Origin of the sequence: Rhodococcus sp. NPDC058639 (genome assembly GCF_042717545.1) — a bacterium.
GTDB lineage: Bacteria > Actinomycetota > Actinomycetes > Mycobacteriales > Mycobacteriaceae > Rhodococcus.
Map to the genome: position 1 here is coordinate 57,672 of NZ_JBHXRF010000011.1, position 41,202 is coordinate 98,873.

Sequence of the window (41,202 nt, forward strand, 5' to 3'; positions counted from 1 at the left end):
AAGCGCTCGACGTCGATCGGGTCCCCGAGCCAGATCCGGGCGAGATCCTCGCGTGCGGTCGCCCACCGGTCGTCGATCAGCACGGCCTTGCGAGCGTCGAAGGCGGGGGCAACCTGCCGCGGCCAGTCCGCGCCGAGCTCGGCCGAGACCAGCTCGACGAGATCGTCCTCGGCCTTGTCGGCCAGGCCGGAAGCCTGCTCGTTCAGGCCGAGTTGCTCGAGCACCAGGCGAGCAGCATTCGCCAGGACGCCGTCGCGGCCGGTGATCTGCTCGGTGAACTCCCCGAGAGCAGCGGCGTCGACGGTCGCGCCGCCCCCGCCACCGGCGGACGGCATCGACACGGAGATCCCGCGGCGCGACCCGACGGACTGCACAGCGGCGTCGATCAGTGCGTCCACGGACGCGGTGTCCGCGAGCGCACCCTGCGACAACCCGCCGAGGTCACCGCCGCGAACGGACGTGCCGTCGCGGCTGCCGAGCACAACCTCCGCGGTGACGTGCCGGGCCCACCCCTCGCCGAGTCCCCACACCTTGGCGACCCGGTCGGTGATGTAGCCGGGACGCTTGCCCGACGGGCCGAACACCTTGCGCAGATGGTCGTTGATCGAATCGGTCAGCACCGGGCCGAACGGCGTGTAGGTGCGGGCCAGGCGATCGACCGTGCCGGCCAGCGCGCCCATGTCCGCATCCGCAGCACCGTCGATGGCACCGAGCGACAACTCGGAACCGAGATCGACGAGCAACTGGTTACGACGTGAGGACACGCCGTCGCACAGTGCCTCGATCGTGTCCGCGGGGCCGATCTGATCGGGGCGCAGTTTCGTCCACAGGGCGATGAGCACCTTCGTGGCGTCGGCGGCCTTGAACGTGATGTCGTCGGGCGTCGGGCCACCGGTCGGCGCGGCGGGGGCAGCAGCAGGGGCCGCGGTCGCGGCGGGCGCGGCCTCGGCGGACGGTGCCTCGGGCTCGTCGTCTTCCACCGGCGCGGGATCCACATCGGTCGAGTACACGACCGACGCGTCACGCTCGATGTTGAGGACCTCGACGGGCTGACCGAATCGGCCCGGAAGCTTCAACGTCTGCGACGCCAGGTTCGCCACCGTCGGGACGGCACCGAGGCCGACCTCGACGAACCGCTCGACGCCGAGACCGCCTTCGGATTCCGGCGCGAACAGCAGGTCCTGCGTTTCGATCCAGCGCACCGGCGACGCGAACTGCCACGCGAGCAACTCGGCCAGCACGACGCGACACAGCCTGGACCGGTCCACCGACCACGCGTCGAAGTCGGAGAGCACCTCGGCGAGCGGCTCGGACGGCACCAGATCCGCGATCTCCTGGACGAATTCACGGCTCAGGTCGAACGGCTTGGGCACCAGGTTGGGGATGTAACGTCCCACGAGGATGTCCGGATCGATCTGCTCGGGAAGCAGGTGCAGCAGGCGCTCCCGGAAGTCGTCCACACCGCCGCGCAGCACGGTCGAATGGAACGGCACGTCGATGCCGGGCACGAGAATGAAGGCGCGCTTGCCGCCGAACTCGGCGACCTTGCGTTCGATCACCTTCTCGAGAGCGTCGAGACCCGCAACCGTGCCCGCGATCGCGTACTGCGATCCCCTCAGGTTCAGATTGACGATCTCCAGGAACTCTCCGGACCGGTCCGCGACCGCGGCGACGAACGCCTCGAGGTCCTCGTCGGCCACGCCGAACTGCGACGGCCGGATCGCCGCCATGCGGTAGTCCGAGCGGCCCTGCGCGTCGCGCGGCACGAGAGCGTGCATCGCCGAGCCACGCTGGAAGACCACCTCGAGCACGGCCTCGAGCGGCAGCACACCGGCGACCGCCGCGAGGGCGTTGTATTCGCCGACCGAGTGCCCGGCGAGGAGCGCATCCTCGAGGAACGCGCCGGCCTCACGCAACTCCGCGATCTGCGCGACGCCGAGCGTCGCCATCGCGACCTGCGTGAACTGCGTCAGATGCAGCACACCGTCAGGATGCTTGTGGGTCACGCCCCGGGCCTTGAGGACAGTCGGGTTGTCGCGCACCACGGCGAGGATCGAAAATCCCAGAGCCGTGCGGGTGTGCTTGTCGGCGCGGTCCCAGATCTCCCGGGCGGCCTTGCTGCGGGCGCGGGCGTCGAGACCCATGCCCGGACGTTGGATGCCCTGTCCCGGGAACGCGTAGACGGTCTTCGGGGCGGCGATGCGCCCGGTGGCCACCATGACCAGATCCCCGTCGACCCGGCAACCCACCTCGACGACCTCGGCACCGCGGTCGGTGGCGATCCGGTCGACGCGCACGTCGATCTTCGCGCCGGGCCGGACCATGCCCAAAAAGCGTGTCGTCCACGCGGTCAGTTTCCGTACCGGAAGCTTCGCGTCCGCCTCGGCAGCCGTGACGACCTGCTGAGCGGCCGCCGAAAGCCACATACCGTGGACGATCGGGCTGCCCAGCCCCGCCAGGAGCGCGGCGTTCCCGGATGTGTGGATCGGGTTGTGATCCCCCGACACCCTCGCGAACGCGGTCATGTCGGTGGGGGCGACGATCACCGCATCGCGGCGGCGCCGACGAGGCGTGTCGGTGGCGTCCTCGCTCATTGCGCCACCGGCCCGGACCGGATCGGGCAGTTCGGCGCTGCCGGTACGGCCACGAATCGCGAAGCGCTCGACGAGAGTTGCGACGACGTTGTGGCCGGAACCGTCACCGCTGTCAGCGGTGATGACGACGTTCACCTGCACGACACGACCGAGATCGGCGTCGGAGACTCCGGCGACCTCTGCCTTGACACCCAGGAACGCGGGCTCGGTGGGCAGGCCGTTCTTGACGTCGATGGCGTGATCGAGGTGAACCAGATCGAGCATGCCTTCGATGACGGACCGGTCGGCGGTGGTGCGTGCCGCCCCGAGCGCGGCGAACACCGCGGGCCAGCACGCGCCGACGAGCACATCGGGCACGCCGTTGCCGGCGGGAGTCAGGGTCTGGGGCAGGCCCGAACCGGTTACTCCGGCATGGTCCGCGATCTTTTCCGGCAACCAGCCCAGGGTGATCCGGGCGGCGCCCTTCCTGACGGCCGGCAGTTCCTGGCCCGCTGCGACGCCGAGCAGCGCAGACATCGCCGCGTCCGCGTCGGTGTCGCTCACGACAGGTGCTCCGCCGGTGCCCACGGAAGCGGGCACGGTGATGCGGATCTCGACGGCCTTGTCCCGGGCGAGCGGGACGCGCAACCCGACATGCCGGTCGTCGAGAACCGTCAGGGTCGCGCCGGTCGGCGCATGCGACGCTGCGGAATCGGATTCGGCAGTCCAGTCGGCCAGGTCACCGAGACGATGCACCGGATTGCGGGTCAGACGGCCGGCCCAGTGGATGTCCGGCGAGGAGAGCACCGCGTCGAGCACGCCGGGCGCGAGATCGAGATGTCGCCGCGCGACGATCGGCGTCGGCTCGATACCGGCCGACAGCAACTCGTCGACGGTGGCCTTCTCGAACCGATCGAGGAGTTCACCGACAGGCTCGTCCACTCGCGTGATTCCCGCGACGGCGACGGTGCCGGGGATGACACAGACCTGATCGGCGCCGTAACGCGGGTCGTGTGCCTGCCACAGCGAGTCGGAACGCCACCAACGGCGAACGTCCCGGTCGATCACGGGCACGAAGTTCACGGGCTTGCCGGGGGTCTTGCACAGCGACACGAAGAACGGCACGTCGGCGGGATGAAGGACGACCTCGTCCGCATCGCGGTACTGAGCGGTGAGCGCGTGGAGCGCCGCATACGGTCGTTCCAGCGTGGCGTCGTCGGCGAACAGCGTCGGGATGGGGCCGCGATCGACGGGGTGCAGGCGTGCCTCGGCGCGCTGCAGCATCGCGCGGAAGCGCTCACGCCACGACACATCGGTCCAGAGGCTGACATGTGCTTCGGCTACGGCGTCGGCCAGGTCTGCGCCGCAATCGAATTCGCGCGCATGATCCGCTCCGACGGTGAGCTCGAGGTAGCGGCGCAGCCACTGCAGGTACGTCATGGAGCCGACGTCGCCGAAGTACGGCTTGGCCGTGATGTCGAGGGCAGCGACGATCTCGTCGCGACGCGACGCCACGGCGTCGGCGTCACCGGCGACCTCGTCCAGGAGACGGCCCGTGCGAGAGGCCGCGTTGTCGATCTCGTGGATGTCGGCACCGAGCTGACTGCGACCCGACGCCATACCGCCGGATGCGGTACCCGCGCCGACCCAATCGGGCGTGCCGGGAGTGTCGACGAGCAATTGCTTGACGGCCGGCGCGGTCGTGGCCTCGAGCGTTGCCATCGCTGCGGTGCCGACGAGGATGCCGTCGAGCGGCATCGCCGGGAAACCGTGACGCGTCGCCCAGCGACCGGTCAGGTAATCGGCCGCCTTCTCGGGTGTACCGATACCGCCGCCGACGCACAGGATGAGATTGGGACGGGTGCGCAGCTCGGCGTAGGTGTCGAGGAGCAGGTCGTCGAGGTCTTCCCACGAATGGTGACCACCGGCGCGACCGCCCTCGATGTGGACGATGACCGGGAAGCTCGGAACCTCGTTCGCGATCCGGATGACCGAACGGATCTGCGCGACGGTGCCCGGCTTGAACGCGATGTGCTCGATGCCCGCATCGCGCAGATCGGAGATGATCTGCACGGCGTCCTCGAGGTCCGGAATACCCGCCGTGACGACGACACCGTCGAACGGTGCGCCTGCCGCGCGGGCCTTCGGCACCAGGCGCTTACCGCCCACATGCAGTTTCCACAGGTACGGGTCGAGGAACATCGAGTTGAACTGCGCCGCGCGGCCGGGCTCGAGCAGGTTCTGCAGGCCCGCGACGTTGTCGGCGAAGATCTGCTCGGTGACCTGCCCGCCGCCCGCGAGTTCGGCCCAGTGGCCGGCGTTCGCAGCGGCCGCAACGATCTGGGGGTCGACGGTCGTCGGCGTCATTCCTGCGAGCAGGATCGGTGATCGCCCCGTGAGACGGGTGAACGCGGTCTCCACACCGACGCGACCGTCGGGCAGCGTGATCGGGGTCGGCGCGAACTCGGTCCACGCGCGCGGGATCTCGGGCTCCGCGCCGGGGGTGAGCAGATTGCGCTGGCCGCCACGGGTGGACGCAGCGAGGATGCCGACGCCACGGCCGCGCAGTCCGGAGCTGGTCATCCGCGTGAGCAGCTCACCCGGACCGAGGTCGAGAATCCACGACGCACCCGACTCGAGTGCCGTGTCCACCTGCTCCACCCAGTCGATCGGGTCGACGAGGATCGCCTCGGCGAGCGAGCGGGCCAGGTGGGCGTCGAGATCGCACCGGGCGGCCCAGTCGGCGACCTGGTCGACGGCGTCCGCCAATGCGGGGTGGTGGAATCCCACCTCGGCGGAGACGGGTTCGAAGGTCGGTGAGAACACCGCGCCGCCACGCTGCTTGGACTCGCGTTCGCGGGTCTCGGCGGCGGTGATCTGCTCGCATCGCTGTTGCACGCGCTCGAGCGCGGGCGGCGGACCGGACAGCACGACACGGCGGCGGGCATTACGGATCGCGACAACCGCACTCCGAGAAGGATCCTGGTCTCGGAAGATCTCGGCGACGATCGAGCGGAGGCGCTCGGGATCGACACCGGCGACGGCAAGCATCGGGAACCTGCCCGCGCCCGCGAGAAGACCGCGGCGGCGTCCGACGAGCGCTGCAGCCGCTCCGATGAGCTGAGAGATAGCCAGGATCTCCAGGTCCCTGCGGCCGCCGGCGGAGACGGCTTCGACCGCGAGGACACCGGCGGAGTGGCCGATCACCGCGGACGGCGGAACTTCGGTGACGTCGAGCCCCTGGTTCGCCAGCGCACGCAGCGCGGCAAGCTGGGTGAGAAGCACGCCGGGAAGAGACACGGCGGCGGAAGTCAGAGTTGCTGCGGTGGGCCCGGAGGGAGGGGCGGACTCGTCGGCGAGTTCGTGCTCGAGGATCCATGCGACGGGGTCGAAGCCCGCGGGTCGCACCACGACGAGATCTGCGGCGACGGGCGCGAGGTGCGCCGCTGCCGCGTTGACGAGGTCGGTCAGCGCGGGCTCGAGGCCGTTGTCACGGGTGAGTTCTCCGAGCGAGTCCAGCCACGGCGCACCCTGGCCACCGAACGCGAGGGCATAGGGCTCGCCGGCAAGGAACTTGTCCACCAGAGCACCCCGGGATGCGCTGGTGGCTCCCCGTTCGCCGGTGCGTCGTGATGCCTTCGAGTTCCGTCCGTTGTCGCCTGGTGTGGTCTCGTCGATCGTCACGCGTGTATTTCCTCTCCTGGACACCCCTGCTCGAGGCATTCCTGTGGTGCTGCACTGCCGGCGAGGTGTGTCGCACGGACTTGGGTGTGCTCTGACGGGCACGCCCAGATTCGCACAGAATCATGAGGGGTTCCTCATGTTTTGAGGTACGCCAAGGCGCGCACAGGCCGTGCACCAGTGAGTTGCCTCACATTGAGCGGGAGAGCGAACCGGCGAGTAACCAGAATCACGCCTGGCTGCATCGCTGCGTGGATATCCAAGAACCCGAGGACTCCTCACGTTTTATCGTTATCGAATCGTTACGACCTTGACGACAGACTTCGGCCGTGCCTCTGGCGACGGATCCGTGTCGGACAGGCCCGCTAACCTGCCCCCGTTCGAACGCATGTTCGCTTCGACGACCGAGTGAGGGGTTAGGGATGGCACGACCGCTCAAGTACACGAAGGACGTGCTGGAAGAAGCAGTGCGGCACTCGACGAACGTCGCGGAGGTCATGAGGTACTTCGGCCTCACACCGAACGGGGGACATCACACGCATCTGGGCCGGAGAATCAAGGCGCTCGGTATCGACACCTCCCACTTCACAGGACGACCACGCCTTCCCAGTGGCGGTGCAGGTCGACAACACTGGACGGAGATCCTCACCGAGCGCCCCCGCGGTGCTCCCCGCGTGAAACCACATCTCCTTCGCCGCGCGCTTCTCGAGACGGGCCGCGAGCACCGCTGCGCCGTCTGCAGCACCGGGCCCGTCTGGAACGGAGAAAGGCTTGTCTTCCACGTCGATCACATCGACGGCAATCCCAACGACTCCCGACCCGAGAACGTGCGATTTCTCTGCCCGAACTGCCACAGTCAGACGCCGACCTGGGCCGGCAGGCGCAGGTTCGGCTTCGAGTCGGCATGCCAGGAGCCGTAACGTATTGTGTCCGTGAAGCGCGAGTGGCGGAATTGGCAGACGCCCGGGTTTTAGGTATCCGTGTCTTCGGACGTGGGGGTTCGAGTCCCCCCTCGCGCACCAAGTGAGATGACCCACGGTGCATCGATCGTCTTGGCAGGTCGGTGCACCGCTCGGGTACCGTCGAGAGCGTGTCCGAGTATCGACCGCCCCGCCGGTTCGCCCTGGTTGTCCTGGTCCTGGTAGCTGCAGGCGGATGCCTCGGGCTCGGTTACTGGCAGTGGATGCGCTTCGAGGAAGTCGGCGGCACCTACCAGAATCTCGGTTACGCGTTCCAGTGGCCGGCCTTCGCATTCTTCTGCGTCTACGCCTACCGCCGCTTCGTCAAACTCGAGGCGGAAGAGGCCGAAGCCGAGGCCACCGGCGCCCCGCGTCCGTCGGAGCCGAAGGAACCCACCGAGATTCCCGCCGATCTGCTCCCCTCCCGCCCCCGCACTGTGGCGGAAGCGCTGGCCGAAGAGGCCGACGATCCTGAGGCACGGCCAACCCAGGAGTACAACGAGTACCTCGCGCAGCTGGCGCGCAGGTCCGATAGGAGCGCTCAGTGAGCACCACCCCCGAGCAGGCGTCCGGCGACACCGCCGGCACGACGCGCGTCGTCAGCGACGCGGACCGCAAGAAGATCGGTTCCGCCCTGCTGCGTTACCGCGTCCTCGCGTACGCCACCGGCCTCTGGCTCCTCATCCTCACGGGTGAGATGGTCGCCAAGTACATCATCGGCATCGAGAATGTGCCCGCGTGGATCGCGATCGTGCACGGGTGGGTCTACGCCGTCTACCTCGTGCTCACGTTCGACCTGTCGATCAAGGTGCGCTGGCCGCTCGGCCGCACCGTCGGCACGCTCCTCGCCGGCACGATCCCGTTCCTGTCGTTCTACGTCGAGCACAAGCGCACCCAGCAGGTGAAGGCCGACTTCGGGGTCTGACGACTCCCCCAGCGTGACAATCGGGTGGATGCGGTCCGGAAAGATCCGGCCCACATCCACCCGATGTGTATCTCGCGTGTAGCCGGCGCGGTCAGCGCCGCGGCAGGCGTACCACCTGGACGAAGAACTCGTCTATCTGCCGGACCGCCCGGATGAACTGGTCGAGATCGACCGGCTTGGTCACGTAGGCGTTCGCATGCAGCTTGTAGCTTCGGAGGATGTCCTCCTCGGCAGCCGACGTGGTGAGGACCACGACCGGGATGTCGGTGAGATCGGGGTCGGACTTGATCTTCTCGAGCACCTGCCGCCCGTCGTACTTGGGCAGGTTCAGGTCGAGCAGAACGAGGTCCGGCCGAGGCGCACCCTCATGGGCTCCACGCCGGTACAGGAAGTCGAGCGCTTCCTCTCCGTCGCGCACGACGTGCAACGTGTTGCCGATCTTGTTGTCCTCGAAAGCCTCGCGTGTCATCAGCTCGTCGCCGGGGTCGTCTTCGACCAGCAGAACGTCTATCGGCTCGCCAGGAATCGTCATGCAGATGCTCCTTCCAGAGCCTCGTTTTGTGCAGGCTCCTTGTCACCCACAGCGGGAATGGTAAAGCAGAACCTGGCACCACCCTTGTACTCGGGGTCGAGCCAGATCCCCCCACCGTGGTATTCGACGATCTTGCGGCAGATGGCAAGACCGATACCCGTACCGGTGTAGACGTCACGTCCGTGCAGGCGCTGGAAGATGACGAAGACCTTGTCCGAGAATTCAGGGGCGATGCCGATGCCGGTGTCCTCGACCGAGAACTGCCATGTCGCCTGCTCGCTCTCGGTGAGTCGCTCGCACCCGATACGGATCGTGATCGGACGATCGGGATGGCGGAACTTGATGGCATTACCGAGCAAGTTCTGCCACAGCATCACCAGCAGCGTGGGGTCGCCGACGATCTCGGGGAGCGCATCGGGCCGCTCGATGATCACTTCCGACTCTTCGACGGCTTGGGCGAGGTTGCCCAGTGCCGCGTCCAGCGTGGGATCGAGCGCCACGCGGACGTGATCGTCGCTCACACGCCCGACCCGAGAGAACGTGAGCAGGTCGTTGATCAGGATCTGCATGCGCTTGGCGCCGTCGACCGCGAACGCGATGTATTGGGTTCCGCGGTCGTCCAGCTTGTCGCCGTAGCGCTTCTCGAGCAGCTGACAGAACGACGCGACCTTCCGCAGCGGCTCCTGCAGGTCGTGGGAAGCGACGTAGGCGAACTGTTCGAGTTCCGCGTTGGACCGCTGGAGGTCGATCGCCTGACTTTCCAGCTGGGAATGACGTTCGCGGGACACTTCCAGCTCTCGGACGATCCGTTCGCGCATGTTCTCGACGTCTTGGCCGAGCGCACGGATGTCCGCCGGCCCCTCGGGCGTGATGTGGTGGCCGAATTCCTCGCGCGCGACGACCTTGCGGGTCGCTTCGCGAAGCCGTGCCAGGGGTCGTACCACGATCATCTGTACGAGGAATGCCATCCCCACTCCGGTGACCAGGAAGACCGCGACCATCGACGCGAAGATGGTGTCGCGGTTGGTCCGGACGGCTTCGAGTTCTCGGATGCCATCTTCGCGGGCCTGAAGCAGGCCGTCGTTCTGGATGTCGAACAGGACTCTCAGCCGGTCGAAGGCGACACGACCTGCTTCCACGGCAACCGGATCGACCGGGCGGGGATCACCCGGGACGACGGTCGACACGAGCGGTACGGCGTAGACGCGGCGCCAGTCCTCCGCGGCCGCTTCGATGGCATCGAGATCGGCGACGAGATCTTCTTCACCACGCACCAGCTCCCGCAACGTCTCGACTGCCTGTTGCTCGTCCAGGCGACCCTCCTCGTAGGGCTGGAGGAAGGCAGGATCGGCGGCGAGGATATAGCCGCGTGCTCCCGTTTCCTGGTTCACCAGCGACGCTTGCAGCCGGTACGCCTCGACTCGGGCAGGCTGGATGCGATCCCGCACGTAGTCGGACATGGCGGTCGTCTCGCGCAGATAGTGACTGCCCACGATGGTGCCCAGCACGACCAGCACCCCCATGATGCTCAGCACGATCAGGAACCAGCCCTGCACCGTGGGGCCACCACCGTCACGGTGGGTCACCGTGGAGGACCCTGCCCTGTTCCCTGCCGTGCCGTCGGGCTCCAGGGTGTCGGTTGTCGTCATGCGGGTGCGTTCACTTCCTTCTTCCATTGCACGTACACCACTGCCACGTCGTCGGACAGTCCGCCATTGCTCTCGGCGAGTTCTTCCGCACGTGCGATGAGGGAGTCGGTGAAATCGTTGGGGCCCAGGTCGGCACAGGCGCGTGCCAGAGCGAGCAGACCCTCCTCCCCGAGTCGTTCGCGGCCTTCGCCGCGATGACCTTCGAACAAGCCGTCGGTGAACAGCACGATCGCAGCCCCGGAAGGCAAGGTCATCTCGTGTTCCGGCCAAGTCGACAGACTCGGCAGCAGGCCCAGCGCCGGTCCGCCCGGCGCCTCCAGCCAATCCACGCTACTACCGTTCCGGAGCAGCAGCCCCGGGTGGCCCGCGCGCATGACTTCGACGGTCCGCCGATCCGGAGACATCGAGAGGTTGGTCACAGACGCGAAGATCCGATTCTCCGACCGTTCGGCGACCAGAATCTCCTCGAGTTTGTGCAGTCGGCGCGGTCCGGTGACTCCGGTGAGCACAAGAGTGCGCCACGCGATACGCAATCCGACACCAAGAGCCGCTTCGTCCGGTCCGTGACCGGAGACGTCGCCGATCAGGACGTGCACGGTGCCGTCCTCGGTCTGCACGACATCGTAGAAGTCACCGCCGAGCAATGCCGAGGTACGGCCGGGCCGGTACCGCGCGACCACGTCGAAGTCTCCGGCGGCCTGCAACAACGGCGACGGCAGCAAGCCCCGCTCCAGGCGTGCGTTCTCCTGTGCGCGCAATTGACCGGCTTGCAGGGCGGCCGCAGCCTGTTCCGCTTGCTTTCGCTGGATCGCATACCGGACGGCACGACCGAACAGATCCGGCTCGACGCGGCCTTTGACCAGGTAATCCTGGGCCCCGACCGACACCGCCGCAAGGCCTGTCTGTTCCTCCGCCAGACCCGTGAGCACGACAATCGGCACCGATTCGGCGATCTCCTTGACCTTGGCGACAGCCTCGAGACCGCTGGCGTCGGGGAGGTGGAGATCGAGGAGCACACAGTCCGGCATCCGGACGGCGAATTCCTCGCGGGCCGCAGCAAGTGACTGGACCCACACGACCTTCATCTCGGGAGCGCTGTCCGCAACCAACTCCTCGACGAGCAAGGCGTCGCCGGGGTCGTCCTCGATGAGGAGTAGCGACGGATGGTACGTCGAGTCATCCGGTCGGTACACGTCCACGTTGGTCGTCCTTCCCTGCTGCATTCGAACAATACAGACATCCGTTTGGGTCGGTCCCAACGGCTGGGACGGCGCAATCTTCAACCTGTTTCTCGCATCTGTCGGCGCGATCTTGCATGATAGGGCGGTGAACGATCCACTTACTGCACATCCTCATATGACTTACTCAACCTCCAGGGAGGGATCCGTCGCCGTTCTCTCCATCAGCGGAGAGGTCGATATGACCAGCGCCCCCATGCTGGAAGAGCAGGCGCTCGCCCTCCTCGATACCGACGCAACCGGACTCGTCGTGGACCTCACCGCAGTCGACTTCCTTGCGTCCATGGGAATCGCCCTGCTGGTGGAACTGTCCAAGCGCGCCGGTGACAACCGCGGTTTCGCGGTGGTGGCACAGGGCAGTGCGACCGCCCGGCCTCTGGAACTGCTCGGTCTCGGCGAGGTGCTCTCGGTTCATCCTCGCCTCAGCGACGCACTCGGCGCGCTGGGCGGTGGGGTGGAGGACTCCTCACCGCAGGCGTAACAGCATCGACGAACCGAGGAACCCATGTCGTCCGCCTATGACGAGCCCGCATCGTTCACCCCCGATGGCATCTGCCATCGGGGTGTGCGGGCCGATCCATCCGAGATCGCGCTCCTCCGTGGCAGCATGCGTCGCTGGCTGGCGCAACTGCCCCTGGACGACGATTGTCGCCAGGACATTCTTCTGGCCAGTTACGAAGCACTAGCCAACGCTGTCGAGCATGCCTACACCCCGGGCGACCCGGCAGCGACACTCGATTTCGAAGCGCTCTACCGTCCAGCAGAGGGGCAACTCCACGTGCTCGTCACCGACCACGGGGTGTGGCACGACGCATCGGACGACGAGTCTCGACGTTCCCGCGGCCACGGCCTGACGCTGATTCGGAACCTGACCTCCGAGATGACCGTCGACCGCACGCCCGAGGGCACCGTCGTCGACATGCGCTGGTCACTGAACGGGAACGACACCTCCGACGTTCACTGACGTCCGAGGTGTCGTTCTTCGTCGACGGTCGGTCACATCCGGGATTCCCGGGCCGAACGCGGGCGTGATGCCGTCCCGCTCGCCGGGCGCCGCCGCGCCCGACCACGTCGCTATCGAGATGCGGCAAGCGCGGCCAGAGCGGGGACGAGTTGTGCGAGTGCACGGCCCCGGTGCGACGACGCGTCCTTCTCCTCCGCGGTGAGTTCCGCAGCGGTGCGCTCCTCATCCTCCGGCACGAAAATCGGGTCGTAGCCGAACCCGTTCTCCCCGCGCGGTTCCCGCGCGATGCGGCCGCGCCATTCACCTCGCACGACCGCTACGTCGATGTCCCCGTCTTCCGGGGGGAAGGCGAGCGCGCAGGCGGAAACGAAGGCTGCGCCGCGACGCTCGTCGGGGGTGTCCTGAAGCTGGCCGAGAAGCAGCGCCGTGTTGGCGTCGTCGTCGCCGTGCCGTCCGCTCCACCGCGCCGACAGAACCCCGGGCATCCCGCGCAGCGCGTCGACCTCGAGGCCGGAGTCGTCCGCGACACAGGGCATACCGGTGGCGGCCGCACCGTCGCGTGCCTTCGCTACCGCGTTCTGCTCGAAGGTCGCACCGGTTTCCGGTGCCTCCGGGAACGGCGGGACCTGATCGAGCCCCACCAGTTCGATCCCGGCGATGCCGGCGCTGTCGAGCACCCGCTGCAGTTCGCGGAGCTTCTTGGCGTTGCGGCTGGCGACGAGAACTCGCACGGTCATGTCAGACCCCGAACTTCTTCTTCCCGTGGTCGGCGACCGCGGGCTCGGGGAGGACACCCGGATACGGCTGTGCGAGCACCTCTCGCTGGATCCGGCAGAGCTCTTCGATGCCGGCGAGCGCCGAATCGAGCAGCCTGTCGAGCGTCGAGCGCGGGAAGGTCGCGCCTTCACCGGTGCCCTGAACCTCGACGAGCGTGCCCGTGTCGGTGGCGACGACGTTCATGTCGACCTCCGCGCGGACGTCCTCTTCGTACGGCAGGTCGAGACGAACCCGGCCGTCGACGACGCCCACGCTCACCGCGGCGACCTGGCACGAGATCGGCTGGGGATCGGCGAGGCGGCCGGCGGCGCGCAGCCACGTCACCGCGTCGCTCAGCGCGACATACGCGCCGGTGACGGCAGCGGTGCGGGTTCCCCCGTCGGCCTGCAGCACGTCGCAGTCGATCGCGATGGTGTTCTCGCCGATCGCGGCGAGGTCGATGCAGGCGCGGAGCGAGCGGCCCACCAGCCGGCTGATCTCCTGGGTGCGACCGCCGAGCTTGCCCTTGACGGATTCGCGGCCGTTACGCGTGTGGGTGGAGGCGGGAAGCATCGCGTACTCGGCGGTGACCCAACCGAGCCCCGAGCCCTTACGCCAGCGAGGCACGCCCTCCTCGACGCTCGCCGTGCACATCACCCGGGTCTGCCCGAATTCGACGAGTACCGATCCGGCCGGATGGTTGGTGAACCCTCGGGTGATGCGGATGTCGCGGAGTTGATCGTCCGCCCTGCCGTCTTCTCGTGTCGTCACGCACCCGAGCCTAGGCGATGACGGGCGGCGGTCTCAGATGCGGTAGACGTCGCCGGCGGACACCGCGTGGACAGGGCCGGAGTATTCGGCCTTCGCCTCGGCGATGACGTCTTCGCGGGATGTCCAGGGCGGAATATGGGTCAGGAGCAGTTCTCCGACACCTGCTCGGGTCGCGATCTGTCCGGCTTCGGTGCCGGACAGATGGATTCCCGGCGGGCGTTCCGCCGGCGCATGTGTCCACGATGCTTCGGAGAGCAGAACATCGGCACCGCGTGCGAGATCGACCACGGCGTCACACATGCCGGTGTCGCCCGTGTAGACCAGCGTGCGCCCGGAATCGCTGGTGATCCGGAATCCGTACGCCTCCGGCGGATGTTGCATCCGGGCGGGCGTGATCTCGAGCGCTCCGAAGCGGATCGGTTCTCCCTCGACGATGGTCCGCACGTCGAGGGTGTCGCTCACGTCGTCCGTGTCGCCGGCAGCTTCGGCCGACGCGACGCCGATCCGACGCGCAGTACCGCTGGGGCCGTACACGAGAGTGCGGCCGGTCGGAGGATTCGGGGAGTAGCGACGCCACACCAGCAGGCCCGGCATATCCAGGCAGTGGTCGGCGTGCAGGTGCGACAACAGAACCGAAACTTCACCGGGATCCGCATGACGTTGCAATGCGCCGAGGACGCCGGGACCGAAATCGATGACCAGAGGAGGGGTGTCCGGTGCGGTCAGCAGGTATCCGGATGCGGCGGAATCCGGCCCGGCCACACTGCCGGAGCACCCCAGAACGGTCATGCGCATACTCGTTATGCTGCCATGCCGGACGCCCTGTGATGAAGCCAATGCGTCATTTCAGGCGCAGACTCACAGTTGCGACAAAGCTGTGACGCGCAGGCCTCCGAGTGAACAACCTGCGAGGGGTGGCCCGGGTCAGCGCAGCGGAGGCACGGTCGTGGTCCGGCGTGTCGCGCGGGCCGCGGAGGACAGAATCCAGGCAGCGAGGATACCGCCGAGCGCCCCGAACAGATGCCCCTGCCACGAGATCCACGGCTCGCTCGGGAGTACGCCCCACAGCATCCCGCCGTAGAGGAACAGCACGACGACGCCGAGAAGGATCTGTCCTGCTTTGCGCGTGAAGATGCCCCGCACGATCAAGTACGTGAGCCACCCGAAGATCAGTGTCGATGCCCCGATGTGGTTCTCGCCGGACCCGGCGAACAGCCACGTGCCGATTCCGCCGACGAGCCAGATGATCGCCGTCGCCGCGATGCCCCGGCCGATCCCCGAGAGCATCACGAGAAATCCGAGCACGAGCGCGGGCACGGTGTTCGCGGTCAGGTGTGCCCAGTCAGCGTGCAGGATCGGCGCGAACAGGATTCCCCACAGTCCGTCACCGGTGCGGGGTTCCACTCCGGCCGCGTCGAGGTCGGCGGGCAGGACCACGTCGGCGAATTCGATCCCGTAGAGAAGAGCAACGAAACCGCCGGTCCACAGCGCTGCGCGCTGCCAGATCGGCCTGTGCGTGGAGTCGGTGCCGGTACCGGTCGGGGTGGTCATGACTCCATTGTGGCCTTCCCGGCCGGATCAGGACATCGACGAGCGGAATGCGGAGGGAAAGACGTCGCGGTACGACGGGATTCCCGCCACACCCGTCGCCGCCAGCACGGCGTCGACGATCGCCCGCTCGACCACCTCGGCGGCGGCAGCGCCCACGGCGGCGAGCACGGGCAGTTCGGAGGCGAATGCATCCGGAACGCCGGGGCTGTCCGGCAGGTGCGCCGTGCCGGTGGCCAGGGCGAAGATCGTGTCGCCGTCCAGCGGCGAGTGGGCGGGGCGTACCGCGCGGCCGAGGCCGTCGTGCCCGGCGACCGCGACCCGCCGGCACGCTGCCTTGGACAGCGGTGCGTCGGTCGCCACCACCCCGATGGTGGTGTTCAGGACGGTGCGCTTCTCGCCGAGAGCACGCGCCGCCGCGACGTCGGACGCGGTGGGTGCGGTCATCCCCAGTTCTGCGGCCCGGGCGGGTCCCACTCCCCAGAGCAGGCCGGTGTCGGGATCGAACACGGAACCGACGGGGTTCGCGACCATGAGTGCGGCCACCGTCACCCCGGCGGCCGGTCCGTCGGTGATGCGCACGCTCGCAGAACCGACCCCTCCTTTGAGCACTCCGGCCCGGGCGCCGGTCCCCGCACCGACACTTCCCCGCAGAGGCGACGACTCCCCGGCAGCGGCCGCGGCTGCATAGCCGCCGGCGGCATCCGGACGGACGCCCCAGTCTCCGACCAGGAGATCGAAGATCACCGCAGCCGGGACGATGGGGACCACTGCACCGGGCGAACCCATGGGGATGCCACGGCCGTGCTGTTCCAGGAAACGCATGACGCCGTCCGCGGCGGCGAGTCCGTACGCACTGCCTCCGGTGAGCAGCACCGCATCGACCCGCTGCACCGAATGGCTGGGATCGAGCAGGTCCGTTTCCCGGGTACCCGGTCCCCCGCCACGCACGTCGACGGACGCAACCGCAGACGGCTCGGCGAGCACGACCGTGCATCCGGTGGCGGATCCGCTTCCCGGGGTGTCCCCGTCCGCGAGGCGGACGTCGGTGTCGAGAGCCTGCCAGTGCCCCACGCGCAGTCCGCTCACATCGAGAATCGAGTGGGTGGGTCCGGCGATGGTCACGGCTGAAGAGCCTGCACGAGCGAGTCCTGCACCCAGGTGAGCCAGTGGTAGACGTCGAGGTGCGGGGCACGCGGGTCGTCGTCGTCGAGCACCTCGGGTGTGTCGTCGTCGATGTCGAGGGTCGCGCCGAGCGCCAGGCGCACGTCGTTGAGTGCGTACAACCAGGATTCGGCCTGTTCGGGCGTCAGGACTACGCGACCGCCGGTCTCGGGGACCGTGCGCAGGATCATCGCTCCCGCTGCGAGTTTCGTGTCGATGATGTTCGGTTCGTGGAGGCTGCGCATCGCTCCGTTGAGGTCGGCCGACTCGTCGTCGGCGTGCGTGGCCGAGTCCTGGTCGGGCCGATGGAAGTCGGGAAGCAACCGTCGCACTGCCGGGTTGTCCGGTGGGGTGGCGTTACCGGTGCGCAACCCGGTCAACTGAGCGAGGTCGTCCTGCGGCGCCTGGCCGGCGCGATCCTCGAGCATCCCGAGGACCGAGGCGACGAGCGATCTCAGGACCGATGCCTCGTGGGCATCCATCTCCGAGCGAAGCTTCGGTCCGCTGAGCGAGTTCTTCCTGATCCACGGCCGCACGTCGGTCGGGTCCTCCTGAGGTGGGGTCATTCGTCCCGTTGCATGGTCGCCCACAAGCCGGCGGCATGGAGACGCTGCACGTCGTGCTCCATCTTGTCACGCGAGCCACTCGAGACGACCGCCTTACCCTCGTTGTGCACCTCGAGCATCAATTCCGTGGCCTTGGCCTTGCTGTATCCGAACAGCTTCTGGAATATGAACGTCACGTAGTGCATGAGGTTGACCGGATCGTCCCAGACGACGGTGACCCACGGCCGGTCGACGGATTCCGTCTCCTGGACCTGCTCGGCCTCGGCCGGGACGGCCTGCCCCGCCATTGCGCGGACGTCGAACGGAACTGTCGTGGAACCCGGCACCATGGGGTCCAGGGTACGGCGTTCGCGCGCGCCGAAAAACCCGCCGGTGGGTGCTCGATCTACAGTGTTCGGGTGTCCGAAGCCACCGCCGCTGCGATTCACGGCAGCACCGCACTGTTCACCGACAAGTACGAATTGACGATGCTCGAGGCCTCGCTCGCCGACGGGTCCGGCAATCGTCCGTGCGTGTTCGAGGTGTTCGCCCGGCGCCTGCCCAACGGTCGCCGATACGGCGTCGTCGCCGGCACGAGCCGTCTGCTGGACGCGCTCGCCACGTTCTCGTTCGGGGACGACGAACTGGCGTCCGTGTCGGAGTTTCTTTCACCCGCCACCGTCGAGTGGCTGCGCAACTTCCGCTTCTCCGGCGACATCGACGGGTACCGCGAAGGCGATTTCTACTTCCCCGGCTCCCCGATCCTGTCGGTGAGCGGGACGTTCGCCGAGTGTGTACTGCTCGAAACGCTCGCGTTGTCGATCTTCAATCACGACAGCGCCGTGGCGTCCGCGGCCGCCCGGATGGTCAGCGTCGCCGACGGGCGCACCCTGATCGAGATGGGGTCTCGTCGCACCCACGAGGAGGCCGCGGTAGCCGCGACCCGCGCCGCCTACCTGGCCGGCTTCGATTCGACATCCAATCTCGAGGCCGCCCGCCGGTTCGGGATCCCCGCTGCGGGCACCGCGGCGCACGCGTTCACATTGCTGCACACGACGTCCGCCGGCCGGGACGAGGCGTCGGCCTTCCGCAGCCAGGTCGAGACCCTCGGCGTGGACACCACGCTGCTGGTCGACACGTACGACATCACCGCCGGCGTGAAGACTGCCATCGAGGTCGCGGGGACCGGCCTCGGTGCGGTGCGTATCGACTCCGGTGACCTCGGCGTGCTGGCCCGCCAGGTCCGCGCTCAGCTCGACGGACTGGGCGCGACCGGTACACAGATCGTGATGTCGGGAGATCTGGACGAGTACGGGATTGCGGGCCTGCGCGCCGAGCCCGTGGATGCGTACGGGGTCGGGACCTCCGTGGTGACCGGCTCGGGAGCGCCGACGGCCGGAATGGTCTACAAGCTCGTGGAGGTCGCGGGGATCCCCGTCGAGAAGCGCAGCGCGGCGAAGGAGTCACGCGGCGGGGCGAAGAAGGCGGTGCGGTACGCGCGGCGCAGCGGGACCCTCGTCGAGGAGGTCGTCTACCCGGCGCACCTGGACCGGGTACCCGACGGCGACGGATCCGTGGTCCAGGACCTGATGATTCCGCTCGTGCGCGGGGGCCGGCCGGTCGGTGATCTGCCGACGCTCGAGGAGAGCCGCCGATTCCTCGCCCAGGGCATGGTGAGCCTGCCGTGGGAGGGCATGACGCTGTCGGCGGGAGATCCGGCGATCCCGACCCGCTTCGTCCGAGCGGGGTGACGCGGCCGCCGAGCCGCGTCGGGTAGGGACCGGAACGTGACGGTGCCTCCCGCTACCCTTGACGGGTGCCCGATCTTCCCGAAGTGCCCGAGCTGTTACGAACCGCGGTACACGCGCTGGGCGGCAAGGAACGTCGGAATCAGCTGACCATGGCGTCGGCGGTGGCGCACAGCATCGACACCGGTGAGCACCTCGCCGTGCAGGCCGGCACAGGCACCGGCAAGTCCCTCGCATATCTCGTTCCGAGCATCCGATACGCGGTCCGCACGGGTCGCACGGTCGTCGTCTCCACCGCGACCATCGCGTTGCAGCGTCAGCTCGTCGAACGCGACCTGCCCCGGCTGGCGAAGGCACTCACCGAGTCGCTCGGGCGCCCTCCTCGCTTCGCGATCCTCAAGGGCCGCGGAAACTATCTGTGCCTCAACAAGATCAATACCGGTCTGGCGGAAGAACCCCCGGACACCGGTCTGTTCGACGCCTTCACGCTGTCGCGGATCGGACGCGAGGTGCGCCGGGTCACCGAGTGGTCCTCGGATACGGACACCGGCGACCGCGACGACCTGACCCCCGGCGTGTCCGATCAGGCCTGGCGTCAGGTCAGCGTCACCGCACGCGAATGCCTCGGCAAGTCGCGGTGCCCGGTCGGTGACGATTGCTTCGCCGAGATCGCGCGAGCGGAAGCGGCGCAGGTCGACGTCGTGGTCACCAACCACGCGCTCCTCGCGATCGACGCGATCACCGGAATCCAGATCCTCCCCGAACACGACGTGGTAGTCGTGGACGAGGCTCATGAACTCGTGGACCGGGTCACCGGGGTCGCCACCGCCGAACTGTCGGGCAGCACGGTTTCCGCCGCTGCGCGGCGTTGCCTCAAACTGGCCGGCGACGAGGAGGTCGACCGCCTCGAGGGCGCCGCAGAGAATTGGGATGCGTTGCTCGACGAACTTCCTCCCGGCCGGTGGGACGCCGTGCCCGACGGTGCCGGCGCCGCCCTTGCGGCAGTCCGTGACGCCGCATGGGCGGTACACACCTCCATCGGCTCACCCAAACCCGGCACGGATCCCGAAGCCGCCGCAGCCCGCAACCAGGCACTCGCCGAGATCGACGACGTCCACGATTGCGCCGTGCGCATCCTCACGGCATTCGACGAGCCCGATCCGTCGCAGCGCAAGGACGTCGTGTGGCTCGCGGCCGACGAGTTCCGCGGTATCGCCCGCCGGACGGTCCGGATGGCGCCGCTGTCGGTGGGCGGCCTGCTGCGCTCGAAGCTCTTCGGCGAGTCCACCGTCGTCCTCACGTCCGCGACACTGACCGTCGGTGGGTCGTTCGACGGCCTCGCCATCGATTGGGGTCTTCCCCCGCAGGCTGCCGTCCGCAGCGACACCACTTCGGCGTCCGGGGCGGAACCGCCGTCCGACACCGGCGCCCTGAAGTGGAACGGGATCGATGTCGGCTCCCCGTTCGACCACGAAAAGTCCGGCATCCTCTACATCGCGAAGAAACTACCGCCGCCGGGCCGCGAGGGCATGCCCCCGAGCCACCTCGACGAGATCACCGAACTCGTCACTGCGGCCGGCGGGCGCACCCTCGGCCTGTTTTCGTCGATGCGAGCCGCGAAGGCCGCCGCCGAGGCACTGCGGGAACGGGTCGACACCCCGATCCTGTGCCAGGGCGACGACGCGACCGGCGCACTCGTCGAGAAGTTCGCTGCCGACGAGGCGACCAGTCTGTTCGGCACCCTTTCCCTGTGGCAGGGCGTCGACGTTCCCGGGCCGTCGCTGTCGCTCGTGATCATCGACCGCATTCCGTTTCCCCGCCCGGACGATCCGTTGCTCGTCGCGCGGCAGCGGGCGGTCGAAGCCCGCGGCGGTAACGGTTTCATGGCGGTCGCCGCCAATCACGCGGCGTTGCTCCTCGCACAGGGGGTGGGCCGGCTGCTGCGCAGTACCGACGACCGGGGCGTCATTGCCGTGCTCGATTCGCGGCTCGCCACCGCGCGCTACGGCAGTTACCTGCGCGCGTCACTTCCGCCGTTCTGGGAGACGACGGATCCTGAGGTCGTGCGCAAGGCACTGGCCCGGCTGCGCACCTGACAGCCCGGGTGGATCCACCTCCGTGACGGAGTGCAGATCCACCCGGTCCGGTCTCAGGGCAGCACGACCATCCCGAACTCGGCCGGCGAGGCGAGCAGATCGTGGTGCGGCAACACCCGCACGGTGTAACCGACGGGCCCGGCCAACGGCAGCCTGACGTCGGCCTCGAACACGTCGCCGAGCGATCCGCTGCCGGTGTGGGACATCGGGATCGACACGATATCGGTGAGCGTGTCGTCCGACCCGACCCGGCCGATTACCGCTTGAACTTCGACGTCCCCCGACCTCAGCTCACCGAGATCGACGTGAGCGGTCACCGCGAGCCGTGAACCGATCTCGGGAACCTCGGGCAGTCCCTCCGTGTCGACGTGCGCGACCCGCACTCCGGGCCACGCCGCTTCGAGGCGCTCCCGGTACTCCGCGACAGCCTTCGCGCCGGCGAAGTTGTCGGCCGCGACGGTCTTCGCCGACTCCGCTGCCGGGATGTAGTAGTCGACGGCGTAGTCGCGCACCATGCGGGACGCGAGCACCTTGGGACCCAGGTTTTCGAGGGTGTGCCGCACCATCTCGATCCACCGGCCGGGCACCCCGTCGGTGTCGCGATCGTAGAAGCGCGGCAGGACCGAACGCTCGAGCAGTTCGTACAGCGCACCCGCTTCGAGGTCGTCGCGGCGCACATCGTCGACTCCGTCCGCGGTCGGAATCGCCCAGCCGTTCTCACCGTCGTACATCTCGTCCCACCATCCGTCGCGGATGGACAGGTTGAGGCCGCCGTTGAGTGCCGACTTCATCCCCGAGGTGCCACACGCCTCGAGCGGCCGCAGCGGGTTGTTGAGCCAGACGTCGCAGCCCCAGTAGAGGTAGCGCGCCATCGATATGTCGTAATCGGGCAGGAACACCACGCGGTGACGGACGCCGTACTCGTCGGCGAATCGCACGACCTGCTGAATGAGCGCCTTACCACCGTCGTCGGCGGGGTGACTCTTGCCCGCGACGACCAGTTGCAGTGGCCGCTCGGGGTCGAGCAGCAGCGCCCGCAACCGCTCCGGGTCGCGCAGCATCAACGTCAGGCGCTTGTAGGTGGGCACGCGCCGCGCGAAACCGATGGTGAGCACGTTGGGGTCGAAGACGGAATCGACCCAGCCCAGTTCCGCGTCGGTCGCGCCGCGTTCGATCCACGAGTTCCGCAGGCGACGCCGCACTTCTCGGACGAGCATCCCGCGCAAGTCGTTGCGCATGTCCCACAGTTCCTTGGCGTCGACGGTCTGGAGCAGTTCCCAGCCGCGCGATTCCTCGACGAGATCCGGTCCTGCCAGCCGGTTGGCCAGTGCCAACCATTCGCGTGCCGCCCAGGTGGGCGCGTGGACGCCGTTGGTGACCGACCCGATGGGGACCTCGGTGGCGTCGAAGCCGGGCCACAACTCCTCGAACATGTGCCGGCTGACTTCACCGTGCAGTTTCGATACGCCGTTGCAGCGCTGGCCGAGCCGCAGTCCGAGGTGAGCCATGTTGAAGACGTCGGGGTTCGACTCGCGGCCGAGAGCGAGAATGCGGTCGACGGTCAGGCCGGGAAGGAGCGCCGACTCGTTCTCGCCGTTGCGCCCCGAGAAGTAATGGCGCACAAGCTCGATCGGGAATCGGTCGATGCCGGCGGGCACGGGGGTGTGGGTGGTGAAGACCGTTCCGGCGCGGACCGCGGCAAGCGCTTCGTCGAAATCGAGGCCGCTGCCGGTGACGAGTTCCCGGATGCGCTCGGCACCGAGGAATCCCGCGTGCCCCTCGTTCATGTGGAACACGTCGGGGTCGGGCAGGCCGTGGATGCGGGTGTACGCGCGGACGGCGCGGACCCCACCGATCCCGGCCAGGATCTCCTGTTTGATGCGATGGTCCTGGTCGCCTCCGTAGAGCCGGTCGGTGACACCGCGGAGTTGTTCGTCGTTGCTCGCGATGTCCGAGTCGAGCAGCAGCAGCGGCACCCGGCCGATCTGGGCGATCCACACCCGCGCGTCGAGCGTGCGACCGCCCGGGATCTCCACCTGGACGAGCGCCGTGGTGCCGTCGGCTTCGGTGAGCAGCTTGATCGGCAGTCCCTGCGGGTCGTAGGCAGGGTAATGCTCGACCTGCCAGCCGTCGGCGCTGAGCGACTGCCGGAAATAGCCGGAGCGGTAGAGCAATCCGACGCCGATCAGCGGCAAACCGAGATCGGAGGCCGCTTTGAGGTGGTCACCGGCGAGGATGCCGAGTCCGCCGGAGTAGTTCGGCAGAACTTCGGAGACACCGAACTCCATCGAGAAGTAGGCGATCCCCCTGGGCACCGCGGTCCCGCGTTCCTGTTGCTGCTGATACCACCGGGGGCGGGACAGGTAGTGGTCGAGGTCTGCCGCTGCGGCGTCGAGCCGGGAGAGGAAATCCTCGTTCTCGGCGAGCGCGTCGAGGCGCTCCGGCGGAACCTCGCCGAGCAGTCGGACGGGGTCGCTTCCGCAGCGCTCCCACAATTCGGGATCGACGGCGGCAAAGAGATCCTGGGTCTCCGGGTGCCACGACCACCGCAGATTGGAGGTCAGAGTCCCCAACGCGGCAAGGCGCTCGGGAAGGTGGGCTCGTACGGTGAACCGACGCAAGGCTTTCACTCCGGGAAGCCTACTCATGTCCGCCGCTGTGCGGTGCCTGCGGTGCCGGAACCGACAAGTCGCAGAGCACATTCCCGCCCACAATCGAACAGGCCCGACAATTCCGGCCGATCCCGCCGCCTGTGCCCATGGTGCACGTCCTTTCGGTGTTGCTCCGCAAACCGGTCGATTCGCACCCAGGAGACGTTAGGGAAGACCGTGTTGCCCAGGAGTCACGCGCGGTGAACCGTAGGTAACCGATACGGTTCGTCACTCCGATCACCGGGTATCTCCGAGGTCACCACCACATGATCGGCCCCCGTGCCGCCGCCTCCATTACGGTTGACACAAACTAGGCCGCAGTACGCCCCGGCCCGGGTACGTCCCGGTCCCGTACGGAACGGAGCAAGCGTGACAGGTCGCCTCGGCATCGACGACGTCCAACCATCGATCGACGGTGGTCGGTATCCCACCAAGGCAGTCGTCGGCGAGGTGGTACCCGTTGCTGCGGTGGTCTGGCGCGAAGGCCACGACGCCATCGCCGCGACGCTCGCCGTCCGCGGGCCCGCCACCGCACCCGGGACACCGGCCAAGCTCACCCGCATTCCGATGGTGCCGGGCACCGAACCCGACACCTTCCACGCGGTGTTCGCGCCCACTGCCCCCGGCATCTGGACCTACCGCATCGAGGCGTGGAGCGACCCGGTGTCCACGTGGCGTCACGCCGTCGACGCGAAGATAGCCGCAGGACAGGGCCCGGAGGATCTCGCCAACGATCTCGAGAGCGGTGCACGGATTTTCGAGAAGGCTGCGCGCGGTGTACTGCGCGGAAACCGGCCCGCCCTGCTCGCCGTCGCCGCGGCGCTGCGCTCCGAACGACCGCTGGCGGAGCGGGTCGCACCGGCATTCTCCGCCGATGTCACCGAGATCGTGCGCGCACAGCCTCTCCGTGAACTCATCACGCGAGGAAAAGCTTTCACCATCGTGGTCGACCGGAAGCGGGCCCTGTTCGGATCCTGGTACGAGTTCTTCCCCCGCTCGACCGGGGGCTGGAACGAGGACGGCACGCCCCGGCACGGCACCTTCGAGACCGCGGCCGAGGACCTGCCGCGCATCGCGGCGATGGAGTTCGACGTCGTCTACCTGCCACCGATCCACCCGATCGGCAGGGTCAACCGCAAGGGGCCCAACAACACCCTCGTCGCGGGGCCCGACGATGTGGGTTCACCGTGGGCGATCGGGGCGGAGGAAGGCGGCCACGACGCGATCCATCCGGAACTCGGCGACGAGGACAGTTTCCGGAAGTTCGTGCTGCGGGCCGAGGAACTCGGACTCGAAGTCGCGCTCGATCTCGCATTGCAGTGCGCGCCCGATCACCCCTGGGCCCGTGACCATCCGGAGTGGTTCACCGTGCTGCCGGACGGGACCATCGCGTACGCCGAGAACCCGCCCAAGAAGTACCAGGACATCTATCCGGTGAACTTCGACAACGACCGCGAGGGGATCTACGCCGAAGTGCTCCGGGTGGTCCGGCACTGGATCTCTCTGGGGGTCAAGATCTTCCGGGTCGACAACCCGCACACCAAGCCCCCGGACTTCTGGGAATGGCTCATCGCCGAGGTCAAGAAAACCGATCAGGACGTGCTGTTCCTGGCGGAAGCGTTCACTCGGCCCGCGCGGATGTACGGGCTGGCACGACGCGGATTCACGCAGTCGTACACGTATTTCACCTGGCGCGTGGCCAAGTGGGAACTCACCGAATTCGGTCGTGAGATCGCCGCGAAGGCCGACGAGGCCCGACCCAACCTGTTCGTCAACACGCCCGACATCCTGCACGAGACGCTCCAGCACGGCGGGCCCGGAATGTTCGCGTTGCGAGCCGCGCTCGCCGCGACCCTGTCCCCCACCTGGGGCGTCTACTCCGGATACGAACTCTACGAACACCTCGCCGTTCGCCCCGGCAGCGAGGAGTACCTCGACTCGGAGAAGTACCAGTTGCGTCCACGCCGTTTCGACGAGGCACGACGCCGCGGCGAATCGCTCGAGCCGTGGCTGACCGCCCTGAACCGCATCCGGCGCGCACACCCTGCCTTACAGCAGTTGCGCAACATCACCTTCCACCACATCGACAACGACGCTCTGATCGCGTACTCGAAACACGATCCGGTGACCGGCGATGCGGTGCTCGTCGTGGTCAATCTCAACCCGTACGGTGCCGAGGAAGGCACCGTCTGGCTGGACATGCCGTCCATCGGCCACGAGTGGCAGGACCAGCTCCCCGTTTACGACGAGGTGAGCGGGGAACAGTACGTCTGGGGACAAGCCAACTTTGTGCGGCTCGAACCGTGGAAATCGGTCGCGCACATCATGGTGCTGCCCCCGATCGGGATTCCGACCCGGTCGACTCTCGCCTACAGGAGACTCACGTGACAGTGCCCCCACCGACTTCCTCCGAGGAACCACCGCGGCGGCGGCACACTCCGCGCCCGGAAGACCTCGCGCGACTGGCCGCCGGTGAGCACCACGACCCCCACTCCGTCCTCGGCGCACACCCGCATCCGGAGGGCACGGTCGTGCGCACGTTGCGTCCGGGCGCGGAGAAGGTCGCCGCGCGGATCGGCGGTATCGATTATCCGCTCGAGCCGGTGGGCCACGACGTCTTCAGCGCTTTGGTGCCGCAATTCGACCTGGCCGACTACCGCCTCGTCGTGACCTACCCGTTCGACCACACCGTCGTCGTCGCCGACGGATACCGATTCCTGCCGACGCTCGGCGAACTCGACCGTCACCTGTTCAACGAGGGACGGCACGAGCGGTTGTGGGAGATCCTCGGGGCGCACCTGCAGCACTACGACACCCCGGACGGCCCCGTCGCAGGGACGTCCTTCGCCGTGTGGGCTCCGAACGCACACGGCGTGACCGTGGTCGGCGACTTCGACGGCTGGGGCGGACGAACCGCACCGATGCGGGTGCTCGGTTCCAGCGGGGTGTGGGAAGTCTTCATCCCCGGAGTCGGACCGGGCGACCTGTACAAGTACCGGGTTCACGGGCACGACGGTTCGGTGCTCGACAAGGCCGATCCGATGGCGTTCGCTGCCGAGGTACCGCCGGCGACCGCCTCCCGTGTCACCGAGAGCAGCCATGTCTGGCGCGACGACGAGTGGGTTGCCGCCCGCGCGACCTCCGAACCCGTACGCGAGGCGATGGCCGTGTACGAGGTACATCTCGGGTCCTGGCGACCCGGACTGACGTATCTCGAATTGGCGGACCAGCTTGCCGAGTACGTCCTCGAGACGGGCTTCACGCACGTCGAACTGCTGCCCGTTGCCGAGCACCCGTTCGGCGGGTCCTGGGGCTATCAGGTCACGTCCTATTACGCCCCGACCTCGCGTTTCGGCACACCCGACGATTTGCGCGAGTTCGTCGACCGGCTTCACGCCGCAGGAATCGGCGTAATCATGGATTGGGTTCCGGCCCACTTCCCCAAGGATCAATGGGCCCTCGCGCGGTTCGACGGAACGGCGCTGTACGAGCACGCCGATCCGCAGCGCGGTGAGCAACTGGACTGGGGTACCTACGTCTTCGACTACGGACGAGCCGAAGTCCGGAACTTCCTCGTCGCGAACGCGCTGTACTGGATCGAGGAGTTCCACATCGACGGGCTGCGTGTCGATGCGGTCGCCTCCATGCTCTATCTCGACTACTCGCGTCCCGCGGGGGGCTGGACCCCCAACATCTACGGTGGTCGTGAGAACCTCGAGGCAGTCGGATTCCTCCAGGAATTGAACGCGACGATCCACAAGCAGCATGCCGGGGTCGTGACCGTGGCCGAGGAGTCCACGTCGTGGCCCGGTGTCACCCGCCCGACGAACGTCGGCGGACTCGGGTTCACCATGAAATGGAACATGGGCTGGATGCACGACACGCTCGGTTACCTGTCGCGCGACCCCGTGCACCGCACCTTCCACCACCACGAAATCACGTTCTCGCTGATGTACGCGTGGAGCGAGAACTTCGTGCTGCCCGTCAGCCACGACGAGGTCGTGCACGGCAAGGGCACACTGTGGACCCGGATGCCGGGCGACGACGACACCCGGGCTGCGGGTCTGCGGTCGCTGCTCGCCTACATGTGGGCACACCCGGGCAAGCAATTGCTGTTCATGGGTCAGGAGTTCGGCCAGGTCGCCGAATGGTCGGAGGAACGCGGACTGGACTGGTGGCAGCTCGACCAGCCGCTCCACAGCGGCATCCAGCGGCTCATGGGCGACCTCAACCGGACCTATCGTGCGCACCCCGCGCTGTACACGCTCGACAGCTCACCCGAGGGGTACTCGTGGATCGACGCGAACGACGCGCACAACAACGTGCTGAGCTTTCTGCGGTTCGGTAGTGACGGCTCGGTCGTCGCGTGCCTGCACAACTTCTCCGGCAGCACTCACGCGGACTATCGTGTCGGTTTACCCGAACCCGGCACGTGGGAAGAAATTCTCAACACGGACGCGACCGCCTATCAGGGTCACGGCACCGGAAACCTCGGTGCGGTAGAGGCCACGGAGCATTCGTGGCACGGACGCCCCGCGTCGGCTCGGGTCACGTTGCCCGCGCACGGTGCCATCTGGTTGTCGCTGCGGGGGTAAACCCGCATCGACGACAGGAGCACCACAACGTGAGACGGACACGCCGGTTCGAGCGGGTGGCGGTGCCGGTGATCGCGATGGTTCTGCTGGCAGGGTGTGCGCAACAGATCGACGGCACGCCCGTGTCGGTCTACGACAACCCCTTCACGGTGGCCGGCCTGCCCGTCACGAGCGGGTACAGCGGGCCCCGTGACGGGGTTCCCGACGCCGGGGTCGTCGTCGAGAACACCGACGGTGGTCCCATCGACACTCTCGCCGGCAACGCGATCGGCGATATCGAGGACTACTGGCGTGGAGAGTTCGGAACGATCGCGAAGGGTTCGTTCGAGCCGGTGTCCACCATCATGTCGTGGGATCCCTCCGAACGGCGCGGCCCCCGGTTCTGCGGGGAACCGACGTTCGACTTCATCAATGCGGCGTACTGCAGTCTCGGCGACGTCATCGGATGGGACCGTTCCTATCTGATGCCGCAGTTGATCGAGGACTTCGGCCCGATGGCGGCCGTCATGGTCCTCGCTCACGAGTACGGTCACGCGATCCAGTACACGGCGGGCCTGATCGCCGACGACGACCCCGGCATCGTGTTCGAGCAGCAGGCCGACTGCTTCGCCGGTGCGTTCATGAGGCATGTCGCCGAGGGGCGCGCCGCGCATTTCGAACTCGACACCTCGGACGGCCTCAACAAGGTGCTCGCGTCGATGGTGTTGTTCCGCGACACCGATCCCAACGACCCGGATTCCATCCACGGCTCGGCGTTCGAGCGGGTCACCGCCGTCCAGATCGGGTTCACCGACGGCGCCGCGGCGTGCGCGCAGATCGACGCCGCGGAAGTGGAAACCCGCCGCGCGGACCTGCCGCAATACTTCGATGGCAGCGACGACGGCGAGCTTCCGGTCACTGCGGACTCCGTCGACCTCATCTTCCGTTCGTTCGAGCGCGTCTTCGAGCTGGCAGACCCCCCGGCACTGGATCTGTCGGGAGCCGAACTCGGGTGTGCGGACGCCGCGCCCACCTCACCGGTGTCGTATTGTCCCGCCACGAACACGGTCGGGGTGGACCTCGCTGCGCTCACCGAGCGCAGCACACCGGGGGACTCCTCCGACAACGAATTCAGCGCCGATGTCCGCGGCGACTACAACGCGTACGTGCTGGTCGCGTCGCGATATGCGCTGGCCGTCCAGCACGCGAACGGTCAATCGCTGACCGAGCCTCGCACGGCGCTCCGCGCGGCATGTCTGTCGGGTGTGATCAGCGCCGCGCTGAGCCCGATGAGCCCGCTCGCGGCCGACGTGGGGGCCGACGCGAACATGGTGTGGCTCTCCCCCGGTGACCTCGACGAGGCGGTGTCCGGGCTGCTCACCGACGGCCTGGCCGCGAGCGACGTCAACGGCAACACGGTTCCCAGTGGTTTCTCACGGGTCGACGCGTTCCGCACCGGCGTGCTCGGCGGTGAAGCAGCGTGTAACGGCCGCTACCGGTAGGCAGCGGCCGTTACACGTGCGGTTGGGCGTGAAGTTCTAGTAGAGCGCCATGGCGAGCTTGCGCCGCGCCGAGACCACGAAGTCCTCTGCCGGGTCGAACAACTCGAACAGTTCGAGCAGCCGGGTACGCGCCGCGGTGCGTTCGTCACCCGCACTGCGACGCACGAATTCGATCAGGCGTGCAAACGCTGCTTCGGGGTCCTGAGCGAACAATTCGGCGTCCGCCGCCGCCAGTTGAGCGTCGAGATCGGCCGGGGCCGCGTCTGCGCGCTCGACGGCGTCGGCCGGGAGTTGTTGCGCACGGCCGAGGAACCGGACCTGCCGCAACGCGGCCTGCGCATCGGTGTTGTTCGGCTCGGAGTTGAGGATCAACCGGTAGGCGGCCTCGGCGCCCTCGAAATCGCCCTGCTCGAGAGCCTGCTCGGCAGCCTCGAAACGCGGGTCCGCGGGCTGTTCGGCCGGTTCACCGTCGGCGCTCGGGGGCCCCGACAATTTGCCGGCGACGGCATCGCGGATCGCGTCGAGCCACTGCCGGAGGGCGGCTTCGGGCTGAACACCCTGGAAGTCGGCAAGAGGCTGCCCGGCAGCTATCGCGACGACGGTGGGCACCGACTGCACACCGAACGCCTGGGCGATGCGCGGGTTGGCGTCCACATCGACCTTCGCGAGCACCCATTCGCCACCGGCTTCTGCGGCGAGTTTCTCGAGGGTCGGGGTCAGCTGCTTGCAGGGCTCGCACCACGTCGCCCAGAGGTCGACGATCACAGGTACCTGCATCGAGCGCTCGAGAACCTCGGCCTCGAACGTCGCTTCGGTGACGTCGATGATCGACGGGATTGCGCCGGGATCACCGGCACTCGGCGGGGGTGGCGGCGGAGCGGTGGCCCTCGCCTTGAGCGGCGCGAGATCCACCGCGCCGGACATTGCTGCGGCTGCGGCAGCGGAACGTGCTGGACGGGAACCGGGTCGAGTCACGCTCTCCAGTTTGTCATGCCCGGGCGGTGGTGTGCCGGGCGGTCAGGCAGCCGTGTCGACTTTTTCGCGGCTTTCGGGCGCGGAGAGTTCGGCGAGACGGCCGGTGCGCACCGCCCAGCGCTCGAAGACGATGGTGCCGAACGGCGGGACACTCGAGACGAGCGCCAGGAAGGTGGTCTTCAGGTCCCACTTCAGTGCCCACGCAGTGAGAAGCGCGATGAGAACGAACGGAATGAAACCGGCCACGCCGTGCACCATGCCCGGGATGGCGATCGCTTCTTCGTATCCGAGCACCCACTTGAAGAACATGGCGATCAAGAGTGCGAGCCAGGTCACAGCTTCCCAGATCGCCACGAGGCGGAACCGCTTCGCGGGGGTGGACAGGTCGAAGATGTTCGTCATGGCGACCATTGTGCCGGAGGACTACGACGACCCGTAGTGGTGGTGAGAGACATCACGGCCCCGGCGCAGTGCGCCGGGGCCGTGATCGTGCTTCAGGGAAAAGTCAGGCCTTCGGCACGCGGACGATGAGCGCATCTCCCTGGCCGCCGCCGCCGCACAGCGCAGCCGCACCGATGCCACCGCCGCGACGCTTCAGCTCCAGCGCAAGGTGCAGGGCGATGCGGGCACCGGACATTCCGAGGGGATGCCCGAGTGCGATCGCGCCACCGTTGACGTTGACCTTGTCGGCGTCGATGCCCAGCTCACGAGCCGAGACGATGCCCACCGCCGCGAAAGCCTCGTTGATTTCGATCAGATCGAGGTCCTGAGGATCGACACCCTCGCGCTCGCACGCCTTGGCGATCGCACGGGCCGGCTGCGACTGCAACGTCGAGTCCGGTCCGGCGACCACACCGTGGGCGCCGATCTCCGCGATCCAGCTCAGGCCGAGTGCCTCGGCCTTGTCCTTGCTCATCACCACGACCGCAGCGGCGCCGTCGGAGATCTGCGAGGCCGAACCGGCCGTCACGGTGCCGTCCTTGGAGAAGGCCGGACGCAACCTGCCGAGCGACTCGGTCGTGGTGTCGGCGCGGATTCCCTCATCGGCCGCGAACATGATGGGGTCGCCCTTGCGCTGAGGGATGGCGACGGGCACGACCTCCTCGTCGAACAGGCCGTCCTTCCAGGCACGCGCGGCGTTCTGGTGGGACGCCGCGGCAAAGGCATCCTGCTCCTCGCGCGACACGAAACGTTCTCCGCTGTTTGCGGACTCGGTGAGGTTGCCCATCGCCTGGTCGGTGAAGATGTCGTGCAGCCCGTCGTACGCCATGTGGTCGCGCAGCGTCACGTCGCCGTACTTGAATCCGGCGCGGCTCTTCTCGAGCATGTGCGGCGCCTGGCTCATCGACTCCTGCCCACCGGCCACGACGACGTCGAACTCGCCGGCTCGGATCAGCTGATCGGCCATGGCGATCGCGTTGATGCCCGACAGGCACACCTTGTTGATGGTCAGCGCGGGCACGTCCATGGGAATACCGGCGGCGACTGCGGCCTGCCGCGCGGGAATCTGCCCGGCGCCCGCCGTGAGGACCTGCCCCATGATCACGTACTCGACCTGTTCGGGCGCGACGCCGGCCTTCTCGAGGGCACCCTTGATCGCGACGCCGCCGAGGTCCGAGCCCGAGAGGTCCTTGAGTGAACCCTGCAGGCGCCCCATGGGCGTACGGGCTCCGGCGACGATGACAGAACTGCTCACGGAAAGAACCTCCGGCGATCGGGGAAATGTGGGGCGCCAACCGGGCCTGAAACATCACTCCCGATATGAACGCATGCAACGTTAACGCTACCGTCTAGAACATGACCGAGATCTCTCCCACCTCCACGCCGGCCGCTGCGCTTCTCGCGACCGGGCTCGTCACCGCGATCGATCACGTCGGTATCGCGGTGCCCGACCTCGATGCCGCTCTCACGTGGTACGCCGAGAACCTCGGCCTCGTGTCCACACACGAAGAGGTCAACGAAGAACAGGGTGTCCGGGAAGCGATGCTGTCCGTGCCGGGCAGTCCGGAAGGCGCGACCCAGATCCAGCTGCTCGCTCCGCTGAACGAGAATTCGACCATCGCCAAGTTCCTGGACCGCAGCGGTCCGGGATTGCAGCAGCTCGCATACCGCGTGTCCGATCTCGACGCTGTCTCCGCCGCACTGCGCGCCAACGGCGTCCGGTTGCTGTACGACGCCCCGCGTCGCGGCACCGCCGACTCCCGCATCAACTTCCTCCACCCGAAGGATGCGGGCGGCGTTCTCGTCGAATTGGTCGAGCCGGCCGCCCACGCCGCGCACTGAGCCACGCGGACGGATTACGAGTCTGCACTCCCGCCTGCGTTTCGGCGGGAGCGCAGCGTGTCCTCCGGCCTCAGCAGGTAGATTGTCGCCATGGTCTTCGATCGTGATCGCACCCCCAGCCACCTGCCGTTCTCGATCGTGCGAAAAGGCTTCGACCGCGACGAGGTAACCAACTACTTCGCCCGGTTCGAAGCCGAGTTACGCGTGACCGCGACCGACCGCGACGCCGCGTCCGCGCAGGCCCGCGATCTCGCGCGTCAGCTCGAGAATGCGCGCAACGAGATCGACGAGCTCCGCCGCGATGTGGACCGGCTGTCGGTGCCCCCCACCACCGCCGAGGGCATGAGCGACCGCATCTCCCGGATGCTGCGCCTCGCATCGGATGAAGCATCCGAGTTGCGGGCGCGCGCCGAGGCCGACTCCGCGGAAATGATCTCGCTCGCCGAGCAGGAGGGCATCAGACTCCGCGGCGATTACGAACAGAAGCTCGCAGAGCTCGAAGAACGGCGCCTCGCATTCGAGGACGAGCACAAGCGGACGATGGCTGCCGCGCGCAAGGAGGCCGACCGCATCGTCGCGGCTGCTCGCGCCGAGGCCGACCGCCACGCCGCCGAAGCCGAAAGCAAGCGCGAGCAGGTTCAGCAGGACTTCGAGATCACGATGGCCGAACGTCGCAGCAAGCTTCTCGGCGAACTCGACAACCTCGAGCGCACGAGCAAGGCCGAAGCCGAACGCCGTATCGATGTGGCGACGCAGGAAGCCGCCCGTCGTCTCGCGACTGCCACCGAACAATCCGAGCGCAAGGTCGCCAACGCCCGCGACGTCACCGAGGAAATGCGCATGCTGCGTGGACGCATCCTCGGCCAGCTGGATGCGGTGCGCGAGCAGCTCGACGACGTGCCGACCATGCTCGCCGCGATCAACCGCGAAGGCGAGTTGCTCGACCGGGAGATCTCGCTCGATACCCCCCGTCCGGGCGGTGGCAGCACTTCGGCCGGTGGGAACACGGGCGGTGGCAGCACTTCGGCCGGCGGGAACACGGCCGGTGGCAGCGCTTCCCGCGATCGCAACACAGGCGGTGGTGCTCCCGCCGCGAAGCCGAAGGCGACCGCGGATACCGAGGGACGGGTCGCCGCGCCTGCGCGAGCGGACCAGGACGACGCGGCAGCAGCCGGTGGGACCGGACGCACCACGGACAGCGGCAACAATGCCGGCACCGGGAAATCCGTCGACACCCAGAAGACCGGCACCACCGCGAAGACCGACACCACGAAACCGGCCGACGGCGTCCGCGGTTCCGGAACGCAGCCTCGGAACACCACGGGCTCCGGACCGAATATCCAGGGACGCTCCCCCGCAGTCGCCAGCAAGGTCAGAAACTGACGCGTCGCGCGACTACCCTGCTCCCTGGCGGCGGCCGACCATCTCGCTGATCCAGACCGGCGCGTACGGCGACGTGCAGCCCGGTGACGTCGGGTAGTCCTCGAGAACTCCCAGCCGCTCCCCGATCTCGAGGGCACGTTGCCGGTGGTGAGCGTGCTCGATCCCGATCTGGGCGAGGCAGGTGTTCATCGCCCACCGCAGTGGGTCGGGAGCATCCTTCATCTCTGCCTCGACGATCTCGAGGAGTCCGTCCAGGTCCAGCCCGCCCGGATCCGTGACCCCCAGTCCGGCGGTCAGATCCCAGCCGGCACTCGCGACCGGCGGGTCCGGATCACGGAACCAGCCCGCGCGCAGTTCCTCTGCGTGCGGGCTCTTCTTCACGACGTAGTTCACCAGCCGGCCCCGCACCTTGGGAGCACGCGCATCACGCATCATCGCGTCCAGTTCGTCACGCTCGAACGACTTGTTTCTCGTTGACCGCCCGTGCCTTCGGGTCCTCGAGCGTGGCCAGTTCGGCCATCACATCCGCCACGGTCGTCTCGGTCATCCGCGCGTCCAGATCTCACGTCCCGCCATCGGCAGCGCACGACGTCAGACTACGACGCGGAGCCGGACACCACCCGCTCTTGCAGGCCGGGACCACTGTCGACTGGGACAGTTGTCGGCTAGGACCACCGGCGCGTGGGCCGCCGGGTTCCACGTCCCTTCCAGCACCCGTTGTGCCAGTGCCGTCTGTCGTCGGCGCCACCCGGGGTGTCGACGGGCCAGGCCACCACGTGTGGTGTGCCGGGCGCGATCTCGTGGTCGCATCCCGGGCACCGGTACGGCTTGGTGGCGCGGCTTCCGGGCACGGTCCGCACCGTGTACCTCTCGTCGTCCGCTCCTGCCGGACCGTTCTCGGTGCGGCTGGTGGCGAAACCGAAGGAGGCGCTCTCCGATTCGGCGTGTCCGCGTCTGCGCGACGACGTAGGGGGACGATTGCGGCGCGGCACCGTCAGAACAATCTGAACTCGGTGCTCTCGGTGCCGCGCAGAGCCTCGTAATCGAGGACGAGGCAGCGGATCCCGCGATCCGTCGCCAGGGTCTTCGCCTGCGGCTTGATCTGCTGGGCAGCGAACACTCCGGTGACCGGGGCGAGGAGCGGATCGCGGTTGAGAAGTTCGAGATAGCGCGTGAGTTGTTCGACGCCGTCGATCTCACCGCGACGCTTGATCTCCACCGCCACCGTGGCGCCGGCGGCGTCCCGGCACAGCAGGTCGACGGGACCGATCGCTGTCGGGTACTCGCGCCGGACGAGCGTGAATCCCTGGCCGAGCGTCTCCACGTGTTCCGCGAGAAGTTCCTGCAGGTGCGCTTCCACGCCGTCCTTGATGAGGCCGGGGTCCACCCCGAGTTCGTGACTCGAGTCGTGCTCGATTTCTTCGAGCGTGATCCGCAGTTCCTCGCCGGCTTTGTTGGTCACCACCCAGAGCGCCTGCGCCTCGTCGGCCGGTTCCTCGACGAGCCAGCACGGCGGGCTCATCCAGTTGAGAGGTTTGTAGGCGCGGTCGTCGGCGTGGATACTCACCGACCCGTCGGCCTTGACGAGCAGGAGTCGGCGAGCCGTGGGCAGGTGCGCCGTCAGGCGTCCGATGTAGTCCACACGGCAACGGGCAATCACTAGACGCACGGACCCACCCTAGTGGATCTGCTCGACTACTCTCGAACGACCATGCCAGCACGCAGCAACCGCACCGCACCGCTCGGGTCCGCGATCCTCGGTGAACCCGCCGAACCCGTCCGGCGGCAGCGCATCCGTATCCAGTTGTTGCTCACCCTGTCGCTGATCGGAACGCACCTCGTGGGAGCCGCCATCGTGGCCGCGCTCATCAACGTGGTCATCCCCGGCCCGTCGGTCCTCACCTCCGAATTCCTCGTGATCACCGCGATCCTTGCGCCGGTGTACGTCGGGGTCGCGATCGTGCTCGGGGCGTTCCTGTTCACCCGCGGAGCCCTCCGCCGGTTGCGGTGGGCTCTCGAGAACCGGCCGCCCACCGCGGACGAGCAGCGCATCGCTCTGAAGATGCCGTGGCGGATCACCCTTCAGCAGGGTGCACTGTGGTTCGTCGGGCTGGTCCTCTTCACCACGTGCTTCGGCATCGTCGACGCTGAGACGATTCCCAAAGTGGCCTTGACCATCACGCTCGCCGGGGTCACCGTGTGCGGCTTCGCATACATGTTCACGGAGTTCGCGCTCCGTCCTATTTCCGCGAGGGCCCTCGAAGCGGGCACACCACCTCGCCGGAAGTTCGCCGGCACCACCGGGCGGGTGATGCTCGCGTGGGCACTCGGCACCGCCGTGCCCGTCGTCGGGCTGATCTTCGTGGCGGTGTTCACCTTCGTCCGCCCGGTCACCACGATCCGCCTCGCGATCACGATCCTCGTCCTGGGAACGGTTGCGCTGTTGACGGGCTCACTCCTGATGTACCTGACCGTACGATCCACGATCGCTCCGATCGAATCCGTGCGTTTCGGGATGCGCCGAATCGAGGAGGGACGATTCGACGAGGCGGTCGTCGTCTACGACGGCACCGAACTCGGCCAGTTGCAGGCCGGCTTCAACCGGATGGCCGAGGGCCTGCGCGAACGGGAACGTATGCGGGAGGTGTTCGGTAAACATGTCGGACGTGACGTCGCGGCGGCAGCGCTGAACCGGGCAGAGACCCTCGGAGGCGAAGAACGGGACGTCGCGGTGCTGTTCATCGACATCATCGGGTCGACCGGGATCGCGGCGAGCAGACCGCCCTCCGAGGTCGTGGAACTGCTGAACCGATTCTTCGCTGTCGTCGTCGACGAGGTCCATTCCGCCGGGGGCTTCGTCAACAAGTTCGAGGGTGACGCCGCCCTCGCGATCTTCGGTGCTCCGGTTGCCGTCGACGACGCCCCCGGGCGGGCACTTTCTGCCGCCCGGAAGATGGCGCAACGTCTCGAGGCCGAGGTACCCGAATGCCGGGCGGGCATCGGCATCACCGCCGGGATTGCGGTGGCCGGCAACATCGGTGCCGAAGAGCGGTTCGAGTACACGGTGATCGGAGACCCGGTCAACGAGGCAGCACGGCTCTCCGAGCTCGCGAAAACCGTGCCCGGACACGTCGTCGCGTCACGCCGTGCTCTCGACGCCACGTCGGGCGCGGAACGCTCCCGGTGGACGCTGGGCGAAAAAGTGATGCTCCGAGGCCGGACCGAAGCTACCCACCTGGCCGTTCCGTCCTACTGACAACCCCGCGCGTGCTCATTCTCCCGCGATGATCGCGTCGAGGAATCTCCGCGTTCGCTCGTGTTCGGGATCCGTGAAGATGCGTTCCGGCGACCCTTCCTCGACGATGCGACCCTGATCGAACATCAGCACACGATTGGATACGTCTCGCGCGAAGTGCATTTCGTGCGTCACGATGAGCATCGTGATGTCGGTCGTCTCGGCGATGGTGCGCAGCACGTCCAGCACATCCGCGACGAGTTCGGGGTCGAGCGCCGAGGTGACCTCGTCGAGAAGCAGGATGTCGGGGTCCATTGCGAGCGCCCGGGCGATCGCCACACGCTGCTGCTGCCCACCGGACAGCTGCGTCGGGTGCGCACTCTCCTTGTCCGACAGTCCGACCGTCGCGAGCAGTTCACGCGCGCGTTCCTGCGCTTCGGACTTCTTGCGCCCGAGCACGTGGATGGGCGCCTCCGTGAGGTTCTCCATCACGTTCATGTTCGGGAACAGGTTGAACTGCTGGAACACCATGCCGATGCTGCGGCGCATCGATCGAAGGTGCCGCTCCGACGCGGGAACCAGACGGTCCCCTTTTCGTTCGTGGCTGAGCGGTTCACCTTTGACTCGGATGACCCCGCCGTCCACCTTCTCCAACGTCATGAGCAGACGCAGGATGGTGGTTTTTCCGGAGCCGCTGGGGCCGATCAGCGTCACCCTGTCTCCGGCTGCCACCGTGAAGCCGAGATGATCGAGAACAACGTTGTCGCCGAATTTCTTGACGACCGAATCGAATTCGATCATCGGTACAGCGGACCTGTCGCCCGTGAGAGTGTGCTCCTCGAGGGCCGGATCAGTAGGCAAGTCGACGCTCCAATCTGCGGATGAGCACTGACGTGGGATAGCTCGCGGCGAGGAAGATCAGCCCCGCCATCGTCAGTGGCTCGAGATATTGAAAGTTTCTTGCCCCGAATTGCTGCGCCGCCGTCACCATCTCCACCACCGAAATGGTGAAGAGGTACGGGGTGTCTTTGAATATCGAAACCGCGTAGTTGCCGAGTGCCGGAACGACACGGCGAATCGCCTGCGGCAGGATCACTGCCCGCCAGGTGCGGGCGGGTGGCAAAGACAGCGCGCGTGCCGCTTCCCACTGCCCCACCGGGACCGCTTCGATACCTGCCCGGTAGACCTCGGCCATATACGTCGCGTAGTGGATACCGAGTACCGCGATACCGATTTGCAGTGCCGAGAATTGCGGGAGCAGGTAGTAGACGAACAGCAACTGCACGACGAGCGGTGTCAGCCGGATGAACTCGACTACCGCGGAGAGCAGTTTGGCGAGCACCTTGGGGAGCGAGCGCCGCATGATCGCCACGGCCAGACCCAGCACAGCAGCGAGGGCGAAACCCAGCACCGTCGCCAGCAGCGTGATGCGGAAGCCCTCGAGCAGCACGGGCAGCGCCTCTCCGGCGCGTTGCCAACTCCATTCGACGGTCACGACTTCACCACCCCCGCGGGTTCGTCCAGAGCCGGCGCGACTCCGAAGATCTCACGCATACTCGGACCCGTGCCGAGGCGACTCTTCGCGCGTACTTCGAGCGCGTTCATCACCAGCGTCAGGATGTATCCGACCACGAAGTAGAGGACGAGGCCGATTCCGAACGCGAACAACGTGTCGCCGGTGTTCTGCCGCAGCTGTTCGATCTCGAATGTGAGATCTTGCAGCAGAATGTAACTCGCGAGCGCAGTGCCTTTGAGCAACTGGATCAGGAGATTGGTCAGAGGGGGAATCATCTCCGCCCAGGCCTGAGGAAAGATCACTCGGCGCAGCCGTTGCCAGTACCCGAAGTTCAAGGCGGTCGCCGCCTCCCATTGGGGCCGTGGAACCGACGCGATGGCGCCGCGGACGACCTCCGCACCGTAGGCGCCGTAGTTCAGCGACAGAGCCAGGATGCCGCACACGATCGGTTCGAGGCGGTACCCGAACAGAGGCAGCACATAGAAGAACCAGAACAACTGGACCAGCAGTGAGGTGCCTCTGAAGAATTCGATGAACACACGCGCACTGCCGCGCAGCGCGAGATTCTTCGCGCCGCCGGCAAGTCCCAGCGCAAGCGCCAGCAAGAACGCGAAGAACGCGCTACCGATGGTCAGTTCGAGAGTGACGATGATCCCGTCGAACAGGCGCGGAATTGCATCCCGAAACTGTTCGAAGTTGGACTCCGAAGCCATTGTCCGCAGCCCGCGCTCAGGCGGTGCCTTCGCACAGTGTCTCCGTGGTCAGGTTCGGATCCGGCATCTCCTCCGCGGTGAAGCCGTAATCCCCGACGATCGAGAGGTAGGTGGCCTCGTCCGACGTGATCTTGGCCAGCTCGGCGTTGTAGGCATCGCGGAGTTCGGTGTCCTCCGTGCGGAACACGGTGCCACCCGCTCCCACCTGGGGAACGCCGTCGATTTCGGCGACGAACGACTCCGTGACCTCGACGGGAGCGTTCTCGTTGTTCTGCTTCATCCAGTTCAGGGAGATACCGGTGAGTGCGAAGACATCGGCACGTCCGTTGATCACCGCGTCCATGCCGTCCTGCGGTGAGGACACCTGCATCGCGTCGATACCGAGCGACGACGCGTAGTCCGACTCGATCGCACCGGTCAGCACCGCCATCCGGACATCCTTGTCCGCGATGGTCTGCATGTCGCTGAGCTGCTGAGGGTTGCCCTGAGGAACCATCAGAGCAGTCGTGTAGTTGAACTCCGGCTCACTGAACAAAGCCTGCTCGCACCGCTGGGGAAGGATGGACATGCCTGCGCTGACGACGTCGAAGCGTCCAGCCTGCAGACCCGGGATGAGCGCACCGAAGTCGGTGGCTACGCCCTCCACATTGTCGATACCGAGGTTCGAGAAGATTTCCCTGTGCAGCGCGACCGTCGCGCCGGTCAGTTCGCCGTCCTCCATGAAGCTGTAGGGCGCCTCGCCGGCGAAGCCGACCGTGACGGTGCCGGAGTCCTGGAGTCGCTGGAGAGTCGACCCCTCGCCCGAGTTGTCGACGCTCGTGCATCCCGTCACGGACGCACCGACAAGCCCGAGTCCCGCAAGAGTGGCCGCGGCCTTCACAATTCCGGCCGAGCCGAACCTGTTCGTCATCGTCTGATCCCTCTCGTCGTCCTAGAACGACCCGGGAGGATGCGCACCGCCGTGCAGCACGATCCAAGCGGATCTTGCACCAGCGGACGTTACCCACATCACGTGGCAAAGCGGGACCCAGAACCACCTCGTTACCATCTCGTAACCTGACGGTTCCGCGCGGACGAAAAAGGGGACCCACTTGTGGGTCCCCTCCTCAAAACACAATCCACTAAAAACACTGCATACACAAAACACTGAAGGCCCCCAACACAGTTGGGGGCCTCCAGCAAACGGGTGTTCGGCGGTGTCCTACTCTCCCACACCCTGTC

Annotated in this window: 34 protein-coding genes, 1 tRNA gene and 1 pseudogene (1 of these 36 cut by a window edge); 14 read left to right on the top strand and 22 right to left on the bottom strand. The window is 67.2% G+C overall.

What is annotated here, in order from left to right; translation table 11 throughout:
* Positions 1 to 6,257, bottom strand: partial view of a fatty acid synthase subunit beta domain-containing protein gene (locus ACFWU2_RS20155; RefSeq protein ID WP_378610036.1) — the 5' portion only. It extends 3,028 nt beyond the left edge of the window; the window shows 6,257 of its 9,285 coding nt (coding positions 1-6,257); it begins with the start codon at positions 6,255 to 6,257; its stop codon lies off the left edge, out of view.
* Between the two features lie 419 nt (positions 6,258 to 6,676).
* Here ACFWU2_RS20155 and ACFWU2_RS20160 point away from each other — a divergent pair, with 419 nt between their 5' ends.
* The 4 genes from ACFWU2_RS20160 (at position 6,677) to ACFWU2_RS20175 (ending at position 8,138) form a co-directional block, all read left to right on the top strand.
* The gene (locus ACFWU2_RS20160) at positions 6,677 to 7,174 is read left to right on the top strand and encodes an HNH endonuclease (RefSeq protein WP_378610037.1); all 498 of its coding nucleotides are present in this window, start codon (positions 6,677 to 6,679) and stop codon (positions 7,172 to 7,174) included.
* A 17-nt stretch (positions 7,175 to 7,191) separates the two neighbouring features.
* Positions 7,192 to 7,276: transfer RNA gene (locus tag ACFWU2_RS20165), tRNA-Leu, on the top strand.
* 68 nt (positions 7,277 to 7,344) lie between these two features.
* Positions 7,345 to 7,761, top strand: coding sequence for a transcriptional regulator (locus ACFWU2_RS20170; RefSeq protein ID WP_378610038.1), 417 nt, complete (start codon positions 7,345 to 7,347; stop codon positions 7,759 to 7,761).
* Positions 7,758 to 8,138, top strand: coding sequence for a DUF3817 domain-containing protein (locus ACFWU2_RS20175; protein ID WP_378610039.1), 381 nt, complete (start codon positions 7,758 to 7,760; stop codon positions 8,136 to 8,138). The genes ACFWU2_RS20170 and ACFWU2_RS20175 overlap by 4 nt, the downstream gene beginning before the upstream one ends.
* A gap of 91 nt (positions 8,139 to 8,229) precedes the next feature.
* Here ACFWU2_RS20175 and ACFWU2_RS20180 read toward each other — a convergent pair whose 3' ends face one another.
* The 3 genes from ACFWU2_RS20180 to ACFWU2_RS20190 all read right to left on the bottom strand — a co-directional run bounded on the left by ACFWU2_RS20180 (position 8,230) and on the right by ACFWU2_RS20190 (position 11,542).
* Positions 8,230 to 8,670, bottom strand: a complete 441-nt coding sequence (locus tag ACFWU2_RS20180) for a response regulator (protein WP_169620430.1) — start codon at positions 8,668 to 8,670, stop codon at positions 8,230 to 8,232.
* Positions 8,667 to 10,193 (bottom strand): CHASE3 domain-containing protein, encoded by a 1,527-nt coding sequence (locus ACFWU2_RS20185; RefSeq protein WP_378610072.1) that lies wholly within the window; start codon positions 10,191 to 10,193, stop codon positions 8,667 to 8,669. The genes ACFWU2_RS20180 and ACFWU2_RS20185 overlap by 4 nt, the downstream gene beginning before the upstream one ends.
* Positions 10,194 to 10,315: 122 nt before the next feature.
* Positions 10,316 to 11,542 carry a PP2C family protein-serine/threonine phosphatase gene (locus tag ACFWU2_RS20190; RefSeq protein ID WP_378610040.1) on the bottom strand — a complete coding sequence of 409 codons (1,227 nt, stop codon included), beginning with the start codon at positions 11,540 to 11,542 and terminating at the stop codon, positions 10,316 to 10,318.
* A gap of 133 nt (positions 11,543 to 11,675) precedes the next feature.
* On the opposite strand from ACFWU2_RS20190, the gene ACFWU2_RS20195 reads away from it, so the two are divergent.
* Both ACFWU2_RS20195 and ACFWU2_RS20200 read left to right on the top strand, forming a co-directional pair.
* On the top strand, positions 11,676 to 12,038 hold the full coding sequence (locus tag ACFWU2_RS20195) for an STAS domain-containing protein (protein WP_378610041.1): 363 nt from the start codon (positions 11,676 to 11,678) through the stop codon (positions 12,036 to 12,038).
* Between the two features lie 24 nt (positions 12,039 to 12,062).
* Positions 12,063 to 12,521, top strand: a complete 459-nt coding sequence (locus ACFWU2_RS20200; RefSeq protein WP_378610042.1) for an ATP-binding protein — start codon at positions 12,063 to 12,065, stop codon at positions 12,519 to 12,521.
* 110 nt (positions 12,522 to 12,631) lie between these two features.
* Here the strand turns inward: ACFWU2_RS20200 and rdgB are convergent, their stop codons facing one another.
* From rdgB to clpS, 7 genes are all read right to left on the bottom strand, one after another.
* Positions 12,632 to 13,258, bottom strand: a complete 627-nt coding sequence (rdgB, locus tag ACFWU2_RS20205; protein ID WP_378610043.1) for an RdgB/HAM1 family non-canonical purine NTP pyrophosphatase — start codon at positions 13,256 to 13,258, stop codon at positions 12,632 to 12,634.
* A gap of 1 nt (position 13,259) precedes the next feature.
* A complete protein-coding gene (gene rph, locus ACFWU2_RS20210) occupies positions 13,260 to 14,048 on the bottom strand; it encodes a ribonuclease PH (protein WP_378610044.1) in 789 nt (262 codons plus the stop codon).
* Between the two features lie 33 nt (positions 14,049 to 14,081).
* Positions 14,082 to 14,843: a cyclic nucleotide-degrading phosphodiesterase gene (locus ACFWU2_RS20215; protein ID WP_378610045.1), complete on the bottom strand. Its 762-nt coding sequence runs from the start codon at positions 14,841 to 14,843 to the stop codon at positions 14,082 to 14,084.
* 129 nt (positions 14,844 to 14,972) lie between these two features.
* The gene (locus tag ACFWU2_RS20220) at positions 14,973 to 15,599 is read right to left on the bottom strand and encodes a rhomboid family intramembrane serine protease (RefSeq protein WP_378610046.1); all 627 of its coding nucleotides are present in this window, start codon (positions 15,597 to 15,599) and stop codon (positions 14,973 to 14,975) included.
* A gap of 27 nt (positions 15,600 to 15,626) precedes the next feature.
* Entirely contained in the window at positions 15,627 to 16,721 is a 1,095-nt protein-coding gene (locus ACFWU2_RS20225) for a P1 family peptidase (protein WP_378610047.1), read from the bottom strand.
* On the bottom strand, positions 16,718 to 17,326 hold the full coding sequence (locus ACFWU2_RS20230) for a DUF2017 domain-containing protein (protein ID WP_378610048.1): 609 nt from the start codon (positions 17,324 to 17,326) through the stop codon (positions 16,718 to 16,720). The genes ACFWU2_RS20225 and ACFWU2_RS20230 overlap by 4 nt, the downstream gene beginning before the upstream one ends.
* Entirely contained in the window at positions 17,323 to 17,655 is a 333-nt protein-coding gene (gene clpS, locus ACFWU2_RS20235; protein WP_378610049.1) for an ATP-dependent Clp protease adapter ClpS, read from the bottom strand. The genes ACFWU2_RS20230 and clpS overlap by 4 nt, the downstream gene beginning before the upstream one ends.
* A gap of 69 nt (positions 17,656 to 17,724) precedes the next feature.
* On the opposite strand from clpS, the gene ACFWU2_RS20240 reads away from it, so the two are divergent.
* Together ACFWU2_RS20240 and ACFWU2_RS20245 are read left to right on the top strand one after the other, a co-directional pair.
* Entirely contained in the window at positions 17,725 to 19,056 is a 1,332-nt protein-coding gene (locus ACFWU2_RS20240) for a nicotinate phosphoribosyltransferase (RefSeq protein WP_378610050.1), read from the top strand.
* A gap of 65 nt (positions 19,057 to 19,121) precedes the next feature.
* A complete protein-coding gene (locus ACFWU2_RS20245; protein WP_378610051.1) occupies positions 19,122 to 21,149 on the top strand; it encodes an ATP-dependent DNA helicase in 2,028 nt (675 codons plus the stop codon).
* Positions 21,150 to 21,202: 53 nt separating this feature from the next.
* On the opposite strand, the gene glgP is transcribed toward ACFWU2_RS20245, so the two are convergent.
* Positions 21,203 to 23,779: an alpha-glucan family phosphorylase gene (glgP, locus tag ACFWU2_RS20250; RefSeq protein WP_378610052.1), complete on the bottom strand. Its 2,577-nt coding sequence runs from the start codon at positions 23,777 to 23,779 to the stop codon at positions 21,203 to 21,205.
* A gap of 390 nt (positions 23,780 to 24,169) precedes the next feature.
* Between glgP and ACFWU2_RS20255 the strand changes: the two genes are divergently transcribed.
* Genes ACFWU2_RS20255 through ACFWU2_RS20265 form a run of 3 tightly spaced genes read left to right on the top strand, consistent with a single transcriptional unit; the run spans position 24,170 to position 29,876 of the window.
* Positions 24,170 to 26,188 (top strand): maltotransferase domain-containing protein, encoded by a 2,019-nt coding sequence (locus ACFWU2_RS20255; protein ID WP_378610053.1) that lies wholly within the window; start codon positions 24,170 to 24,172, stop codon positions 26,186 to 26,188.
* A complete protein-coding gene (glgB, locus tag ACFWU2_RS20260) occupies positions 26,185 to 28,395 on the top strand; it encodes a 1,4-alpha-glucan branching protein GlgB (RefSeq protein ID WP_378610054.1) in 2,211 nt (736 codons plus the stop codon). Before ACFWU2_RS20255 ends, glgB begins: the two co-directional genes overlap by 4 nt.
* 29 nt (positions 28,396 to 28,424) lie before the next feature.
* On the top strand, positions 28,425 to 29,876 hold the full coding sequence (locus tag ACFWU2_RS20265) for a metallopeptidase (RefSeq protein WP_378610055.1): 1,452 nt from the start codon (positions 28,425 to 28,427) through the stop codon (positions 29,874 to 29,876).
* A 36-nt stretch (positions 29,877 to 29,912) separates the two neighbouring features.
* On the opposite strand, the gene ACFWU2_RS20270 is transcribed toward ACFWU2_RS20265, so the two are convergent.
* The 3 genes from ACFWU2_RS20270 to ACFWU2_RS20280 all read right to left on the bottom strand — a co-directional run bounded on the left by ACFWU2_RS20270 (position 29,913) and on the right by ACFWU2_RS20280 (position 32,547).
* Positions 29,913 to 30,800: a tetratricopeptide repeat protein gene (locus tag ACFWU2_RS20270; RefSeq protein WP_378610073.1), complete on the bottom strand. Its 888-nt coding sequence runs from the start codon at positions 30,798 to 30,800 to the stop codon at positions 29,913 to 29,915.
* Between the two features lie 93 nt (positions 30,801 to 30,893).
* Entirely contained in the window at positions 30,894 to 31,253 is a 360-nt protein-coding gene (locus tag ACFWU2_RS20275) for a DUF3817 domain-containing protein (RefSeq protein WP_378610056.1), read from the bottom strand.
* 103 nt (positions 31,254 to 31,356) lie between these two features.
* Complete coding sequence (locus ACFWU2_RS20280; RefSeq protein ID WP_378610057.1) at positions 31,357 to 32,547, bottom strand: acetyl-CoA C-acetyltransferase; 1,191 nt, start codon at positions 32,545 to 32,547, stop codon at positions 31,357 to 31,359.
* Between the two features lie 101 nt (positions 32,548 to 32,648).
* Here ACFWU2_RS20280 and mce point away from each other — a divergent pair, with 101 nt between their 5' ends.
* Positions 32,649 to 33,134 carry a methylmalonyl-CoA epimerase gene (gene mce, locus ACFWU2_RS20285; RefSeq protein WP_169620411.1) on the top strand — a complete coding sequence of 162 codons (486 nt, stop codon included), beginning with the start codon at positions 32,649 to 32,651 and terminating at the stop codon, positions 33,132 to 33,134.
* Between the two features lie 90 nt (positions 33,135 to 33,224).
* Positions 33,225 to 34,517 (top strand): hypothetical protein, encoded by a 1,293-nt coding sequence (locus tag ACFWU2_RS20290; RefSeq protein WP_378610058.1) that lies wholly within the window; start codon positions 33,225 to 33,227, stop codon positions 34,515 to 34,517.
* Between the two features lie 12 nt (positions 34,518 to 34,529).
* Here the strand turns inward: ACFWU2_RS20290 and ACFWU2_RS20295 are convergent.
* The 3 genes and pseudogenes from ACFWU2_RS20295 to nucS all read right to left on the bottom strand — a co-directional run bounded on the left by ACFWU2_RS20295 (position 34,530) and on the right by nucS (position 36,186).
* A pseudogene (locus tag ACFWU2_RS20295) lies at positions 34,530 to 35,064 on the bottom strand (DNA alkylation repair protein).
* Positions 35,065 to 35,182: 118 nt separating this feature from the next.
* A complete protein-coding gene (locus ACFWU2_RS20300) occupies positions 35,183 to 35,509 on the bottom strand; it encodes an ATP/GTP-binding protein (RefSeq protein WP_378610059.1) in 327 nt (108 codons plus the stop codon).
* A gap of 2 nt (positions 35,510 to 35,511) precedes the next feature.
* A complete protein-coding gene (gene nucS, locus ACFWU2_RS20305) occupies positions 35,512 to 36,186 on the bottom strand; it encodes an endonuclease NucS (RefSeq protein ID WP_378610060.1) in 675 nt (224 codons plus the stop codon).
* Positions 36,187 to 36,228: 42 nt separating this feature from the next.
* On the opposite strand from nucS, the gene ACFWU2_RS20310 reads away from it, so the two are divergent.
* On the top strand, positions 36,229 to 37,773 hold the full coding sequence (locus tag ACFWU2_RS20310) for an adenylate/guanylate cyclase domain-containing protein (RefSeq protein ID WP_378610061.1): 1,545 nt from the start codon (positions 36,229 to 36,231) through the stop codon (positions 37,771 to 37,773).
* A 15-nt stretch (positions 37,774 to 37,788) separates the two neighbouring features.
* Here the strand turns inward: ACFWU2_RS20310 and ehuA are convergent, their stop codons facing one another.
* From ehuA to ehuB, 4 genes are read right to left on the bottom strand one after another with little or no spacing between them, the layout of a single operon-like run.
* Entirely contained in the window at positions 37,789 to 38,553 is a 765-nt protein-coding gene (gene ehuA, locus ACFWU2_RS20315; RefSeq protein ID WP_378610062.1) for an ectoine/hydroxyectoine ABC transporter ATP-binding protein EhuA, read from the bottom strand.
* Between the two features lie 49 nt (positions 38,554 to 38,602).
* Complete coding sequence (gene ehuD, locus ACFWU2_RS20320) at positions 38,603 to 39,247, bottom strand: ectoine/hydroxyectoine ABC transporter permease subunit EhuD (protein WP_378610063.1); 645 nt, start codon at positions 39,245 to 39,247, stop codon at positions 38,603 to 38,605.
* Entirely contained in the window at positions 39,244 to 39,981 is a 738-nt protein-coding gene (gene ehuC / locus ACFWU2_RS20325) for an ectoine/hydroxyectoine ABC transporter permease subunit EhuC (RefSeq protein WP_169620404.1), read from the bottom strand. Before ehuC ends, ehuD begins: the two co-directional genes overlap by 4 nt.
* Positions 39,982 to 39,997: 16 nt before the next feature.
* Complete coding sequence (gene ehuB / locus ACFWU2_RS20330) at positions 39,998 to 40,891, bottom strand: ectoine/hydroxyectoine ABC transporter substrate-binding protein EhuB (RefSeq protein ID WP_378610064.1); 894 nt, start codon at positions 40,889 to 40,891, stop codon at positions 39,998 to 40,000.
* Between the last annotated feature and the right edge of the window lie 311 nt (positions 40,892 to 41,202).

Excerpts from the sequence above, each read along its gene's own strand:
- ACFWU2_RS20160 (WP_378610037.1), top strand. The coding sequence starts at position 6,677 with ATGGCACGACCGCTCAAGTACACGAAGGACGTGCTGGAAGAAGCAGTG.
- ACFWU2_RS20180 (WP_169620430.1), bottom strand. The coding sequence starts at position 8,670 with ATGACGATTCCTGGCGAGCCGATAGACGTTCTGCTGGTCGAAGACGAC.
- ACFWU2_RS20185 (WP_378610072.1), bottom strand. The coding sequence starts at position 10,193 with ATGGGGGTGCTGGTCGTGCTGGGCACCATCGTGGGCAGTCACTATCTG.
- ACFWU2_RS20190 (WP_378610040.1), bottom strand. The coding sequence starts at position 11,542 with ATGCAGCAGGGAAGGACGACCAACGTGGACGTGTACCGACCGGATGAC.
- ACFWU2_RS20195 (WP_378610041.1), top strand. The coding sequence starts at position 11,676 with ATGACTTACTCAACCTCCAGGGAGGGATCCGTCGCCGTTCTCTCCATC.
- ACFWU2_RS20200 (WP_378610042.1), top strand. The coding sequence starts at position 12,063 with ATGTCGTCCGCCTATGACGAGCCCGCATCGTTCACCCCCGATGGCATC.
- rdgB (WP_378610043.1), bottom strand. The coding sequence starts at position 13,258 with ATGACCGTGCGAGTTCTCGTCGCCAGCCGCAACGCCAAGAAGCTCCGC.
- ACFWU2_RS20215 (WP_378610045.1), bottom strand. The coding sequence starts at position 14,843 with ATGCGCATGACCGTTCTGGGGTGCTCCGGCAGTGTGGCCGGGCCGGAT.
- ACFWU2_RS20220 (WP_378610046.1), bottom strand. The coding sequence starts at position 15,599 with ATGACCACCCCGACCGGTACCGGCACCGACTCCACGCACAGGCCGATC.
- ACFWU2_RS20230 (WP_378610048.1), bottom strand. The coding sequence starts at position 17,326 with ATGACCCCACCTCAGGAGGACCCGACCGACGTGCGGCCGTGGATCAGG.
- clpS (WP_378610049.1), bottom strand. The coding sequence starts at position 17,655 with ATGGTGCCGGGTTCCACGACAGTTCCGTTCGACGTCCGCGCAATGGCG.
- ACFWU2_RS20270 (WP_378610073.1), bottom strand. The coding sequence starts at position 30,800 with ATGTCCGGCGCGGTGGATCTCGCGCCGCTCAAGGCGAGGGCCACCGCT.
- ACFWU2_RS20275 (WP_378610056.1), bottom strand. The coding sequence starts at position 31,253 with ATGACGAACATCTTCGACCTGTCCACCCCCGCGAAGCGGTTCCGCCTC.
- mce (WP_169620411.1), top strand. The coding sequence starts at position 32,649 with ATGACCGAGATCTCTCCCACCTCCACGCCGGCCGCTGCGCTTCTCGCG.
- ACFWU2_RS20290 (WP_378610058.1), top strand. The coding sequence starts at position 33,225 with ATGGTCTTCGATCGTGATCGCACCCCCAGCCACCTGCCGTTCTCGATC.
- ACFWU2_RS20310 (WP_378610061.1), top strand. The coding sequence starts at position 36,229 with ATGCCAGCACGCAGCAACCGCACCGCACCGCTCGGGTCCGCGATCCTC.
- ehuA (WP_378610062.1), bottom strand. The coding sequence starts at position 38,553 with ATGATCGAATTCGATTCGGTCGTCAAGAAATTCGGCGACAACGTTGTT.
- ehuC (WP_169620404.1), bottom strand. The coding sequence starts at position 39,981 with ATGGCTTCGGAGTCCAACTTCGAACAGTTTCGGGATGCAATTCCGCGC.
- ehuB (WP_378610064.1), bottom strand. The coding sequence starts at position 40,891 with ATGACGAACAGGTTCGGCTCGGCCGGAATTGTGAAGGCCGCGGCCACT.